The following is a 40,463-nucleotide window of genomic DNA, read 5'->3' as shown; positions in this document are numbered from 1 at the left end:
AATGCTTGAGCAAGGGCAATAATGTTATTTTTCATATTATTTGAATGAGTTTTGGTACTCTTTTTCGTTAAAACCTAATAGGGCAATTTGATCTTTAATCACAATCGGGCGTTTGATCAGCGTAGGTTGTTCATTAAGCACTTTCATTGCGATCTCTTTGGTTAGATTCTGTTTGATTTCTTCATCTAAATTACGCCAAGTTGTACTGCGTTTATTAACGAGTTTTTCCCAACCAAATTTTTCTGCCATTTCATTGAGCCAAGCAGAGTCTAAGCCATCCACACGATAATCGTGTAATTGCGGTTCTTGACCATTATCTGCTAACCATTTCATCGCTTTTTTCACTGTATCACAATTTTTTATACCGTAAACGGTTACCATTTTATTTTCCTTATTTTTCGTTTTTATTTTTGCAAAATAGATTAAAAATCCAACCGCTTGTTATTCACAATCTTGCATTGCTTGCCAGATTTTTAACGCATCGGCAGTTTCTGCAACATCGTGTACACGCACAATTTTAGCCCCATTTTGTACCGCTAATAATGCACCTGTTACGCTACCAATAACTCGCTGATCGACTGGTTTATTCAACACATTACCAATCATTGATTTACGCGAAAGCCCTGCCAGTACAGGATAGCCCGATTCAACAAAAACGGAGAGATGTTTGAGTAACTGGTAATTGTGTTGCAAGGTTTTACCAAACCCGAAGCCCATATCTAAAATAATGTACTCTTTCGGAATCCCTGCGGTTAAACAAGCGAAAATACGTTGATTCAAAAATTCCGCCACTTCTTCCACTACATCATCATATTCTGGATTATGTTGCATAGTTTGAGGTTGCCCTTGCATATGCATTAAGCATACGGGCAGAGCGAGTTTAGCGGCGGTGTCTAACGCATTCGGTTCTTGTAAGGCACGAATATCGTTAATAATATCCATTCCTACTTTAGCGGCCTCATTCATCACTTCCGCTTTAGAGGTATCCACTGAAATTAAGCAATCAAAACGTTTTCTAACCGCTTCGACCACAGGAATTACACGCTGTAATTCTTCTTCTGTGGTAACAAGAGGAGCATTAGGACGAGTCGATTCGCCACCAATATCAATAATGCTCGCTCCTTCATTAAGCATTTTTTCTGCTTGAAAAAGGGCTTTGTCGAGAGAGAAAAATTTGCCTGAATCTGAAAAAGAATCGGGTGTGAAATTTAAGATCCCCATAATTTGTGGGGTATCGAGATCTAACAAGCGGTCAGATCCTAATTGGTTTTTGTAAGATATTTTCATTACTTAGAAGATAGTTAAATATAAACTCACATATTGTACTACATCTACCTTAAACACATAAAAACTACCTAGAATTTTTTGTATCTTAAGTTAAAAGAAATACTAACTGTTCATCAAAAAAGACAAGCGGTGTGCGGGTGCGTAACCAAACTGGAACTTGATATTGTTGCCAGATTTTTTTCATCTCTTCTCGATGGGCTTTGCCATATACATTCACTTTGCCTGGAGCAGATAAGGTAATAATCAAGGATTGGTTATGTAATGCTAGAGGTAAAGTAAAGCGGTAAGATTCCGCATCTATTTTGTAAAAAATGTCGCTTTCAGTACGTTCTACTTCACCTAAATCGGCAGGCAGTTGAATCTTCTGCATTGGTCTGATAGACAAACAAAAATCAGGAATCGCTGGTAAAGATTGCGTGATAAAAATAGCTTGTTGATAACGGCGTAAAATATACTTACCTAATACAACTTGTGGATTTTTATCATGATTGGCTGAAATTAATTGATGGATAATTTGTGAAAGTTGAGCAGTGCTTGGCATTTCAATGCCTGATTTTTCTAGCCATAAACGAAGTAGTTGTTGCTGTTTTTGAACGGAAAATTGCTGAAAATCCGCTATCGACATTTTTTGCCGTTTCATATCAATGCGGTGAGTAAGCTCTTCCTCTAACAATTCTTCAATCAAGCTTTGTTGTTCTGCACAATGTTGGCTTGCTCTTGCAACCATTTGGTTAAATTGTTGCCAACGTTGATTTAATAATGGCAAGATTTCTTGGCGGAGAAAATTGCGATCATACTCCGTATTGGTATTACTTTCGTCTTCAATCCATGACAAATTTTGACCCATTGCATATTGAGTAATCTCTGCTTTTGAGCAAGCAAGCAACGGACGGAAAAGTGTAAATCCGTGAGCTGAACTGACCGCTTGCATACCGCTTAACCCTTTGATACCGCTACCTCTTTTTAGTGCCAGGAAAAAGGTTTCTGCCTGATCATCCAGATGGTGAGCAGTCGCTAACACTTCATTAGGTAAAATATTTTGCTGAATGGCTTGATAGCGAGCCTTACGCGCTTCTGCCTCAATCCCATCTTTGCCAGAAACCTTTACTCGACAGACTGTTAAAGGCACATTCCATTCTTGGCAAAGATTCTGACAAAATTCCACCCAACTATCAGCATTAGGGCTAAGTCCGTGGTGGATATGAATAGCTCGAAGTGTTAAATTACACATTTTACGAACTTGAACAAAAAGATGCAGTAATGCCACCGAATCAATTCCACCACTTAAACCAATCAAAAATTCACGTTGGTTTGCTTGGTAGTGATCCAATTGGGATTGAAAAATAATTTGCATATTTTTGTTCATAAGTAACCGCTTACATCCCTATGATTGATTACACTTGTAACCAGAAAGTAACAGGCCCATCATTCTGTAAACTCACTTGCATATCTGCCGCAAATTGTCCTGTTTGTGTTGAGATTCTATGACTCGCTTGCTGATGAAAATAAGTATATAAACGTTCAGCTTCTTGTGGTGAAGCCCCTTTGGAAAAGCTTGGTCTAAGTCCTTTTTGTGTATCCGCCGCCAAAGTGAACTGGGAAACAACAAGTAAGTGCCCATTTACCTGTTGCACATTCAAATTCATTTTGCCATTTTCATCGCTGAACACACGATAATTTAGCACTTTCTCAAGTAGGCGATCGGCTTTGCTTTCATCATCGCCCTGTTCAACACCAAGTAATACTAGTAAACCTGTTGGAATTTCACCAATAATTTGCTTTTCAACTTCGACTTTAGCCCATTTTACTCGCTGAATTAATGCAATCATACTAAATCCTTTTGCAACGGATTCTTAAATATCCCTTGATTGATCATCTCAATATCTTTCAGCACCGAAGCAACTTGCCCACCTAATAAGACGACCTGCCAGCTTAAATGAATCCATACAATCATAATTGGAATAGTGGCTAATACACCGTAAATTGCCTGATATGATGGGAATGTGGTGATATACCAAACAAAAACTTGTTTACCTAAGGTAAAGAATAATGCTGCAATTAATGCTCCAACACTTGCATGTTTAATGCTAACTTTGGTATTAGGTACAATAACATAAGCTAGAGTAAACATTAACCAAATGAGAAAGAATGGCATAAATTTTAATAGGTAGGTGCTAAAGGAAAAAATTCCCTCTTTACCAAACAGTTCTATCGAGAAAATATACGAACTCACAGCCATACTTGCCCCTGCTAACATGGGTCCAAAAATTAAAACGCAGAGGTAAATAATAAAAGATAGGATAACTGAACGTTTTTCGGTATTATGCCAGATTTCGTTTAATGCCTCATCAATACTTGAGATAAGTAAGATTGCAATAAAAACTAAACCTAATATACTAATAATCCCCATCTTCTTTGAGTTTTCAACAAAGAGATCTAAATATTCTTGTACCATACTGCTCGCATTTGGGGCAAAATTATCGTAAGCAAATTGTTTTAATTGAATGGTTGCTTCATCAAATATCGGTAACAGCGTAAAGATAGAAAACGCTACCATAATTAATGGTACCATCGCTAACATTGTGCTATAGGTTAAATGTCCTGAATAGACGCTAATTTTATTTTGTTTGAAACGATAGAAAAATAATCGAATAAAAAAAAGTGTTTTCTCCCACATATTACTTATACCCTTGAAAGATAATCGCCTTCACATACCCATTTGTATGTAGTTAATGCCTCTAGTCCCATTGGGCCTCTAGCATGTAGCTTTTGTGTGCTTACTGCCACTTCTGCACCTAAGCCAAATTGTGCTCCATCAGTAAAACGTGTACTCGCATTGATATATACCGCAGCAGCATCCACTTGTTGTACAAATTTTTGAGCTAAAGCGTAATTACTAGTTAGGATGGATTCAGAATGTTGGCTACCAAAAGTACGGATATGTTCAATAGCGTGATTAATATCATCAACTACTACCACAGTTAAATCTAAAGATAACCATTCTTGGCTTAAATGCTCTTGGTCAAGCGGTTGAATCTGCCATTGATTTTGCAAATTTTCAGAAAAAGCATCGCTATGCAGTGTTACTTTTTTACCTGATAAATATTCTGCTAATTTTGGTAAGAATTGATCGGCAATAGCTTTATCAACTAATAAGGTTTCAAGAGTATTGCACGTACTTGGACGTTGTGTTTTCGCATTACCAATTACCCCTAAGGCTTTGTCTAAATCGGCGCTGGCTTCCACATATAAATGACACACTCCAATTCCACCAATAATCACTGGAATCGTCGAGTTTTCTTTACAGAATTGATGTAAACCTGCTCCGCCACGTGGAATCAACATATCAATATAACGATCGAGTTTTAATAATTCTAGCAATAAACTACGATCAGGATTGGTAACGGCTTGCACCGCTAATTTAGGTAAGCCAGATTGCTCTAAGGCAGTTTGCACTACTTCAACTAAAATGGCATTGGTAAGAGTCGTTTCTTTTCCGCCCCGCAAAATAACCGCATTACCTGTTTTTAAACAAAGTGAGGCAACATCAATAGTCACATTTGGTCGAGCTTCATAAATAGTTAAAATCACACCGAGAGGTACACGTTGTCGTTGAATACGTAAACCGCTGTCTAGTACACCACCATCAATAACCTGCCCAACAGGATCAGCTAAACTCGCCACATTCCGCACATCATTAGCAATACCAATAATACGTTCTGGGGTGAGTAACAAGCGGTCAATTATCGCTTCTGAAATACCTTGTTGTTTTGCTTTTTCCACATCTTGCTGATTAGCAGTTAATATATCATCAGTACGATGTTCTAATGCTTCCGCTATCGCAAAAAGTGCCTGATTTTTTTGTTGATTACCAAGCTGAGCAAGCTCAATACTCGCTTGTTTAGCCTGTTTTGCAATATTGATCATAATAACACTCTCTTAATCTTCAAAACTAAGAAAGAGTTTACCATACAGAGGAAGGGTTGTTGAGTTATCAGTTCCCTATGTACCTTAAGATTAAATGATTTTATATATATATCTTATCTTTTCTTTAAGATAATATGGAGTAAGCGATACACTGCCATCAGATCTGTCCCCATAATTGATTTAATTGGAGTAAGCAAATAATAAATAAATTTATATTTTGTTATAAATTGAACAAAGGCTTGCCATAATTGTGGATCACATATCTTTTCGTACTGTTCAATTGCATATTTGACTTCCTCATCAGAAATAAAATCTTTACGACATAATCCATGAAAGAAGATTGCCATATCTCTAATTTTTTGCCATTGAAGATCTTTATTCATTGAGCTAACTTCAAAATCAATAAAGAGTATGCGGTGGTTATCCCAAGTCATATCTCGAATGGCTGGTCTACCATGAATTAAATCAGATTTATGTAAATTATTTAAGGCTTTTACGCTGTTCAATAACAGCTCTTTTTTAAATGCTAAATTATCAGTATTTTCAGAAAGTAAGTGACTTACTGTTTCTCCACCATCTTCTAATATTAAAAAATTATTATCAAATAAAACTAATTTTGGGATAGGTGCATTCTTGCTAGAAAAAAATTTAAGTCGTTCAATTTCTTTTAAGAATGATTCTTTAGGATGTGGTTTTAATAATCTAAATACACCATGTACATGTTCAGGTTGTTTTAACCAAAATAGTTTTCCTTGAAAATTAAATTGAAACACACGTTCATCTTTATGCTCAGTTAATAGTTTTTGAGCATATTCATTTAATGAGATTACATCTTTACTCATGATGCTTCCTACTAAATTTATATTATTTATCAATAATAAAGAGGCTTAGTTATAATAAGCCTCTTTATTTTATTAAGAAAATTAGTCATGACTTATAAAGTAAAATCATTAAAATCGTCTAAATCTATTTTTGAATCTATCTGACCGACTAAGTAAGAACTAATTTCAACTTCTTGTGGTGCTACTTGTACATTGTCAGATGTTAACCATGCATTAATCCATGGAATAGGGTTTGATCTTGCTGCAAAAGCTAAAGGTAATCCAATTGCTTGCATACGATTGTTGGTAATATATTCAATATATTGTGCCAATATATCTTTATTTAAACCAATCATTGAGCCATCTTTAAATAAATATTCAGCCCAAGCTTTCTCTTGTTCAGCTGCCGCAACAAAAATATCGTAGGCTTCTTGTTTACATTCTTTGGCAATTTCATTCATCTCGGGATCATCATTGCCATATGCCATGAGATTAAGAATATATTGAGTTCCAGTCAAATGAAGTGCTTCATCTCTTGCGATTAGTTTAATAATCTTAGCATTACCTTCCATCAACTTACGTTCTGCAAAAGCAAAAGAACAAGCAAAACTCACATAGAATCTAATTGCTTCTAAAACATTAACACTCATTAAACAGAGATAAAGTTGCTTCTTTAAACTGCGAGAGGTAACTACACATTCTTTATCATCTATGGTGTAAGTACCTTCACCATAAAGTGTATAAAGTTGTGTATCTCGAATCAAATCATCATAGTAAGCAGAAATATCTTTTGCACGTTTAATGATCTCTTCATTTGTTACGATATCATCAAAGACGACAGAAGGATCATTGACAATATTACGGATAATATGTGTATAAGAACGAGAATGAATCGTTTCTGAAAATGTCCACGTTTCAACCCATGTTTCTAGTTCTGGTAGCGATACAATAGGTAACAACGACATATTTGGACTACGTCCTTGAATTGAATCTAAAAGTGTTTGATATTTTAAATTACTAATAAAAATATGCTTTTCATGCTCAGGTAAATTTTGATAATCAATTCTATCTTGTGAAATATCAATTTCTTCCGGTCGCCAGAAAAAAGAAAGTTGTTTTTCAATCAATTTTTCGAATATCTCATATTTTTGTTGATCATAACGGGCAACATTAACATTTTGCCCAAAAAACATGGGTTCTTTTAATTGATCATTATTTTTTTGAGAAAATGTTGTATAAGTCATAATCATCCTTCTGTCGTGTTAAGTATTAAATTATTGATAAAAATCTACATTCTAAATAATTATCAGATTTACATTACATTAAATTTTACAAGCTCCACTTTCGCAATTTAAATCATCCTGAGTATCATCTGATCCATCTCGAGTGTTATGATAATAAAGTGTTTTAACACCATATTTATAAGCTAACAGTAATTCTGATAATAAACGTTTCATTGGTACTTTCCCATCAGGGAAACGTTGAGGATCATAGTTAGTATTAGCAGAAATAGATTGATCTACAAATTTTTGCATAATACCAACTAATTGTAAGTAACCTTCATTGTTTGGTATATCCCACAATAATTCATACTGATTTGCGAGTCTTTCGTATTCCGGGACTACTTGTCTCAAAATACCATCTTTAGATGCTTTAACGCTTACAAATCCTCTCGGTGGCTCAATACCATTTGTAGCATTAGAGATTTGTGAAGAGGTTTCTGATGGCATTAATGCTGTGAGCGTAGAGTTTCTTAAACCATGTAATTTAATCTCTTGTCGTAAAGTTTCCCAATCATAATGAAAAGGCTCCTTAACAAGATTATCTAACTCTTTTTTATAAGTATCAATAGGCAAAATGCCTTTTGAATAAGTTGTTTCATTAAATGCTTCACAAGGCCCATATTCTTTAGCTAATTGATTTGAGGCTTTTAATAAATAATATTGTATAGCTTCAAAAGTTGCATGAGTTAAATTATTTGCACTACCATCAGAATAACGTACACCATTTTTTGCTAAATAATAAGCATAGTTAATTACACCAATACCCAATGCACGACGTTTTAATATACCCCTATGAGCTGCTTCAATTGGGTAGTTTTGGTAATCTAGTAGTGCATCAAGAGCACGAACAACTAAATCGGCTAAATTTTCTAATTCATCTAGATTTTCTAATGTACCCAAATTAAATGCAGAAAGTGTACAAAGAGCGATTTCGCCTTGTTCATCGTGCAAGTCTTTAAGTGGACTTGTCGGCAGTGCAATTTCTAAACACAAGTTAGATTGGCGTACTGGTGCTACCGTAGGATCAAATGGAGAGTGTGTATTACAGTGATCTACATTTTGTACATAAATACGCCCTGTTGAGGCTCGTTCTTGCATCAATAAAGAAAATAATTCTGTTGCTTTAACTTTACGTTGACGAATATTTGGATCATTTTCATATTGAGTATAAAGCGCTTCAAATTTTTCCTGATCTGCAAAAAATGCATCGTATAGTCCCGGCACATCAGAAGGGCTAAATAAAGTAATATCTAACCCCTTAATTAAACGTTGATACAATGTTTTATTAATTTGGACCCCATAATCCATGTGACGTACACGGTTTTCTTCAACACCTCGATTATTTCTCAATACTAATAAATTTTCAACTTCTAAGTGCCACATTGGATAGAAGATAGTAGCTGCACCACCGCGAACGCCACCTTGTGAACAAGATTTAACAGCAGATTGAAATAATTTATAGAATGGAATACAACCTGTATGGAATGCTTCGCCATTACGAATAGGACTACCTAATGCACGAATTGCACCAGCATTGATACCAATTCCTGCGCGTTGTGAGACATATTTTACAATCGCTGAAGAAGTAGCGTTTATTGAATCTAAACTATCGCCACATTCAATCAGTACACAAGAACTAAATTGACGCGTTGGTGTTCTCACTCCAGACATGATTGGAGTGGGCAATGAAATCTTGAATGTTGATACCGCATCATAAAAACGACGAATATAACTTAAACGAGTTTCTGCTGGATATTTTGAAAATAAACAGGCCGCAACTAAGATATACAGGAATTGTGGGCTTTCGTATACATCACCTGTTACACGATTTTGAACCAGATATTTCCCTTCTAATTGCTTAACTGCTGCATAAGAGAAATTCATATCACGTTGGTGATCAATGAATGTTTCAATTTCATCTAGTTCTTCACGAGAATAATCAGTAAGTATTTCTGCATCGTATTTACCCATACGAACCATTTTTTTTACTTGTTCATATAAATGAGGCGGCTCAAAACGGGAATACGCTTTTTTACGGAGATGAAACATAGCTAAGCGAGCAGCAAGATATTGATAATCAGGTGTTTCAGAAGAAATTAAATCAGCTGCAGCCTTAATAATTGTTTCATGAATATCAGATGTTTTGATACCTTCATAAAATTGGATGTGTGATCTTAACTCAACCTGAGAAACGGATACATTTTTAAGTCCTTCCGCAGCCCAAGTAATCACACGATGAATTTTATCGAGGTTGATAGGTTCTAAACGCCCATCACGTTTAGTTACCATCAATGAACTATTCATGATATTCTCCTTTATAAACGCCTGATAATTAAAAATTTAGTAGGTAGTAATAAATTTGCACCTAACACAAAATGCTGTATCAGGTGCAATGAATGAGACACAATATATTGTGTTTTTATTAAAAAATCAATGTGAAGATTTTTCCATTGATTTATTGACTTTATGTAATACCTTATTGAATAAATAAAAAGAAATATTGATAAAGTTTTAACTGAACAAATATTGACATAGATTCACTGAATCGAGTACTAATGAGTAGAAATAAATAGGAAATGCCCAAAGTAAAGTATTAACCTTAGAGTAAAAGAACCTATCCCATATTTTGTATTAACACCCATTTAAATGCTCTCGTTTAACTGATCATCAAATTCAATTATAAAAGAGTTAGCCTATATCAAAATTTGTACAAATACTAGTTTGAATTATACGTTTTTTCAAGACTCGTTTTTTTTATTACAAAGGAAAAACACCAACCTAAACAAAATACTCTTTACATCATATAGTGTAGAACTAAAACATTTATTTTTAATAAGTATGATATAAAAATATTATTTCTTAATATCTTATTAAGATTCATTTGATTTAATATTTATTAATAAAGAATCAGCTTTGTTTTATTTAATTATAATAAAGAGTAAAATTATGAAAAAACTTACCGTACTAGCAACAGCATTAACTTTATCTATATTCAGTGTAGCTTCATTTGCAGAAGGATTTTCTGATCCTAATCAATCACAAGTTATTACAAAAATTTCAGAACTTGATAAATTAAATGATGATCAATTAGTTGTCTTACAAGGTAAAATCGTTAAACGAATTGGTAAAGAAGATTTTATCATTCGAGATAGAAGTGGTGAAAAGCGAGTCGAAATTGAAGATGAAGCTTGGAGAGGTATTGATCTTACTCCAAATGATGAGGTTAGATTTTATGGTGAAGTTGAAAAGTCATGGAATAAGACTGAAGTAGAAATTCATCGTATGGAAAAAATTCAATAAAACCGTAGTATTTACCTAGAGTGGCAATACATTTGCCACTTTTTTATTAAACAAGGAGCCAATATGAGAATATTACTAATTGAAGATGATCCGCTAATTGGTGAAGGTTTAAAAATTGGGTTATCTAAATCAGGCTTTAGTGTCGATTGGTTTACTGATGGTAAAACTGGGTTAAATGCTCTTGCTTCTGCTCCTTATGATTCTGTCGTTTTAGATTTAACGCTTCCTAAAATGGATGGATTAGATATTTTACAAAAATGGCGAAAAAACAATCAGGATGTTCCTGTTTTGATTTTAACCGCAAGAGATTCATTAGATGAACGTATTACCGGCTTACAATATGGTGCGGATGATTATTTATGTAAACCATTTGCCTTAGCTGAGGTCGTTGCCCGTTTACAAGCGTTAATTCGTCGTAGTCATGGGAAGAGCAACCCTATTCTTGAACATAGCAAGGTTAAATTAGATTCAAATCAGCATAAAGTTTTCTTAGCTGATCAAGAAATCCCTCTTACTTCTCGCGAATATAATTTACTTGAGCTTTTTATGCATAACAAAGAAAAAGTATTAGCCCGTTCTGTTATTGAAGAAAAGTTATATAACTGGGATGATGAAGTAAGCAGTAATGCTTTAGAGGTTCATATCTATAATTTACGCCAAAAACTTGGTAAGAAATTCATTCGAACTGTGCATGGTGTTGGATACACACTTGGAAGTAATAATGAAGATAATTAGCCAAAAAAGTTTACGTTTTCGCTTAATTTCAGTTATCTCACTTACCGCTCTCATTATTTGGATTATTTCAACATCTACTGCTTGGATTCAAGCTCGAAAAGAAATTAACCATGTATTTGATACGCAACAGATTATATTTGCACAACGGTTAGCAACTTCCAATTTACGTATGTTGTTACATCATAATTCTAGCCCTGTTTTTAAAGGAATAAGTAAGCACTTACTAGATAAAGAAAATATTGATGATGATGCGCTCGCTTTTGCAATTTTTACCTCTAAAGGAAAAATGATTTTAAGTGATGGGCGTAACGGTGATAACTTTATTTTCCAAAATAAAACGGGCTTTACAGAATCTCAAATAAAAAATGATGATGATACTTGGCGTATCTTTTGGATGCCGATGAATGATGATAAAAGATTAATCGTTGCAGTAGGACAAGAGCTTGATTATCGTGAAGATCTTACTGAAGAAATCGTTTTCAGCCAAATGTGGATTTGGTTTGCAAGTCTTCCTATATTAATAGGCCTAATTATTTGGTTTATTAGCCGAGAATTAAGAACGTTGAATCAAGTAAGTCAGCAAGTAAAATACCGTACACCCGATGACCATTCAACGATTGAGATGGAAAATTTACCGATAGAAATTCATCCACTAATCAATGGACTAAACCAATTTTTTGAACGTACCTCTTCCATGTTATTAAGAGAAAGACGTTTTACCTCTGATGCAGCACATGAACTCAGAAGTCCTTTGGCTGCACTAAAGATCCAAACAGAAGTTGCACAAATTGCAGGCGAAGATACCGTATTAAGAGAGCAAGCTCTGGGTAATTTAACCAAAGGGATTGATCGAGCCACACAATTGATTGAACAATTACTCACTCTATCTCGTTTAGATAACTTGAAATCATTAGAAGGGATTGAAGATATTCATTGGGATCAATTAATTACCTCGCTAATTGGAGAGCGTTATTTTACTGCACAACATCGCAATATTGAACTTGCTTTTGAATTAGTGAATAAACCAGCGATCCGCCAAGGACAAACATTATTACTCTCATTGATGTTGCGTAATTTAATTGATAATGCAATCAAATATGGCAGAGAGGGAAGCACCATTACCATTATCCTCAACCAACACAATCTCATTGTTGAAGATAATGGTGGGGGTGTGAGTGATGATGATTTAGATAAATTAGGCCAACGTTTTTATCGACCAGCAGGACAAAATGAAAAGGGGAGTGGATTAGGCTTGTCGATTGTAAAACGTATTGCTGAATTGCATCAATACAAAGTGTATCTCGCACATCATTTTGATAGCAATAATAACAAGGGGCTTAAAGTTATCATTGAATGGTAATCAGGATATTGGCATTTAAAATAAGGTTTGATAGTCTAAACGGTATTATAATTTTCATCTATGAGAAGATGTAATGCCGTTTATTGTTCAAAACACATGGAAAAGTATTTTTAAATTAACACTCCCCATATTAGTAGGATATTTGGCGGCAGGGATTGCTTATGGGTTACTTGCAACGAGTGCAGGTTTACCCGCATGGTTTACTATTACAATGAGTTTTACTGTGTTTTCTGGCACAGCACAATACGCAGCCATCCCGTTCTTTCTCTCTGGTGCAAGTTTAATTTCCGTATTCCTCAGCACGTTCTTAATGAGCCTACGCTTTATCTTTTATACGCTAAATATGCGTCAAAATTTACCAGATAACTCCATACATAAAACCTTAAGTCTAAGCTATTTAACGGATGAAAGTTTCGCTCTACTCACAACAGTTCCCCAAGAAAATCAAAAAGTAATAATTCTTAAAGTGAATTTATTAGGCATGGCATATTGGGTATTCGCAACCATCATTGGTGTTATTCTTGGCGACTCTGTTTCCCAATATATCCCTAATCTTGATTTCGCTTTACCTTGCTTGTTTGCAATTTTGGCGTATGAGCAATATAAGAGCCAAAAGCAGTGGAAAGCAATTTTTATTGCTTTTATTTGCTTTTTACTCGCTCAATCGATTAGCAATACAAGCATCTTACTTATCTCAATTATTTTAGCGATTGTTATTGTTATTCTTCTACCTAATTCATTGATAGATAATAAAGGACAAAAAAATGGACACTATTAATATCATTTATATGTTGATCGCACTTGTACTTGGCACCCAAATTTGTCGTTTTATTCCTTTAGTCTTACCTAAAGCAATGGTATCTCACACTATTTTACAAAAATTAAATCGGATCTTACCGCTTATTATTATGATTCTATTAGTGTTAACCAGTTTAGCATTACCAAAAGAAGGAACTGGTTATACGTTATTTATTGCACAAATTTTAGCGTTAGTAACGGTCATCTTAAGCTATCATTGGTTTAAGAATATTTTAATAAGTGTGTCTTTGGGTGTATTGAATGTGAATTTATTACTTTGGTTACTAGGGTAGTGATTAAAATGATTTTATAAAAGAAAGATGGTGGGTCGTGAGAGGCTCGAACTCTCGACCAACGGATTAAGAGTCCGCTGCTCTACCAACTGAGCTAACAACCCAAAGGTAAAATATAATGGAATGATGGTGGGTCGTGAAGGATTCGAACCTTCGACCAACGGATTAAAAGTCCGCTGCTCTACCGACTGAGCTAACGACCCAAAGGAGTAATCTTTCTAAAGTGGTGGGTCGTGAAGGATTCGAACCTTCGACCAACGGATTAAAAGTCCGCTGCTCTACCGACTGAGCTAACGACCCTTTAGAAAATTTCATAAAGTTAATGGTGGGTCGTGAAGGATTCGAACCTTCGACCAACGGATTAAAAGTCCGCTGCTCTACCGACTGAGCTAACGACCCTTAACTTATGTAACGGAGGCATATCATACTGATTTTAAGCCTCAAATCAACTTTTTTTTTATACTATAGATATTAATTGCATGGTTTACACTCAATATCATTGTACAAGCGGTCAGTTTATTACAAAATTTTGCAAAATTCTAACCGCTTATAAATAAAATAATTATGCTTTTGCTTTTTCAGCAGCTTTTACAATGGCCGCAAATGCAGGCGCTTTTAATGATGCTCCACCTACTAATGCACCATCAATATCTGGTTGAGTAAATAATTCTGCTGCATTTGCATCATTTACTGAGCCACCGTATTGAATAATCACTTGATCAGCAACCGCTTGTGATTTTTTAGCAATGTGCCCACGAATAAAGGCATGTACAGCTTGTGCTTGTGCAGGAGTTGCAGATTTACCTGTACCAATTGCCCATATTGGCTCATAAGCAATTACCGCACCATTAAATGCTTCTGCACCTAATGTGTTTAATACAGCATCTAACTGTCTTGAAACAACCGCTTCTGTTTGACCTGCTTCATTTTCAGATTCAGTTTCACCAATACATAATACAGGCACTAAACCAGCTGTTTTTAATGCAGCAAATTTTTTAGCAATAAATTCATCACTTTCTTTATGATAAGTACGACGCTCAGAGTGACCAATGATGATATATTTTGCACCAAAGTCTTTTAACATTTCAGTTGAAATATCACCAGTAAATGCGCCACTTACGTTTAAATCTACATTTTGTGAACCTAATGCAATCACATCTTGACCCGCTAATGCAGCTTCTGCTTCTGCTAAATACATTACAGGTGGTGCAATTGCAACTCCACAACCTTTAACATCTACAAGTTCTTTTTTTAAACCTTCAATTAATTCTTTAGTAAATTTTTTATTACCGTTTAATTTCCAGTTTCCCATAACTAAAGGACGACGTGCCATTTTAATTTCTCCTAAATAAACTAAATATGAATCATAATCAGGGCGAACTATACCAAATTTTAGAACAAATTTGATATTTTTCAGCAAGAATTCAAATCAAGATCAAGAAATAACTGATAAACTATGTACTAGATAGATAGTTGAGTATTGAAAAATACTTTTGAAAGAGAAAAAATGAATCAATTAGCATATTTATTAGGAAAGCCGGAACAAACAGGAAAATTAAAAGCAGAGTTTGCTGATTTTATTGTAAAAGAAGAATTAGGTTATCCTTTAACGGGAGAAGGCGAATTTGTTGCAGTTAAGATTCGCAAAACCAATGCAAATACCTTATTTGTTGGTGAGAAATTAGCTGCTTTTGTTGGTATTTCAGCAAAAAATATGAGTTACGCAGGGCTTAAAGATCGCCACGCAATTACTGAACAATGGTTTTGTTTACATATGCCGGGTAAAGAAACACCTAACTTTGATGAATTTCAATTAGATGGGGTCGAAATTATTGAGATCACTCGTCACAATCGTAAAATCAGAATAGGCAGTTTATTCGGTAATCAGTTTGAATTATTACTAAGAGATGTAAAACAAAGTGATGAGCTAACTTCCCGTTTAACAGAATTACAAGCGGTTGGATTTCCTAATTATTTTACCGAACAACGCTTTGGACGAGATGGGAATAATCTAATCCAAGCTCAACGATGGGCAAACGGTGAGATTAAAGTAAAAGATCGTAAAAAACGGAGTTTTTATCTCTCAGCTGCACGGAGTGAAATATTTAATCGTGTGGTCTCAGAGCGTATTTCTGCAGGAATGCTCAACCAAGTTGCTGAACATGATATTATGCAATTAGCAGGCTCAAACAGTTGGTTTGTTGCCAAAATTGAGGAATTATCTGATCTTAACAAGCGGTTAGATTCTGGAGATATTTTACTTACCGCACCGTTAGTTGGGGAAGATACACCAACCCAAGTAGTATCTTATTTGGAACAACAAATCATTGACGAACAGCAATTATTATTGAATTTAATGGCTCAAGAACGGACTAATGCAACACGTCGATCAATGCTTTGTAAGCCTCAAAATTTCACATGGCAATTTGAACAAGAAGGATTACGTTTACATTTCTTTTTAACTTCGGGAAGCTATGCTACGGCACTAGTCAGAGAATTAATTCAAATAGAAGAACAATAATTTTTAAGGATAAAAAATGAACATTTTATTAAGTAACGATGATGGCATTAATGCCACAGGTATTCAAGTTTTAGCAAAAACATTACGTGATGCAGGGCATAATGTCACTATCGTCGCACCAGATAGAAATAGAAGTGCAGCATCAAGTTGCCTTACTTTAGTGGATCCATTACGAATCCACAAATTTGAGAATGGCGATTATGCAATCATTGCGGGTACACCAGCTGATTGCGTACATTTAGCATTAAATGGGTTATTAGATACTAAATTTGATTTGGTTGTATCAGGTATCAATCATGGATCAAATTTAGGTGATGATGTAATTTATTCAGGCACAGTTGCTGCCGCTTTAGAGGGTCGTCATTTACCATTGCCATCTGTTGCCGTTTCTTTAACTGGACAACATGGTTCAAACTTCCTTTCAGGAAAAAGTCATTTTGACACTGCTGCAAAAGTGGTTTTAGATTTATTGCCTAAACTAACTCAATGCTGTGTAGCAGCTAATCAAGTATTAAATATCAATGTACCTAATCTACCTTATAATGAATTGAAGGGATTGGTAAGTACACGTCTAGGACAACGCTCGGCCGCTGCTGAAATTATCAGAGAGCAAGACCCTAGAGGGGCAAACATCTATTGGATTGGTGCCGGTGGTAAGCCCATTGATAACAAAGAAGGTACAGACTTTTACGCAATCGACAATAATTTTGTTTCTGTCACACCAATTCATGCAGATATGACAGCTCATCACTCTATTGAAACATTGAAAGGTATTTTATAAATGCAACTCTTTGGTCCAATTTATGATAAAACAATGACATTATCCAAACATAAATTTGCAACATATTGGCTAATGTTAGTAAGTTTTATTGAAGCAATATTTTTTCCTATTCCACCTGATGTAATACTTATTCCAATGTCGATGAGTAAACCAAAAATGGCAATTCGTTATGCTATTTATACAACAATTGCTTCTGCAGTTGGTGGAATGATCGGTTATACTTTGGGGTATTTTGCATTTGATTGGATTAGAAGTTTTATTACAGATTGGGGAATGCAAGCTAATTTTGATCGTATGATTGTATGGTTTGAAACTTGGGGGATTGCCGTTATTTTCCTAGCAGGTTTTTCTCCTATTCCTTACAAAATATTCACAATTTGTGCAGGCGTAATGCAAATGACATTTTTTCCTTTTGTCATTACATCTGCAATTTCTCGTTTTGCTCGTTTCATTATTGTGGCAAAATTATCCGCATGGGGTGGAGAAAAATACTCTGAAAAAATTCGCCGTTCTATTGAAATCATTGGTTGGGGAAGCGTAGTTCTTGCTACAATTGCCTATATGCTTTACACATTCTTAAAATAAAAGGAATCTTGAATATGAAAAAATCTTTTTTACTACTCCCTATTGTTTCAATGTTACTAGTTGCCTGTACTACAAATTCGAGTTCAGAATCCTCTTCTGCAGAAGTAGCTGATGCAAACGTACCTGCATGGCAAACAGAAGCACAACCTATAGATATGCCAAGCAACATGAATCAACCTGTTTCACAACCTAGTTACGGGTATAGTCAACCAGCATCGTCCAATTATGGATATACTCAACCAACACAGCAACAAACAAATTATGGCTATAATCAAACAGAATCTATTGGAAACTGTCAAGTAGTAAGAGATGCGAATAATGCACCAGTTTATACTAAAATTACAAAAGGCTGTTATACTGAAAATACTTATACTGTAGGGAAAAGTGATACACTATTTTTAATTTCCTATCTTGCTGGCAAAACACCTAATGAAATTGCGACATTAAATAATCTAACTCAGCCTTACCAATTAAAAGTAGGTCAAGTACTTCGTTTACAGTAATTAAAAATAAATGAAAAATGAAAGTAAACATAGGTTACTTTCATTTTTTACTAAAGGAAAAATTATGCAAAAATTTTTATTCGCACCTTTTACCGCTATGATTTTAGCTGGTTGTAGTTCCAATCCACCCGCTCCTGTTGTAGATGCACATGGCTCATTAAATTCTAGAGCAATACAATCTGTACCAGAGGCTGGTTATGGCTGGCAAACTGATATACAAAATACACCTATGCCAAGTACAATGACAGCACCAACTTATCCAGTACCACAACCAGTGTATCAAGCGCAACCACAACCAATACCACAACCAATACCACAACCAGTGTATCAAGCACCACCGCAACCAATAACTCAATCAGTGAGTGCTCCACAACCTGTTCCAACGCCAATTAGTACTCCTAAACCCGTAGCTGCACCTAAGCCTGCACCAAAATCTCAGCCTGTTGCTACTGTATCACAAGATTTTACTATTCCACGTGATGAAAAAAATGTACCTATTTATAGCCAAATAGATAAAGGTTTTTATAACGGTGATACTTATAAAGTAAGGAAAGGTGATACAATTTTTCTTGTCGCTTACATTGCAGGTAAGGATGTTAAAGAGGTTGCTGCACTTAATAATATTCAAGAACCTTATCCATTACGAATTGGTCAAGTACTCAAACTTGGTAATACTTCAACACAAACTGCAAATTCAGTAACTCCGACTGTTCAACAAAAGGTACAGCAAGCACCTAAACCTGAACCCGCTCCTGTTGAACCAGTCAAACCACAGGTAACTTATACTCAAGCACCTAATGGTACAGCTTATGGTTCAGATGGTACAGTAACTGGCCCTATTAAGGCTGGGGCAGCAGCTTCCACACCAAACCCAACACCAAGAATTACAGCAACAACGCCAAGAATTACAGCAACAACGGCGACAGTCTCAGCAAGTACTGCATCCATAAATAAGAATACCAATACTGCAACTCCTCCTTCTTCAATTAAATGGAAATGGCCAACTGAAGGGCGTATTATTGCTGGATTCTCATCTATTGAAGGTGGTAATAAAGGGATAGATATTGCAGGAACTAAAGGTCAAGCGGTTAAAGCAGCTGCTGCAGGTAAAGTCGTTTATGCAGGTAATGCATTACAAGGTTATGGTAACTTAATTATTATTAAACATAACGATAATTTCTTAAGTGCTTATGCGCATAATGACCAAATTAAAGTTGATGAACAAGATAATGTAAAAGCAGGTGAAACTATTGCGACTTTAGGTAGCACTGGTACTAATACTAACAAATTACATTTTGAAATTCGTTATCTTGGAAAATCTGTCGACCCAACTCGCTATTTACCAAAACGTTAACTTATTCTGTTAATTTGGTAAAATAATCTAACCGCTTGTAGCAATCACAAGCGGTTATTTTGTATAAGGAATTTGTAAAATGCAGACTCGTTGCCAATGGGTATCTTCTCAACCAATCTATATTGATTATCACGATAATGAATGGGGAAAAGCTGAATACAATAGTCAGAAACTATTTGAAAAACTGTGTTTGGAAGGGCAACAGGCAGGGTTAGCTTGGATCACGGTATTACAAAAACGAGAAAACTATCGCCAAGCTTTTCATTATTTTAAGCCTGAAAAAATTGTTGCGATGACAGAAATAGATATTAATAATTTAATGAAAAATAAAGGCTTAATTCGTCATCATTTAAAATTAAATGCCATAATTAAAAATGCGAAAGCTTATTTAACCATGCAACAAAATGGCGAAGATTTTAGCCAATTTATTTGGTCTTTTGTTGATCATCAACCAATCATTAATGATGTGCCTAATACGAACAGTATTCCAACTAAAACGGCTATTTCATCGTTAATGTCTAAGGAATTAAAAAAACGAGGTTTTGTATTTGTGGGTGAAACAATTTGTTACGCCTTTATGCAATCGATGGGATTAGTTGATGATCACCTCAATGATTGTTTCTGTAAGACCAAAATCAATAGGTAAAATAATGAATAAAACTGACCGCTTGGATATTGTTTTTGCTCATCATAATGAAATCGTACCTGATGAATTTTTAAATTATGCAAAACCTATTCAGTCTAATCCATCAGAAAAACTGATAAAAAAATGGAAAAGCCGTCGAGTTGCGCATTTTATCTTATATCAATTATTTGAAAAATATCAGCTAGATACAAAGCTATTAGACCAGATTTACCGTACATCAAGTGATCGTCCTTATATTTTACACCCCCAGATTGATTTTAATATTAGCCATTCTGGTGATTGGGTCGCTGTAATTTTTCGCTATGCAACTCAGCAAAAAGTGGTAGGAATAGATATTGAACATCCACAAAAAATCAGACGTTATAATGAGTTATTGAATTATTATGCATCAGCGCAAGAGATTGATGAAATCAATACTTCAACCATTTTGCCTCAGTTAACGAATCTTACCGATCGTTTTTATTTGAGTTGGTGTTTAAGGGAAGCGATTCTAAAATCACAAGGGGTAGGGATCGTGAAATTATCTGAGGTGAAACACTCTTTGAGCGAACAAAAAATCATCTCTAAATATTGTCCACAAGGACAATTATTTTTTTATCATCAATTACCTTTTTACTTAGCTTATTTCATTGAACAAGAAGGAACTATGCTATCATTACCCAATGTTACCCAATGGCAAAATGGGCAATTTCATTCAACAACATTTTCTCCAATTATTTATCAAGTAAATTAATTATGTCAAAATTAAACTTAGAAAATAAACATTCCAAATTTGGAAAAATTATATCTGAAGGGTTTCAGTGGTTATTAAATATTTCCTTATTAAGTATTGGCTTACTCCTTTCCTATGCATTATTTTCTGAAGCCTATTCATTAATTGAAATACTACTTATACCTAATGAGAAATTTCAAATTGTTGAGAAAATTGTGATTTTCTTCCTTTACTTTGAATTTCTTGCGCTCATTGTGCAATATTTTAAGTATAACTATCATTTTCCATTGCGTTATTTTTTGTACATCGGTATCACTGCAATGGTTCGCCTTATTATTGTGGATCATTCTAGTGCCATAAATACACTACTATTTGCTATAGCAATTTTGGTGATGATTATCGCACTCTATGTTGTGCATAGCGAACGCTTACGTAAAAGCTAAAGAGAGGTTAATATGAGTAAAATTCATCAATTTTCCCAAAAAGATTTAGAGATTATCCGTGAAGAAGTCGTTTATAAAGGGCATTTTGAACTTAAAAAAGTATTTTTCCGCCACAAGTTATTTTCAGGAGGCATGAGTGGTGAAGTACTTCGGGAGCTAATGATTAAAGGGGCCGCATCAGCAGTGATTGCTTATGATCCTGTTAAAGATAACGTCATCTTAGTCGAGCAAGTACGTATTGGTGCTTATGATCCCAACAGCTCAAGTTCACCTTGGTTGGTTGAATTGATTGCAGGTATGATTGATACCAATGAATCACCAGAAGAAGTGGCTATTCGTGAGAGTAAAGAAGAAGCGGGAATCACGATAAGTAATCTAGAACACGCAGTTAGTATTTGGGATAGTCCAGGTGGTGCAGTTGAGCGTTTGCATCTTTTCCTTGGCTTAGTAGATAGCACTGAAGTGGGCGGTATTCACGGTTTAAAAGAAGAAAATGAGGATATTCTAGTTCACGTTGTCAGTCGTGAACAAGCGTATCAATGGGTGGAAGAAGGTAAAATTGATAATGTAATTGCGGTGGTTGGCCTCCAATGGCTACAACTTCATTATCATAAATATATCCAGAAAAAAGCCTAAAACAAGCGGTGAGATCTATTTATAAAAATGCAAAAAGGGTATTATTCATTCGTAACACCCTTTTTTATGTGGTTTATATAGCCCAATTAACTATTTTGTCGAGCAAAATTTGCTGCCTCAGCAATTAATTCATCACTTGGACGAACACCAGTATAAAGCTCAAATTGCTCAACAGCTTGTAGTACGATAACTTCAGCGCCTGACACTGTTTGTTTTCCTTGTGATTGTGCATAGTTAATTAGTGGAGTTTCAGCAGGTAATGCTACTACATCAAAGATCACATTAGCTTGTTGAATCAAGGTTTCTGGGAAAGAGAGCGAATTTGCCTCTGCTCCACCAACCATACCAATAGGTGTAACGTTGACCAAAATATCTGCTTGTGTACTTTCTAAGGTATCAATATAGATATAACCATATAAATTTGCCAAATATTGTCCTGTCTGCTTATTGCGAGCATACACCTTAAGATTCTCAAATCCTGAGTGTTTAAAGGCGGCAACCACTGCTTTTGCCATACCGCCACTACCAAAAACAATCACACTAGCGGTAGGATCCAGCTGATATTTTGCAATTAATTTTTCAATTGCGATATAGTCTGTATTGTATGCTTTTAAATAACCATCAGTATTTACAATCGTATTAACAGATTCTATTGCTTTTGCTGATAGAGATAGTTCGTCTAAAAAAGGGATACAGCTTTCCTTAAAAGGCATAGAAACGGCACAACCACGAATACCTAAGGCTCTCACACCTTTTACTGCATGTTCAATATCTTGAGTAGAAAAGGCTTTATAAACAAAATTTAATCCTAGTTTTTCATATAAATAGTTATGAAAACGAGTTCCAAAATTACCGGGTCTACCCGACAAGGACATACAAAGTTGAGTATCTTTATTAATCATATTTTATCCTTTTATTCTTTTAATCATCAGCAATATTATACAAATATAGGTCGTAAAATCGTTAATTAAAGTGGAAATAGTACCGGTATAAAAAAGACGGAAAACAGCATTACAATCAAAGTAAACGGCACACCAATTTTCATAAAATCAATAAATTTATAACCACCTGGCGTCATTACCATTGTATTAACTGGCGATGATACTGGAGTCATAAATGCTGCTGATGCAGAAACAGCAACAATCATTACAAATGGAATTGGAGAGTAATTAAGCTGATTCGCAATAGCGATAGCAATAGGCATGACCAAAATAGCAGTTGCAGTATTAGAAATAAACGCTCCCACTATCGCCGTAAATACGAATAAGACAGTTAGTACAATATGAACATCCATGCCTTGCATAATATCTAATAAAGCGGAGACCAATAGTTCAATTCCCCCTGTTTTTTGCAACGCTATAGAAAAAGGCATCATTCCCACAATTAAAATTAAACTTGGCCAATGGATACATTCATAGGCACTTTTCATATCAATGCAACGAAATTTACCTAACATTAAGCAACCTATTAATGCTGCAACAACGTTAGGCACAATACCTGTAATCATTAATACAACCATTATCAAGACAGAAAAAATTGCATGAGGTGCTTGGCTGAGAGCGGGAGAGGCTTGTTTACTTTCTTCCGGCGTATTGAGTAAAAAGAAATCACGATTTGCTTTATTCATCGAGATAATATCTTTCCAAATACCAATGATGAGTAAGATATCACCAAATTTTAAAGGAGTATTGATAAAATCATCTTGAATAATTTCGCCATCCCGTTTAATGCCAATCACAGAGGTACCATAACGTGATCTAAACTCTAATTCAGCAAGGGTTTTACCAATACTTTCTGTCTCTGGGAGTAAAGATATTTCTGCCATACCAATAGATTTTACGTGATCAGAAAAATATTCACCTTTAATTTCTATTGGCTTTAAGGCAAATTGTTGACAATATTCTATAAATTTTTCTTTTTCTACATTAACATCAAGGAATAATATATCTTTTGCTTGTAATGTTGTATCTCCATAAGCGCTAATAGAAATACTACGAAAATGTTTTACTCTTTTAATTGCAATAATATTTAACCCATATTCACGTCGTAAATTTAACTCTTGAATAGTTTTACCTACTAACGGAGATGATTCATTAATTAATGCCATTTTAGCTCGCCCATCTAAATGGTACGTTTGGATTAGCTGTGATATTGAAGCAGATTGTTGACGATCTTCGACTATCTCTTCTCCATTATCCAACCACCGACGAACAATCAACATATAACCGATTCCAAGAATCAATACACTAAGTCCAACGGGGGTAAAACTAAAGAAACTAAATCCTTCAAATCCTTCTTTTACTAATTCTGAATGAGCAATCAAGTTTGGAGGTGTTGCAATGAGAGTCATCATGCCACTAATAAGCCCTGCGATACTCAATGGCATCATTAAACGACGAGGAGATATTCGCATACTAGAACAGATAGCAAGTACTACAGGAATGAAAATAGCAACGATACCAGTTGAACTCATAAAAGAACCTAACCCCGCAATAGATAACATTAATAAAATGAGTACCCGAATTTCACTCTCTCCGGCCATTTTCATCAACCATTCGCTAACTTGATAAGCAATTCCTGTTCTGACTAAACCTTCGCCAATAATAAAAAGTAAAGCAATCAAAATAACATTAGGATCACTTAATCCCGCAAAGACTTCTTGTGTTGTCAAAATCCCACTAAGGCTGAAAAATGCAATAATCAGCAAAGCAATAATATCCATTCTAATTTTACTTAGCATAAACTGCCAAATTGCAAAGATTAAGGCAACGATAACCCAAAATAATGGTTGTTGTAAAAAGTCCGGAAGGTAATTTGATATTAACTCCATAATGCTTCCCTAATAGAATAAATTTTGATAACAAAGAGCCATAAAAAATTGTTTTATGGCTATATATTACTTAGATATGGTCTCTGACTTTCCGCCATTCTTTAACATTAATAATGCAGATTGGATACTACGCCGAATTGTTTCACGTCGATTATCATCTTCAGGAAGTAATTTCAACATCATTTCCCAAGTCATTGCTGCCATTTGATAATCTTCTCGCTCGAATGCTGAAAATGCTAATAAACTTAATGCTTCGGTATTAGTGTGATCAATACGAATAATTTCTTTGACTAATTCCTCTCCTTTTGCCTTATCTGTTGGATCAGCCGAAAACAGCAATAATCTTGCATAGCTCTCTTTATATTGCAGGTTCTGTGGCGCTAATCTTACTGCTTGAGTAAAACTATCTAAAGCAAGTTGCCCATTTTCTAATGCCATACCAATCTGTCCGAGCATAAACCACGATTTATCATCTTTTGGATTTTTCTGCAATTCAACTCGTAATGCCATAGCAAATTGATTCAATTCTTCGCTAGTAAATGGTTGCTCTTCCTCTGTTTTTAAACGTTCATAAAAATAACTGAGCTTATCGTGGCTTTTTTCCAACATAGTGCCAGTAAACCACGATCCCACGTTAAAATAGACTGCTGAACTAATCCCAGCAACACATAACAACAAAGCAAAAAACCAAATTTTACCTAAGCTTTTTTGGCTTAAAATCACTTGATCAGGCTGTTCAGGTATATCGTCTAATAAGCTTTGTTGTAACTCTAGCGTAGTTTGTTCAGGATCATCTATTACTCCCTCTTCAGTTTCTCGTTCAACTTCTTTTAGACGATCAAAATAAAATGCTTTGTTTAATGTATTACGTTTCTGTCCGTTTGTTTGAATCGATGTTTTAAGTAGAGGATAAAAGGCAATTAAGCAAATAACCACCGTAATTACACCAATAGTAATAAAAAAATTCATCATTATTCCTTATCTTTTAAAATCGCATTAAGACGATCTTGATCGAGTTTTTTTGTATTTTGAGGTGACGAACTAACCGCTTGTGAGCGATTACGTTTACTCTTAAAAATAATTCCGAATCCTAAAATAAGTAATAATACAGGGATTAACCATAAGAAAATTGTTGCTGGAGTCAATGGAGGATCATAAGTCACAAAATTTCCATAACGTTCCACCATATAATCTACCACATCTGATTTACTTTTCCCTTGTTTTAATAACTCCAAAGTTTTACTTCTCATATCCGCAGCAATGATTGCATTAGAGTCCGCAATATTATTATTTTGACATTGTGGACAACGTAATTCCTGAATCAATGCTAAATAATCAGATTCTTGTTGTGGGTTATCAAATTCCAATATCTCAATACTGGCAAGACAGAAGGAAGATATGAAAAGTAAGCTAAAAAAATAGATTTGTTTGATTAATTTCATCGTTTTATTTTAAACTATCATAAATAGGTTTAAGCACTTCATTCCAAACTTTGGCATTTACATCACCTACGTGACGATAATGAATAGTACCTTGACCATCAATAATAAAGGTCTCTGGTGCGCCATATACACCTAAATCTAAACCTAAAGAGCCTTTCGGATCATAAACAATCGCTTGGTAAGGATCGCCGTAAGTATTGAGGAATCTTAATGCCTTTTCTCTTTCGTCCTTATAATCAATCCCAACAATTTGTATGCCTTCTTTCTCAAGCTGAGTCAAATATTGATGCTCTGCAAAACAAGTAGGGCACCAAGTTGCCCAGACATTTAATAATCTTGGAGAGCCTGTTTTGACTATATTTGAATTAACGGTATTCTGTGCATTAGCTAAAGATTCTAATTGAAATTCAGGAATCTTTTTACCGACTAAGACGGATTCTAATATTTTAGGATCGTTACCTGAAGCATTTCGTTGTAGTTGTACAACAAATGCAATAATCAAACCAAGAAAGATGATAAGTGGAAGTAATAATTTTTTCTTCATTTGCCTATTATTTTTTATCTAAGGTTACTTCATTATGTATCAAAACACATATAGATGTACTGCGCTTAATCAATTATTCGTTAATTTTGGCCAAACGTTCGCCCATTTTTAGTGGTTCACCCGTTTTAAGGTAATCTTCAAAAGTGACTGTATCTTTAGGGAATAAATTAATGACCGTTGAACCTAAACGGAATGCCCCCATTTCTTGCCCTTTTTTCAGGTGCACTACACTTTCACCTTCAGTTAAGTAATGGTAAACCAATACGTCTTTTACTCTTGGTGGATTAATAACTCCTGCCCAAACCGTACTCATACTGGCTGTGATTGTTGCTCCTACAAGAATTTGTACCATTGGACCAAATACAGTTTCAAATTCACAAATAACACGTTCATTACGTGCAAATAAATTGGGTACGTGTTCTGCTAAAAATGGATTAACCGAAAATAATTCACCCGGCACATAAATCATTTTTTTCAATGTAGCATCACAAGGCATATGTACACGATGGTAATCTGTTGGTGAAAGATAAGTTGTAATGAATTGACCATCTTTAAATTTTTCTGCTAACTCAAAATCATTAGCCAGTAATGTTTCAAGATTGAATGGATGACCTTTAGCCTGTAATAGTTGATTTTCTTTAATTTGTCCAAGCTCACTCACACGACCATCAGCAGGTAAACACAGTGCTTGGTTATCCTGATTAATTGGTCGTGCATGTTCTTTTAAAGAACGAATAAAAAATTCGTTGAAGGTAGCATAATCTTTTGGGTTAGTTTTTTCAGCTTCATCTAAATTAACTTGATATTTCTTTGCGAACATTTTAATCACAAAGTGAGTGACTACTCCCCATTTTTTTTCGGCAAACCAACCCGCTACTCTAGTGAGTCCTAATTGTGGTACAACATATTGGAAAGCAATTTTTAAGCGTTGAACGTAGGTTGGTGATGTATATGGTTTTAATGACATTGAGTTATCCTGTTTTCCCTTGTTTTATAGAGAAAACAGTATAACAAATGCCACATAGTTTACAATTAAATAGGTTTTATCGACAAAGCCAGTGCTAAATTGCTAGTCAAATTATTTTAGGATAATACGTTCACGATTTTTATCTAGTGTTGCAGGTCCAATACCAGAAACTTCTGTAATTTGCTCTGCTGATAAAAACTGCCCATTCTTTTCACGATATTCCACAATTGCTTGAGCTTTCTTGGTACCGATGCCTACCAATTTATCCTGAATTTCAGTTGCCGTTGCAGTATTGATATTTACAGCATTTGGTTTGATATTTTGTTGATTCTTTTCAGAAAGTACCTGTGTTTCAACTTTTGACGTGACTAAATTAGATTTTGATTCATTTTTAGCAACCGAAATGGCGGTGTAAAAACAGAATAATAAACTTAATGTGTAACGTGTAATTTTCTTCATAGTTTTGCTCCTTAGTAATTATGCTAATTATGTGAAATTACCTAACTACTTTATGTACACATCAGTTTTTCTACAATTAGGTTATATGATTTTCACGATCTATCTCGAAAAAATTATGTAGTAATACAGAAAATTTATCTAATTATGACTAAATTTTAAATTAATGGTGACTATTTAGACAGAAAGAACGTGATGAACATAGAGAAATAATTTAGAATACCACCATATTATTCGAATATATTTATTTGGAAATGATTAATGAGTCAGTATAAAAAGCTTGATGAATTGGATTTAGATAGTAACAAAACTAGTAGTTTACAATCTCGTATGAATAGTATAAAACTTGAAAAATCTGATGTATTTATTTCCTTACATTCGGATAAATCGCCTGGTCATACATTCAATCCTGTAATGAAACGTCCAGAAGCTCTGACCATAAATTTACCTACTTTGGAAGAACAACAAATTATGCAAAAAGAAAATAATCACTCACATGATAATACGACAAATGATACAACTCCTTCAAAAGCCACGGGATTTGCATTTCCTCCAGTATCAGAAAAAGATGAAAAGATTGATCCAATTAGTCAAGAACAGGTAAATCTTAAGACAGATCCTATCTTGACAACAAGTGCTACCACTGAAGAAGCGAAGAATACAACAGACACACAAACTCCACCAACCTTAGGTGCAGAAAGGGTAATTCCTCAAACATCGTCAGGTAATAAGCATAAATCAGAGTCAGCAAAGGGTGATAAAGTACCTTCCAAATATCGTCGCTTGCTTATCGTAATTCTTATTGTATTAGCATTATTACTCGTATTTTTCTTGTTAAAACCACAAACTCCAGAAACTGTAGAATCATTACAAGAACAAGGGACTAGTCTGCCTATTGAATTCCGTCCTGTTGATGAGGAAGAAGCAAAACGAGCAGAGAAGGAAGCCAAAGAGCTACAATTACAAGCTCAACAGACTGGACAAGCAACCAATAGTACTGAACCTCTTTCAGAAGGAGAAGGGCAAGAAATTGTTTTAGATAACAGCAAAAATAATAGTGTAAATACTGCTTCAGCTGCTACACCTAACACTCAGCAAGAGGTTATTCAATCAGTACCTGCAACACAATCACAACAATCACTTTCATCTACTTCGACTGACTCTAGCCACTCTACTAATATGACGTCAGTAAAAAAATCAGTTCCAAATACAAATAGAATTGTAACTCGTAAAGAAGAACCTGTTGTGGTGAAACATTCTCAAAGAAATGTTACTCATACATCTAATAAAACTAATACAAGAAAAGATACTACTCACACTCAATCAGCAAGAATTGAGTCTAATGCATCAACTAAAACAATGACAGTTCCGAAAGGTGTATCATTAATGCAAGTATTTAGAGATCACAACCTTAATATTTCTGATGTAAATGCAATGAGTAAAACAAATAATATTGTAAGTAATCTCAAAGCTGGAGAGAAAATTACTGTACACTTGGATAGCAATAATAGAGTAACTGAAATGAGAATAGGCTCTGCTGGGAAATTTACTCGTCAAGCGAATGGTAGCTATATTTACAAATAATAATACTTAATATTTAAGAGCAACTATTAAGTTGCTCTTTTTTTTCTAACTAAACTAACTCATTAAGGATAGTCTTTATGTATTCATTGAGATATAAAAATATTTGGCAATTTTTATGTTGTATGAGTTTAACTGCTTGTAGTTTAACAACAATTGCACCTGTTGAGCAGTTGCAAAAAAAAATAGAAACTGATCAAGCGCAAATTCAACAAACAACTCAAATTGAATCTAGAAGAGGCACTGTAAAAAAACAGATTATTAATCTCTATCTCTGTGAAAAAGAACAAAATTTAAAGATTCAATCCATCCCCGAGAAAAGTAATTTGATAAGTGTTACTTTTAATCACATTACACATACTTTATCTCCAACAGTCACGAGTAGAGGAAAGCGCTACAGTAATATTCGATGGATATGGTCAGAAGACTTAAACGGAATTGGAACATTAAGTGATAATCGTAATAATATACTAGCAATAGGTTGTATTAAAAAAGGAGATTAATGTGAACATTCTTGTGATAGCGCCATCTTGGGTTGGGGATATGATGATGTCACACGCACTATATCAACAGCTTAAAATCCAATATCCAAATTCTCAAATTGATGTGATGGCACCAGATTGGAGTCGTCCATTGTTATCTAGAATGCCAGAAATTCGTCAGTCCATTTCAATGCCTATTGGTCATGGGAGTTTTGCTTTAGCTAAGCGGTATAATCTTGGTAAAAGCCTGCAATATCAATACGATATGGCAATAGTGTTACCCAATTCATTAAAATCAGCTTTTATTCCTTTTTTTGCAAAAATTCCTTATAGAAGAGGCTGGAAAGGTGAAATGCGTTACGGGTTATTAAATGATATTCGTAGCAATAAGCAAGATTATCCAATGATGGTCCAACGTTATCTAACTTTAGCCTATGAAAAAAGTAGTATTCCAAGCGCAGACGATTTACCGATTATTTATCCAAAATTAAAAGTAAATTTAGCTGAAGTTGCCCAAAGTCATAAACAATTTGAACCACTATTGAATGGTGCAGAGGGACGTAAAGTGATTGGCTTTTGTCCGGGAGCAGAGTTTGGTCCAGCTAAACGTTATCCTCATTATCATTATGCAAATTTAGCACGGATGTTAATTGAACAAGGTTATGCTATTCATATATTTGGTTCGCAAAAAGATGAGCCAGTTGGTGAATCTATTCGTCAATCACTTTCTCAACCTCAGCAACAATATTGCATAAATTTGGCAGGGAAAACTAATCTCAACCAAGCTGTTGATCTTATTTCAGAGTGTGTTGCTGTTGTGAGTAATGATTCTGGTTTAATGCACATTGCAGCCGCTCTTGATCGACCACTTATAGCACTCTATGGTCCAACTAGCCCACAATATACGCCTCCACTCTCTGATAAAGCTGTCATTATTCGTTTAATCGAAGGCGGACTGATTAAAATTCGTAAGGGTGAGGATAGTGAGGAAGGTTATCATCAGAGTTTAATTGATATTAAACCGGAATTAGTATTAGAAAAATTAACTCAATTATTACAAAATGAAAATTTGTCTAATTAAAACTTCCTCGATGGGAGATGTGATCCACTCATTACCGGCATTGACGGATGCACAGCAAGCCATTCCTGATTTACAAGTAGATTGGGTGGTTGAGTCCGCCTTTGCTGAAATTCCTTTATGGCATTCATCTGTTAATAAGGTTATTCCTATTTCCTTGCGAAAATGGCGAAAGTCCCCATTCTCTGCAAAAACAAGAGAAGAATGGAGAACGTATAAAATATTATTACAATCTGAACAATATGATGCTGTTATTGATGCTCAAGGGCTTCTTAAAAGTGCCTTATTTGCAACACGTTTAGCAAAGGGGATGAAACATGGCTATGATCGCCATTCAATTCGTGAACCCCTTGCTTCACTCTTTTATGATAAAACCTATAAGATCTCTTACCAGCAACACGCTGTAGAGCGTATTCGACAACTTTTTTCACAATCTCTTGGATACGATATAAAATATTCCTTGGGAGATTATGGAATAGCGGATAGATTCTCACAAGATTTTGCAAAAAAAGGTGAAGAACTCACCGCTTGCAAACCTTATATTGTGGCGATTCATGCGACCACTCGTGCAGATAAGCATTGGCCAGAAAATTATTGGATGGATTTATTTGAGCAATTAATCAAGCGAGATATCAATATTCGCTTACCATGGGGCAATGCAGAAGAAAAAGCAAGAGCCGAACGTTTTGCTCAACGTCATCCAGATCATATTCAAGTCTTACCTAAATTAACGCTAACTGAATTAGCTTATCAAATATCAAATGCAGAGAGCGTGATTTCTGTTGATACAGGCTTGAGCCATCTTACTGCCGCATTAGATAAGCCAAATATTATTTTGTATGGGGCAACCGATCCTAATTTAATTGGGGCTTATGGTAAAAATCAGATTTATTTGCATGATAAAGGGATGGAAAATATTTTGCCTGAGCAAGTTTTAGATCAAATAGAATAGGGCGAGCAATCTCCCTATTCTATATACATAATTATCGAGTTCCATACACAACAATAGTTTTACCATGTGCAGAAATAAGTCCATCATCCTCTAACATTTTTAAGATTCGACCAACCGTTTCTCGAGAACAGCCTACCATTTGCCCGATTTCTTGACGTGTAATTTTGATCTGCATACCTTCTGGATGAGTCATCGCATCTGGCATTTTTGCTAGATTCATTAATGTTTGAGCAATACGCCCTGTTACATCTAAAAAAGCTAGATTACTCACTTGACGAGAGGTCATTCTTAAACGTCTTGCCATCTGAGCCGATAAGTACATCAAAATATCTGGATTTAAATGAACTAATTGCTTGAATTTTTTATAGGAAATTTCTGCAATTTCACAGTTTCCTTTTGTTCTTACCCAAGCTGTTCTTGGTTGCATTCTATCTTCAAATAAACTAATTTCGCCAACAAACTCGCCTTGCCCTAAGTTAGTAAGCAACATTTCTTTACCATCATCATCTTTGATGAAAACAGATACCGCGCCATTAACAATATAAAATAAAGATTCGGCATCTTCTCCCGCATGAATTAATGTGTATTTTGCTGGATAACGATGAATATGGCAGTGAGTAAGAAACCACTCAACAGCGGGATCATGAATGGATGGTACGGGTGATACATTCTCTAACTGAGCAGTTGAAATTGAAACGTCTTTCATAAAAATAAACAGCCTTTGATTCGAAAAATATTAGCTTTATAGCTAACCTTGCAATTTTATCATGAATTCAATGATTCTCTAAGAACGATTTCTTATCTTTAATATCAATACTTTCGTTTAGTTCAGACCATACAATTACTACTTTTTCTACCTTTAGTTGTTCTAATAATCGTTGCCGTTTTTCTTCTAATGAAAGTTCTCTTAGACCGTAATCGGTTCCTTCTCTTAAGATAAATGAATCTAATATATTGTAGAGCGTATCTAACTCGAGTGATTGCCAAGGAATAATCATAATGTTTTATTAAAGAGTGGTTGAATAAATATCCATTGTTTCTCAAAATGAAGGTGAGCATTGGAAATAAAACGTGAACGAACCATATGTAAAAATTGTCCTTCACAAAAAGTAACTAAATAACCCGCTAATGCTCTTTCATCATCAAAAGCTCGACCTTCACGTAATTTACTCATTTGCAAGATATTCATAAATTGCAGTTCTAGCCCATCAAAAAACTTAGCAACACGATTTCTTAATAAATCATCTTCAAACATTAAAGCATGCCCCGTTAGAATTCGTGTAACACCTGGGTTTTTATAGGCAAAATCTAAAATAGTTTGCAAAATAGATTTGATAGCTAATTCTGTACTTGGTTTACGTTTACTCACATTAATATAACTATTCAATGTTTGCTCAATTTTCTCAATGAGAGCTTCGAACATTTTAGTTTTACTTGGAAAATAACGATACAACGCCCCTTCAGAAACACCAACAGCAGCAGCTAAACGTTCAGTGGTAACTCGTTGCATTCCATTTTCAGAATTAAGCAAATTAATTAGTACCTCTAAAACCTGTTGCTGTCGCTCTTTCACCGATTTCTTCGGAATTCTAACTACAGGTGATAACATTTATTCTCCTTTATTATTAGATAACAACCACTAATATCAAATTTTATTGTTTACCTGAATGCCCAAAACCACCTTCTCCTCGCTCGGTTGAGGCAAACTCATTAACAATATTAAAACTTGCTTGCACCACTGGAACAAAAACTAATTGTGCAATTCTATCACCCACATTTACAGTAAAAGGCGTTTCGCTTCTATTCCAAAGAGATACCATAAGCGGACCTTGATAGTCAGAATCAATTAAGCCGACTAAATTACCCAATACTATCCCATTTTTATGCCCTAATCCTGAACGAGGTAAAATAACCGCAGCTAAATTAGGATCAGCAATGTAGATGGATATACCTGTAGGAATAAGTACAGTCTGACCAGCTTCAACGACTAACGGCTCATCCATTAATGCACGTAAATCTAATCCTGCTGAGCCTGTTGTTGCGTATGTAGGAAGAGGAAATTCTGTACCGATACGAGAATCCAAAATTTTTAAATCAATTTGTTTTTTGGTCATTATCTATCCTAATTTTATAATGAGAAACTATCGTTAATGAAAATATGTGGGACATTTTATCATGATAATAACTTTAGTTTTATATAAAGAAAATAACATTATGTTTCTCCCTTATTAGTTGAATAAAAACCAACATTGCAACTTTCTAAAAATCAGTTATTATTTGATTATGCGTTTTATTCTCAATTAATTTTATTATGACTCTCAAGAAACTCATTTATATTCTTATTGCATTCCTGTGCCTAGCTCTTGGTATTATTGGAATAGTTGTGCCGGGATTACCCACGACACCTTTCTTATTAGTCGCACTTTACTGTTTTGGTAAAAGTTCTGATCGTTTACAAGCTTGGTTTATGACAACCAAACTGTATGATAAATACTTAAAAGAGTACGATCAAAACAGAGCAATGACCATTAGACAAAAAGTCGGTATTCTCGCTATTGCTACACCTTTCTGTATTTTTGCCCTTTTCGTCTTACCTAATATTTGGGGTAAAATTGCTATAGTTATCGCACTAATTTTTGAATATTATTATTTCATCTTTAGGATTAAAACTATTAAACCTTTAGAAAACTAATCTGACAAGGTAGAATAGCAAGCTGTCTATTTTTGCAAAAAAGTGAGAGAAAATGACCGCTTGTTTAAACAAAGAAATCCTAAAAATTGGCTTAGTATCGGTATCAGATAGAGCATCACAAGGTATTTATGCTGATCAAGGTATTCCAGAATTACAATCTTGGCTTGAATCAGCAATTACTACCCCTGTTGAATTTGAAACACGTTTAATCCCTGACGAACAACCGATCATCGAAAAAACATTAATCGAATTAGTCGATCAATCTGCTTGCCATCTTGTACTCACAACGGGTGGTACAGGGCCTGCAAAACGTGATGTTACTCCTGATGCTACTTTAGCTATTTCTGATCGTGAGATGCCAGGATTTGGCGAACAAATGCGTCAAGTTAGTTTGCATTTTGTGCCTACCGCTATTCTTTCCCGTCAAGTTGGTGTAATCCGCCACGACTCTCTTATCTTAAATTTACCTGGACAACCGAAAGCAATTAAAGAAACCTTAGAAGGTGTGAAAGATAGCGAAGGAAATGTGATTGTTCGTGGTATTTTCAGTGCTGTGCCTTATTGTTTACAATTACTCAACGAAATTTATGTTGAAACCGATCCTAAAATTTGTGACAGTTTCAGACCTAAATCTGCTCGACGTTAAGGAATTTTATGAAAAAAATTGAAGCGATTATTAAGCCTTTCAAATTAGATGATGTCAGAGAAGCATTAACTGACGTTGGTATTACGGGTATGACAGTTACTGAAGTAAAAGGATTCGGTCGTCAAAAAGGGCATACAGAATTATATCGTGGAGCTGAATATGCTATTGATTTCTTACCAAAGGTCAAACTTGAAATTATTGTGAGCGATGAACAAGTGGATGAATGTATCGATACGATTATTGAAGTGGCTCAAACAGGTAAAATCGGTGATGGAAAAATTTTTGTTTACGATGTTGAACGAGTCATCCGTATTCGTACAGGCGAAGAAAATGAAGATGCACTTTAATTTAAAGGGAAAATAATGAAGAAAACAGGATTAGTCTGGTTATGGCTGAGTTTGATTACCATAGTTGTCGATCTATGGACAAAATACAGTATCGTGCAACATTTTGAATTACATGAAAGTCTTAATATTTTGCCGATTTTTGACTTAACTTATACACGTAATCACGGCGCAGCATTTAGCTTTTTAGCCGATCATTCAGGATGGCAAAAATACCTATTCTTAGGTTTAGCTATTGTGATTTCTATTGGCTTAGTCGTTATGTTATTTAAAAATAAACGTGATTTGAAATTACAAAATAGTGGTTATGCTCTCATTATTGGCGGAGCAATAGGTAATGCCATTGATCGCGCCTATAATGGTTACGTTATTGATTTCTTACATTTTTATTGGGATATTTATCATTATCCCGTTTTTAATATTGCTGATGTTAGCATTGTGGTTGGTGCAGGGTTACTTATTCTTGAATCCTTCTTAGAACACCGAAAATCAAAAAAGAGTGATTAAATGAAAATTATTTTAGCCAATCCAAGAGGATTTTGTGCCGGAGTTGATCGTGCAATATCGATCGTCGAATTAGCCTTAGAAATTCATGGTGCACCTATTTATGTTCGTCATGAAGTTGTACATAACAGATTCGTTGTTGATGGACTCAAAGCCAAAGGGGCAGTTTTTGTTGAAGAATTAGATGAAGTGCCAGATGGTGCTATTGTCATTTTCTCAGCTCATGGTGTATCTCAAGCAGTCAGACAAGAGGCAAAGCAACGTGAACTTAAAGTATTTGATGCAACTTGTCCACTTGTGACTAAAGTTCATATGCAAGTGGCTAGAGCAAGTCGTAAGGGAACAAAAGCTATTCTTATTGGCCATGAAGGTCATCCTGAAGTTATAGGTACAATGGGGCAATACGATAATCCTGAAGGTGGTATTTTCTTGGTAGAAGATGTAGAAGATATTGCTAAATTGGGTTTAAAAGAAGATCAAAACCTTACATTTATGACTCAAACTACCTTATCTATTGATGATACAAGTGATGTGATTGAGGCATTAAAAGAGAAATATCCCGCCATTCAAGGCCCTAGAAAAAATGATATTTGCTATGCAACTACCAACCGCCAACAAGCAGTGAGAGATCTAGCTCAACTTACACAACTTGTGCTAGTTGTCGGTTCAAAAAATTCATCAAATTCAAACAGATTAGCCGAATTAGCATCTAGAATGGGAACACCTGCAAAACTTATTGATGGTCCACAGGATATTGACTCTGCTTGGCTTACCAATATTGATACAATTGGTATAACAGCGGGTGCATCAGCACCAGAAGTACTAGTACAATCAGTGGTAGAACATCTTAAAAATCTTGGTGCAAATGAAGTAACAGAACTTGAAGGATGTGAAGAAAATACCGTATTTGAAGTACCTAAAGAGTTAAGAATTAAAGAGGTTAACTAATGAATCGTTTTAAAATTGAGTGGGAATGTCGTCGTGGAATGCGTGAACTTGATAAAATGATTATGCCATTTTATCAACAATATTTCGATGATTTAAGCGAAGAAGAACAGAATACCTTTGTAGAAATGCTCAGTTATAGTGATCCTGAATTATTCCGTTGGTTTATGCATCAACTTCCTGCACCAACAGCAAAACTACAAACAATGGTAGAGTTAATTCGCACTAAATTACAAGACTACTAGATCAAATTAAAGGCATAGTACAGAATTATGCCTTTAATTTGATAAAAAACTTTTCAAAAGACTATAATTTGATAAACCCATCATAAATATGAACCGCATTACCTGTCATAAATAATGGATATCCTTCACCTTTCCATTCAATTTGTAATGGACCCCCAGGTAAATCTACCTGTACATTATTATCTAGTAAACCTTGCATGATTCCAACGGCAACTGCTCCGCAAGCACCACTACCACAAGCTAGCGTTTCTCCTGCCCCACGTTCAAAAACACGAAGTTTAATATGATTACGATTAATCACTTGCATAAAACCAATATTAGCCTTTTCTGGGAAACGCTCATGATTCTCTAATAATGGACCTAATTCATGCACATTTGCAGTTTGAATATCATCAACTTGCAAAACACAATGTGGATTACCCATAGAAACAACGCCACACAAAACAGTCTGAATATCAGTTCTCAAAATATAATTTTTTTCAAATTTATTCGCAATAAAAGGAACTTGTGCAGGTTCCCAAACTGGTTCACCCATATTGACTTTAATCTGCCCATTTTCTTTTAAGCTTAAGACCATTTTCCCTTTTGCTGTGCTTACCCCAATATCAGTTTTATTGGTTAATCCTTTTAATGTCACAAATTGAGCAAAACATCTTGCCCCATTACCACATTGAGCAACTTCCGAACCATCAGCATTAAATATACGATAATGAAAATCTAATTCTGGATCATAAGGTGGTTCAACCAAAAGAAGTTGATCAAATCCGATGCCTGTATGCCTATCTGCGAGTTTACGAATAATATCTTCCGTTAAATAAACATTCTGAGTAATGCCATCAATCACAACAAAATCGTTACCTAAACCATGCATTTTTGAAAATTGCATATATTTTCCTGTATTTTAAATTTTAATTTGATTTGAATTATAGTGTGAATAATTATTTATTGGTATATTTCATCTCCTTTTTTATATTTTTAGATTTTTTTTCTTATTACAATGGAGCAAGTTATGTCTGTCATGTTTTTAATTCAGTTTGCTATTGTATTACTTTGTATTTTAATTGGTGCTCGCTTAGGTGGTATTGGTTTAGGAGTAATGGGTGGTGTTGGTTTAGCAATTTTATCCTTTGGTTTTGGATTAGAGCCAGCTGGTTTACCTATTGATGTTATGTTAATGATTATGGCTGTTGTTTCAGCGGCAGCAGCAATGCAAGCTGCGGGGGGTTTAGACTATATGATCAAAATCGCAACCGCAATTTTACGTCGTCATCCTAAATATATTACCTTTATCGCACCAGCGGTAACTTGGATCTTCACTTTCTTTGCAGGCACTGGACACGTTGCTTATTCTGTACTTCCTGTGATTGCAGAGGTAAGTCGCCATAACGGTATTCGTCCTGAACGCCCATTATCAATGGCAGTTATTGCTTCACAATTTGCAATTGTAGCAAGCCCAATTGCTGCGGCAGTAGTAGCGGTTGTTCACTATTTGGAACCACAAGGTTTTTCATTAGAAGATGTTTTATCCGTCACAATTCCTTCAACTATATTAGGATTATTTTTTGCAAGTATTATTGTGAATAAATTAGGTAAAGAATTAAAAGATGATCCTGATTACCAACGTTTATTAAAAGATCCTAAATACATCGAAGAAAACCATGCCAATACTACTATCGATGATATTAAGATTACGTCAACAGCAAAAATCTCTGTTGCATTATTCTTAATCGGCGCATTACTTGTTGTTTTAATGGGGGCAATTCCTTCTCTTCGCCCAAGCTTTAATGGTAGTCCAATGGGCATGGCACATACTATTGAGATCGTAATGCTTTCTGTTGCTGCAATCATTATTTTAGTGTGTAAAGCAGATAATCATGCTATTACTCAAGGCTCAGTTTTTCATGCAGGTATGCGTGCCGTTATTGCTATTTTTGGTATTGCATGGTTAGGCGATACATTAATGCAAGCTCACTTAGGTGAAGTAAAAGGGCTTGTGTCCGAATTAGTGGAAACTGCACCATGGGCATTTGCATTTGCATTATTCGTACTTTCTGTATTGGTTAATAGCCAAGGTGCTACTGTTGCAACGCTTTTCCCTTTAGGAATCGCATTAGGTATTCCTGCTCCTATTCTTATTGGGGTATTCGTAGCGGTAAATGGTTACTTCTTTATTCCAAACTATGGTCCGATCATTGCATCTATCGACTTTGATAGCACAGGAACAACTAAAATTGGTAAATATATTTTTAACCACAGTTTTATGATTCCAGGCTTATTGAGTATGGCATTTAGTTTAGGATTTGGCTTACTTTTCGCTCATCTATTTCTATAATATCTATTATTAATAGATTATAAGCGGTTAGATTTTTGCAAAATTTTGTAGAAAACTAACCGCTTGTTTGTTAATAAATATCTCTATCCCTCAACAGATGCTCATTACCTTTTCTGCGTAAGAATCCCGAACGGTCAAAGTATTCTATTAACTGCACAGTAACCTTGCGTCCGTAACCGATTTTATCTCGCAACTGATTAACTGAAATTGAACCATTTTGCTCAATAAATTGTTTGATCTCTTGAGCAAAGGCAACGATTTGTTCTTGTAGCAAAAAGCGATCTTTCACAATCGGCACAAGATAGCCTAACTTTCCTGCTTTATAGAGTAAATTGCGGGTTTCTGTTTCATCTGCTAATAATTCATTCGCTATATCCCGTACCCATAATGCTTGGTTGGTTTGTTCAAATAGCGGTCGGATCTCCGCCCATTTTTGCA

At 35.0% G+C, this 40,463-nt stretch carries 48 protein-coding genes and 4 tRNA genes; 25 read left to right on the top strand and 27 right to left on the bottom strand.

Annotation, left to right across the window (positions count from 1 at the left end; translation table 11 throughout):
- Positions 1–36: 36 nt before the first annotated feature.
- From Q1J40_RS06120 to nrdA, 9 genes are all read right to left on the bottom strand, one after another.
- Positions 37–381, bottom strand: coding sequence for an ArsC family reductase (locus Q1J40_RS06120; protein WP_301099163.1), 345 nt, complete (start codon positions 379–381; stop codon positions 37–39).
- A gap of 60 nt (positions 382–441) precedes the next feature.
- Complete coding sequence (gene folP / locus Q1J40_RS06115; RefSeq protein ID WP_301099162.1) at positions 442–1,287, bottom strand: dihydropteroate synthase; 846 nt, start codon at positions 1,285–1,287, stop codon at positions 442–444.
- Positions 1,288–1,372: 85 nt separating this feature from the next.
- The gene (gene tilS / locus Q1J40_RS06110; protein ID WP_301099161.1) at positions 1,373–2,653 is read right to left on the bottom strand and encodes a tRNA lysidine(34) synthetase TilS; all 1,281 of its coding nucleotides are present in this window, start codon (positions 2,651–2,653) and stop codon (positions 1,373–1,375) included.
- Between the two features lie 28 nt (positions 2,654–2,681).
- Complete coding sequence (gene dtd, locus Q1J40_RS06105; protein ID WP_301099160.1) at positions 2,682–3,116, bottom strand: D-aminoacyl-tRNA deacylase; 435 nt, start codon at positions 3,114–3,116, stop codon at positions 2,682–2,684.
- Complete coding sequence (locus Q1J40_RS06100) at positions 3,113–3,964, bottom strand: virulence factor BrkB family protein (RefSeq protein WP_301099159.1); 852 nt, start codon at positions 3,962–3,964, stop codon at positions 3,113–3,115. The genes dtd and Q1J40_RS06100 overlap by 4 nt, the downstream gene beginning before the upstream one ends.
- A gap of 5 nt (positions 3,965–3,969) precedes the next feature.
- Complete coding sequence (proA, locus tag Q1J40_RS06095) at positions 3,970–5,214, bottom strand: glutamate-5-semialdehyde dehydrogenase (RefSeq protein ID WP_301099158.1); 1,245 nt, start codon at positions 5,212–5,214, stop codon at positions 3,970–3,972.
- 113 nt (positions 5,215–5,327) lie between these two features.
- The gene (locus Q1J40_RS06090) at positions 5,328–6,056 is read right to left on the bottom strand and encodes a BUD32 family EKC/KEOPS complex subunit (RefSeq protein ID WP_301099157.1); all 729 of its coding nucleotides are present in this window, start codon (positions 6,054–6,056) and stop codon (positions 5,328–5,330) included.
- A 92-nt stretch (positions 6,057–6,148) separates the two neighbouring features.
- On the bottom strand, positions 6,149–7,279 hold the full coding sequence (gene nrdB / locus Q1J40_RS06085) for a class Ia ribonucleoside-diphosphate reductase subunit beta (RefSeq protein ID WP_301099156.1): 1,131 nt from the start codon (positions 7,277–7,279) through the stop codon (positions 6,149–6,151).
- A 78-nt stretch (positions 7,280–7,357) separates the two neighbouring features.
- Positions 7,358–9,622 carry a class 1a ribonucleoside-diphosphate reductase subunit alpha gene (nrdA, locus tag Q1J40_RS06080; RefSeq protein ID WP_301099155.1) on the bottom strand — a complete coding sequence of 755 codons (2,265 nt, stop codon included), beginning with the start codon at positions 9,620–9,622 and terminating at the stop codon, positions 7,358–7,360.
- A gap of 642 nt (positions 9,623–10,264) precedes the next feature.
- Between nrdA and Q1J40_RS06075 the strand changes: the two genes are divergently transcribed.
- The 5 genes from Q1J40_RS06075 (at position 10,265) to Q1J40_RS06055 (ending at position 13,804) form a co-directional block, all read left to right on the top strand.
- On the top strand, positions 10,265–10,618 hold the full coding sequence (locus tag Q1J40_RS06075) for a YgiW/YdeI family stress tolerance OB fold protein (protein WP_301099154.1): 354 nt from the start codon (positions 10,265–10,267) through the stop codon (positions 10,616–10,618).
- A gap of 63 nt (positions 10,619–10,681) precedes the next feature.
- Positions 10,682–11,353: a response regulator gene (locus tag Q1J40_RS06070; RefSeq protein WP_301099153.1), complete on the top strand. Its 672-nt coding sequence runs from the start codon at positions 10,682–10,684 to the stop codon at positions 11,351–11,353.
- Positions 11,340–12,713 (top strand): quorum sensing histidine kinase QseC, encoded by a 1,374-nt coding sequence (gene qseC, locus Q1J40_RS06065; RefSeq protein WP_301099152.1) that lies wholly within the window; start codon positions 11,340–11,342, stop codon positions 12,711–12,713. The genes Q1J40_RS06070 and qseC overlap by 14 nt, the downstream gene beginning before the upstream one ends.
- 73 nt (positions 12,714–12,786) lie before the next feature.
- Positions 12,787–13,491: an AzlC family ABC transporter permease gene (locus Q1J40_RS06060; RefSeq protein ID WP_301099151.1), complete on the top strand. Its 705-nt coding sequence runs from the start codon at positions 12,787–12,789 to the stop codon at positions 13,489–13,491.
- Positions 13,478–13,804 (top strand): AzlD domain-containing protein, encoded by a 327-nt coding sequence (locus Q1J40_RS06055; RefSeq protein WP_301099150.1) that lies wholly within the window; start codon positions 13,478–13,480, stop codon positions 13,802–13,804. Before Q1J40_RS06060 ends, Q1J40_RS06055 begins: the two co-directional genes overlap by 14 nt.
- 28 nt (positions 13,805–13,832) lie before the next feature.
- Here the strand turns inward: Q1J40_RS06055 and Q1J40_RS06050 are convergent.
- The 5 genes from Q1J40_RS06050 to tpiA all read right to left on the bottom strand — a co-directional run bounded on the left by Q1J40_RS06050 (position 13,833) and on the right by tpiA (position 15,137).
- A tRNA-Lys gene (locus Q1J40_RS06050) sits at positions 13,833–13,908 on the bottom strand.
- Positions 13,909–13,931: 23 nt separating this feature from the next.
- Positions 13,932–14,007 (bottom strand) — tRNA-Lys (locus tag Q1J40_RS06045).
- Between the two features lie 21 nt (positions 14,008–14,028).
- Positions 14,029–14,104 (bottom strand) — tRNA-Lys (locus tag Q1J40_RS06040).
- Positions 14,105–14,127: 23 nt separating this feature from the next.
- A tRNA-Lys gene (locus tag Q1J40_RS06035) sits at positions 14,128–14,203 on the bottom strand.
- A 163-nt stretch (positions 14,204–14,366) separates the two neighbouring features.
- Positions 14,367–15,137 carry a triose-phosphate isomerase gene (gene tpiA, locus Q1J40_RS06030; protein ID WP_301099149.1) on the bottom strand — a complete coding sequence of 257 codons (771 nt, stop codon included), beginning with the start codon at positions 15,135–15,137 and terminating at the stop codon, positions 14,367–14,369.
- 174 nt (positions 15,138–15,311) lie between these two features.
- Here tpiA and truD point away from each other — a divergent pair, with 174 nt between their 5' ends.
- The 9 genes from truD to nudF all read left to right on the top strand — a co-directional run bounded on the left by truD (position 15,312) and on the right by nudF (position 21,985).
- Positions 15,312–16,325, top strand: coding sequence for a tRNA pseudouridine(13) synthase TruD (truD, locus tag Q1J40_RS06025; protein WP_301099148.1), 1,014 nt, complete (start codon positions 15,312–15,314; stop codon positions 16,323–16,325).
- Positions 16,326–16,341: 16 nt separating this feature from the next.
- Positions 16,342–17,106 (top strand): 5'/3'-nucleotidase SurE, encoded by a 765-nt coding sequence (gene surE / locus Q1J40_RS06020; RefSeq protein ID WP_301099147.1) that lies wholly within the window; start codon positions 16,342–16,344, stop codon positions 17,104–17,106.
- Positions 17,107–17,691, top strand: coding sequence for a YqaA family protein (locus Q1J40_RS06015; RefSeq protein ID WP_301099146.1), 585 nt, complete (start codon positions 17,107–17,109; stop codon positions 17,689–17,691).
- 14 nt (positions 17,692–17,705) lie between these two features.
- On the top strand, positions 17,706–18,194 hold the full coding sequence (locus tag Q1J40_RS06010; RefSeq protein ID WP_301099145.1) for a LysM peptidoglycan-binding domain-containing protein: 489 nt from the start codon (positions 17,706–17,708) through the stop codon (positions 18,192–18,194).
- 61 nt (positions 18,195–18,255) lie between these two features.
- Positions 18,256–19,548 (top strand): murein hydrolase activator NlpD, encoded by a 1,293-nt coding sequence (nlpD, locus tag Q1J40_RS06005; RefSeq protein ID WP_502306660.1) that lies wholly within the window; start codon positions 18,256–18,258, stop codon positions 19,546–19,548.
- 79 nt (positions 19,549–19,627) lie between these two features.
- On the top strand, positions 19,628–20,194 hold the full coding sequence (locus Q1J40_RS06000) for a DNA-3-methyladenine glycosylase I (protein WP_301099143.1): 567 nt from the start codon (positions 19,628–19,630) through the stop codon (positions 20,192–20,194).
- A 1-nt stretch (position 20,195) separates the two neighbouring features.
- Positions 20,196–20,927 (top strand): 4'-phosphopantetheinyl transferase family protein, encoded by a 732-nt coding sequence (locus Q1J40_RS05995; protein ID WP_502306659.1) that lies wholly within the window; start codon positions 20,196–20,198, stop codon positions 20,925–20,927.
- Between the two features lie 2 nt (positions 20,928–20,929).
- The gene (psiE, locus tag Q1J40_RS05990; RefSeq protein WP_301099141.1) at positions 20,930–21,349 is read left to right on the top strand and encodes a phosphate-starvation-inducible protein PsiE; all 420 of its coding nucleotides are present in this window, start codon (positions 20,930–20,932) and stop codon (positions 21,347–21,349) included.
- A 12-nt stretch (positions 21,350–21,361) separates the two neighbouring features.
- On the top strand, positions 21,362–21,985 hold the full coding sequence (gene nudF, locus Q1J40_RS05985) for an ADP-ribose diphosphatase (RefSeq protein ID WP_301099140.1): 624 nt from the start codon (positions 21,362–21,364) through the stop codon (positions 21,983–21,985).
- 86 nt (positions 21,986–22,071) lie between these two features.
- Here the strand turns inward: nudF and Q1J40_RS05980 are convergent, their stop codons facing one another.
- The 7 genes from Q1J40_RS05980 to Q1J40_RS05950 form a co-directional block, all read right to left on the bottom strand.
- Complete coding sequence (locus Q1J40_RS05980; RefSeq protein ID WP_301099139.1) at positions 22,072–22,887, bottom strand: shikimate 5-dehydrogenase; 816 nt, start codon at positions 22,885–22,887, stop codon at positions 22,072–22,074.
- A 65-nt stretch (positions 22,888–22,952) separates the two neighbouring features.
- Complete coding sequence (locus tag Q1J40_RS05975) at positions 22,953–24,815, bottom strand: SLC13 family permease (protein WP_301099138.1); 1,863 nt, start codon at positions 24,813–24,815, stop codon at positions 22,953–22,955.
- 66 nt (positions 24,816–24,881) lie between these two features.
- The gene (gene ccmI / locus Q1J40_RS05970) at positions 24,882–25,784 is read right to left on the bottom strand and encodes a c-type cytochrome biogenesis protein CcmI (RefSeq protein WP_301099137.1); all 903 of its coding nucleotides are present in this window, start codon (positions 25,782–25,784) and stop codon (positions 24,882–24,884) included.
- Positions 25,785–25,786: 2 nt separating this feature from the next.
- Positions 25,787–26,257: a cytochrome c-type biogenesis protein gene (locus tag Q1J40_RS05965; protein ID WP_301099136.1), complete on the bottom strand. Its 471-nt coding sequence runs from the start codon at positions 26,255–26,257 to the stop codon at positions 25,787–25,789.
- A gap of 4 nt (positions 26,258–26,261) precedes the next feature.
- Positions 26,262–26,801: a DsbE family thiol:disulfide interchange protein gene (locus Q1J40_RS05960; RefSeq protein WP_301099135.1), complete on the bottom strand. Its 540-nt coding sequence runs from the start codon at positions 26,799–26,801 to the stop codon at positions 26,262–26,264.
- A gap of 73 nt (positions 26,802–26,874) precedes the next feature.
- Positions 26,875–27,768, bottom strand: coding sequence for an archaetidylserine decarboxylase (gene asd, locus Q1J40_RS05955; protein WP_301099134.1), 894 nt, complete (start codon positions 27,766–27,768; stop codon positions 26,875–26,877).
- 111 nt (positions 27,769–27,879) lie between these two features.
- On the bottom strand, positions 27,880–28,227 hold the full coding sequence (locus Q1J40_RS05950) for a ComEA family DNA-binding protein (protein ID WP_301099133.1): 348 nt from the start codon (positions 28,225–28,227) through the stop codon (positions 27,880–27,882).
- A 258-nt stretch (positions 28,228–28,485) separates the two neighbouring features.
- Here Q1J40_RS05950 and Q1J40_RS05945 point away from each other — a divergent pair, with 258 nt between their 5' ends.
- The 4 genes from Q1J40_RS05945 (at position 28,486) to rfaC (ending at position 32,317) form a co-directional block, all read left to right on the top strand.
- Positions 28,486–29,808 carry a LysM-like peptidoglycan-binding domain-containing protein gene (locus tag Q1J40_RS05945; RefSeq protein WP_301099132.1) on the top strand — a complete coding sequence of 441 codons (1,323 nt, stop codon included), beginning with the start codon at positions 28,486–28,488 and terminating at the stop codon, positions 29,806–29,808.
- Positions 29,809–29,885: 77 nt separating this feature from the next.
- A complete protein-coding gene (locus tag Q1J40_RS05940; RefSeq protein WP_301099131.1) occupies positions 29,886–30,308 on the top strand; it encodes an MliC family protein in 423 nt (140 codons plus the stop codon).
- Between the two features lies 1 nt (position 30,309).
- Positions 30,310–31,368: a lipopolysaccharide heptosyltransferase II gene (waaF, locus tag Q1J40_RS05935; protein WP_301099130.1), complete on the top strand. Its 1,059-nt coding sequence runs from the start codon at positions 30,310–30,312 to the stop codon at positions 31,366–31,368.
- Entirely contained in the window at positions 31,349–32,317 is a 969-nt protein-coding gene (gene rfaC / locus Q1J40_RS05930) for a lipopolysaccharide heptosyltransferase RfaC (RefSeq protein ID WP_301099129.1), read from the top strand. The genes waaF and rfaC overlap by 20 nt, the downstream gene beginning before the upstream one ends.
- Positions 32,318–32,348: 31 nt before the next feature.
- Here the strand turns inward: rfaC and crp are convergent, their stop codons facing one another.
- The 4 genes from crp to dut all read right to left on the bottom strand — a co-directional run bounded on the left by crp (position 32,349) and on the right by dut (position 34,431).
- Positions 32,349–33,023: a cAMP-activated global transcriptional regulator CRP gene (gene crp / locus Q1J40_RS05925; RefSeq protein ID WP_301099128.1), complete on the bottom strand. Its 675-nt coding sequence runs from the start codon at positions 33,021–33,023 to the stop codon at positions 32,349–32,351.
- A gap of 67 nt (positions 33,024–33,090) precedes the next feature.
- Positions 33,091–33,315, bottom strand: a complete 225-nt coding sequence (locus Q1J40_RS05920; RefSeq protein ID WP_301099127.1) for a YheU family protein — start codon at positions 33,313–33,315, stop codon at positions 33,091–33,093.
- The gene (gene slmA / locus Q1J40_RS05915; RefSeq protein ID WP_301099126.1) at positions 33,312–33,926 is read right to left on the bottom strand and encodes a nucleoid occlusion factor SlmA; all 615 of its coding nucleotides are present in this window, start codon (positions 33,924–33,926) and stop codon (positions 33,312–33,314) included. Before slmA ends, Q1J40_RS05920 begins: the two co-directional genes overlap by 4 nt.
- Before the next feature lie 43 nt (positions 33,927–33,969).
- On the bottom strand, positions 33,970–34,431 hold the full coding sequence (dut, locus tag Q1J40_RS05910) for a dUTP diphosphatase (protein WP_301099125.1): 462 nt from the start codon (positions 34,429–34,431) through the stop codon (positions 33,970–33,972).
- Positions 34,432–34,628: 197 nt separating this feature from the next.
- Here dut and Q1J40_RS05905 point away from each other — a divergent pair, with 197 nt between their 5' ends.
- The 6 genes from Q1J40_RS05905 to Q1J40_RS05880 are packed head-to-tail and all read left to right on the top strand — an operon-like array spanning position 34,629 to position 37,693.
- Positions 34,629–35,009, top strand: a complete 381-nt coding sequence (locus Q1J40_RS05905) for a YbaN family protein (RefSeq protein WP_301099124.1) — start codon at positions 34,629–34,631, stop codon at positions 35,007–35,009.
- Between the two features lie 52 nt (positions 35,010–35,061).
- Positions 35,062–35,655, top strand: coding sequence for a molybdopterin adenylyltransferase (gene mog, locus Q1J40_RS05900; RefSeq protein ID WP_301099123.1), 594 nt, complete (start codon positions 35,062–35,064; stop codon positions 35,653–35,655).
- Between the two features lie 8 nt (positions 35,656–35,663).
- On the top strand, positions 35,664–36,002 hold the full coding sequence (glnB, locus tag Q1J40_RS05895; protein ID WP_301099122.1) for a nitrogen regulatory protein P-II: 339 nt from the start codon (positions 35,664–35,666) through the stop codon (positions 36,000–36,002).
- A gap of 15 nt (positions 36,003–36,017) precedes the next feature.
- Positions 36,018–36,506, top strand: a complete 489-nt coding sequence (gene lspA / locus Q1J40_RS05890) for a signal peptidase II (protein WP_301099121.1) — start codon at positions 36,018–36,020, stop codon at positions 36,504–36,506.
- Entirely contained in the window at positions 36,507–37,451 is a 945-nt protein-coding gene (gene ispH / locus Q1J40_RS05885) for a 4-hydroxy-3-methylbut-2-enyl diphosphate reductase (protein ID WP_301099120.1), read from the top strand.
- A complete protein-coding gene (locus Q1J40_RS05880) occupies positions 37,451–37,693 on the top strand; it encodes an FAD assembly factor SdhE (RefSeq protein ID WP_301099119.1) in 243 nt (80 codons plus the stop codon). Before ispH ends, Q1J40_RS05880 begins: the two co-directional genes overlap by 1 nt.
- A 61-nt stretch (positions 37,694–37,754) precedes the next feature.
- Here Q1J40_RS05880 and dapF read toward each other — a convergent pair whose 3' ends face one another.
- Entirely contained in the window at positions 37,755–38,579 is an 825-nt protein-coding gene (gene dapF / locus Q1J40_RS05875) for a diaminopimelate epimerase (RefSeq protein WP_301099118.1), read from the bottom strand.
- 123 nt (positions 38,580–38,702) lie between these two features.
- Here dapF and Q1J40_RS05870 point away from each other — a divergent pair, with 123 nt between their 5' ends.
- The gene (locus Q1J40_RS05870; protein ID WP_301099117.1) at positions 38,703–40,025 is read left to right on the top strand and encodes an anaerobic C4-dicarboxylate transporter; all 1,323 of its coding nucleotides are present in this window, start codon (positions 38,703–38,705) and stop codon (positions 40,023–40,025) included.
- A gap of 70 nt (positions 40,026–40,095) precedes the next feature.
- Here the strand turns inward: Q1J40_RS05870 and Q1J40_RS05865 are convergent.
- A partial coding sequence (locus Q1J40_RS05865; protein ID WP_301099116.1) for a SelB domain-containing protein occupies positions 40,096–40,463 on the bottom strand: 368 nt, incomplete at its 5' end.

It is taken from the genome of Otariodibacter sp. (genome assembly GCF_029256985.1).
GTDB lineage: Bacteria > Pseudomonadota > Gammaproteobacteria > Enterobacterales > Pasteurellaceae > Otariodibacter.
This window is presented reverse-complemented; position numbering and strand designations above follow the sequence as displayed.

What these genes read in the sequence shown, in the direction of transcription:
- tpiA (WP_301099149.1), bottom strand. Translation starts at nt 15,137, where the DNA reads ATGGCACGTCGTCCTTTAGTTATGGGAAACTGGAAATTAAACGGTAAT.
- Q1J40_RS05945 (WP_301099132.1), top strand. Translation starts at nt 28,486, where the DNA reads ATGAGTCAGTATAAAAAGCTTGATGAATTGGATTTAGATAGTAACAAA.
- Q1J40_RS06010 (WP_301099145.1), top strand. Translation starts at nt 17,706, where the DNA reads ATGAAAAAATCTTTTTTACTACTCCCTATTGTTTCAATGTTACTAGTT.
- mog (WP_301099123.1), top strand. Translation starts at nt 35,062, where the DNA reads ATGACCGCTTGTTTAAACAAAGAAATCCTAAAAATTGGCTTAGTATCG.
- Q1J40_RS05975 (WP_301099138.1), bottom strand. Translation starts at nt 24,815, where the DNA reads ATGGAGTTAATATCAAATTACCTTCCGGACTTTTTACAACAACCATTA.
- truD (WP_301099148.1), top strand. Translation starts at nt 15,312, where the DNA reads ATGAATCAATTAGCATATTTATTAGGAAAGCCGGAACAAACAGGAAAA.
- qseC (WP_301099152.1), top strand. Translation starts at nt 11,340, where the DNA reads ATGAAGATAATTAGCCAAAAAAGTTTACGTTTTCGCTTAATTTCAGTT.
- folP (WP_301099162.1), bottom strand. Translation starts at nt 1,287, where the DNA reads ATGAAAATATCTTACAAAAACCAATTAGGATCTGACCGCTTGTTAGAT.
- Q1J40_RS06075 (WP_301099154.1), top strand. Translation starts at nt 10,265, where the DNA reads ATGAAAAAACTTACCGTACTAGCAACAGCATTAACTTTATCTATATTC.
- tilS (WP_301099161.1), bottom strand. Translation starts at nt 2,653, where the DNA reads ATGAACAAAAATATGCAAATTATTTTTCAATCCCAATTGGATCACTAC.
- slmA (WP_301099126.1), bottom strand. Translation starts at nt 33,926, where the DNA reads ATGTTATCACCTGTAGTTAGAATTCCGAAGAAATCGGTGAAAGAGCGA.
- surE (WP_301099147.1), top strand. Translation starts at nt 16,342, where the DNA reads ATGAACATTTTATTAAGTAACGATGATGGCATTAATGCCACAGGTATT.
- rfaC (WP_301099129.1), top strand. Translation starts at nt 31,349, where the DNA reads ATGAAAATTTGTCTAATTAAAACTTCCTCGATGGGAGATGTGATCCAC.
- Q1J40_RS05905 (WP_301099124.1), top strand. Translation starts at nt 34,629, where the DNA reads ATGACTCTCAAGAAACTCATTTATATTCTTATTGCATTCCTGTGCCTA.
- Q1J40_RS06015 (WP_301099146.1), top strand. Translation starts at nt 17,107, where the DNA reads ATGCAACTCTTTGGTCCAATTTATGATAAAACAATGACATTATCCAAA.
- proA (WP_301099158.1), bottom strand. Translation starts at nt 5,214, where the DNA reads ATGATCAATATTGCAAAACAGGCTAAACAAGCGAGTATTGAGCTTGCT.
- psiE (WP_301099141.1), top strand. Translation starts at nt 20,930, where the DNA reads ATGTCAAAATTAAACTTAGAAAATAAACATTCCAAATTTGGAAAAATT.
- Q1J40_RS06100 (WP_301099159.1), bottom strand. Translation starts at nt 3,964, where the DNA reads ATGTGGGAGAAAACACTTTTTTTTATTCGATTATTTTTCTATCGTTTC.
- nrdA (WP_301099155.1), bottom strand. Translation starts at nt 9,622, where the DNA reads ATGAATAGTTCATTGATGGTAACTAAACGTGATGGGCGTTTAGAACCT.
- Q1J40_RS05870 (WP_301099117.1), top strand. Translation starts at nt 38,703, where the DNA reads ATGTCTGTCATGTTTTTAATTCAGTTTGCTATTGTATTACTTTGTATT.
- Q1J40_RS05880 (WP_301099119.1), top strand. Translation starts at nt 37,451, where the DNA reads ATGAATCGTTTTAAAATTGAGTGGGAATGTCGTCGTGGAATGCGTGAA.
- nudF (WP_301099140.1), top strand. Translation starts at nt 21,362, where the DNA reads ATGAGTAAAATTCATCAATTTTCCCAAAAAGATTTAGAGATTATCCGT.
- Q1J40_RS06120 (WP_301099163.1), bottom strand. Translation starts at nt 381, where the DNA reads ATGGTAACCGTTTACGGTATAAAAAATTGTGATACAGTGAAAAAAGCG.
- Q1J40_RS05965 (WP_301099136.1), bottom strand. Translation starts at nt 26,257, where the DNA reads ATGAAATTAATCAAACAAATCTATTTTTTTAGCTTACTTTTCATATCT.
- Q1J40_RS06070 (WP_301099153.1), top strand. Translation starts at nt 10,682, where the DNA reads ATGAGAATATTACTAATTGAAGATGATCCGCTAATTGGTGAAGGTTTA.
- ccmI (WP_301099137.1), bottom strand. Translation starts at nt 25,784, where the DNA reads ATGAATTTTTTTATTACTATTGGTGTAATTACGGTGGTTATTTGCTTA.
- dut (WP_301099125.1), bottom strand. Translation starts at nt 34,431, where the DNA reads ATGACCAAAAAACAAATTGATTTAAAAATTTTGGATTCTCGTATCGGT.
- lspA (WP_301099121.1), top strand. Translation starts at nt 36,018, where the DNA reads ATGAAGAAAACAGGATTAGTCTGGTTATGGCTGAGTTTGATTACCATA.
- Q1J40_RS05940 (WP_301099131.1), top strand. Translation starts at nt 29,886, where the DNA reads ATGTATTCATTGAGATATAAAAATATTTGGCAATTTTTATGTTGTATG.
- crp (WP_301099128.1), bottom strand. Translation starts at nt 33,023, where the DNA reads ATGAAAGACGTTTCAATTTCAACTGCTCAGTTAGAGAATGTATCACCC.
- dtd (WP_301099160.1), bottom strand. Translation starts at nt 3,116, where the DNA reads ATGATTGCATTAATTCAGCGAGTAAAATGGGCTAAAGTCGAAGTTGAA.
- dapF (WP_301099118.1), bottom strand. Translation starts at nt 38,579, where the DNA reads ATGCAATTTTCAAAAATGCATGGTTTAGGTAACGATTTTGTTGTGATT.
- Q1J40_RS06060 (WP_301099151.1), top strand. Translation starts at nt 12,787, where the DNA reads ATGCCGTTTATTGTTCAAAACACATGGAAAAGTATTTTTAAATTAACA.
- nrdB (WP_301099156.1), bottom strand. Translation starts at nt 7,279, where the DNA reads ATGACTTATACAACATTTTCTCAAAAAAATAATGATCAATTAAAAGAA.
- glnB (WP_301099122.1), top strand. Translation starts at nt 35,664, where the DNA reads ATGAAAAAAATTGAAGCGATTATTAAGCCTTTCAAATTAGATGATGTC.
- Q1J40_RS06000 (WP_301099143.1), top strand. Translation starts at nt 19,628, where the DNA reads ATGCAGACTCGTTGCCAATGGGTATCTTCTCAACCAATCTATATTGAT.
- Q1J40_RS06055 (WP_301099150.1), top strand. Translation starts at nt 13,478, where the DNA reads ATGGACACTATTAATATCATTTATATGTTGATCGCACTTGTACTTGGC.
- Q1J40_RS05950 (WP_301099133.1), bottom strand. Translation starts at nt 28,227, where the DNA reads ATGAAGAAAATTACACGTTACACATTAAGTTTATTATTCTGTTTTTAC.
- Q1J40_RS06090 (WP_301099157.1), bottom strand. Translation starts at nt 6,056, where the DNA reads ATGAGTAAAGATGTAATCTCATTAAATGAATATGCTCAAAAACTATTA.
- Q1J40_RS05980 (WP_301099139.1), bottom strand. Translation starts at nt 22,887, where the DNA reads ATGATTAATAAAGATACTCAACTTTGTATGTCCTTGTCGGGTAGACCC.
- asd (WP_301099134.1), bottom strand. Translation starts at nt 27,768, where the DNA reads ATGTCATTAAAACCATATACATCACCAACCTACGTTCAACGCTTAAAA.
- Q1J40_RS05920 (WP_301099127.1), bottom strand. Translation starts at nt 33,315, where the DNA reads ATGATTATTCCTTGGCAATCACTCGAGTTAGATACGCTCTACAATATA.
- Q1J40_RS05960 (WP_301099135.1), bottom strand. Translation starts at nt 26,801, where the DNA reads ATGAAGAAAAAATTATTACTTCCACTTATCATCTTTCTTGGTTTGATT.
- ispH (WP_301099120.1), top strand. Translation starts at nt 36,507, where the DNA reads ATGAAAATTATTTTAGCCAATCCAAGAGGATTTTGTGCCGGAGTTGAT.